This is a genomic window from Arthrobacter sp. UYCo732 (assembly GCF_040547265.1).
GTDB lineage: Bacteria > Actinomycetota > Actinomycetes > Actinomycetales > Micrococcaceae > Arthrobacter.
Genome location: NZ_JBEPPJ010000016.1, coordinates 1 through 57,671, shown reverse-complemented (window position 1 = coordinate 57,671; position 57,671 = coordinate 1). Strand labels below are relative to the sequence as shown.

Here is a 57,671-nt window from a genome sequence, read left to right as displayed (position 1 = left end):
GGCGCGGGTGATCTACACGGCGCGCGGGATGCGGAACCTCGAAGTCCTGACCGACGCCGTCGTGGTCGGGAAATACAGGGTGCTGCCTCAGCAGTACGCCGACTATGCGACCCTTCGCGGCGACGCCTCGGACGGGCTGCCCGGCGTCGCAGGCATCGGCGAGAAAACGGCGGCGGCGCTGCTTGGCGAATACGGCACCCTCGACGCGCTGCTCGAGGCGGCATCGGATCCTGCAAGCGGGTTGTCTGCGTCCGTGCGGTCCAAACTCGCCGCGGCGGGCGACTACCTCAAGGTTGCACCCGTGGTGGTGAGGGTGGTTCGTGACCTGAAGCTGCCGACGCTCGAGGAAGCCGGCGCCCAGCTGCACCCGGTCGCGGGCGAGCCGCGGGCCGAGCTCAAGCGGCTCGCCGGCGAATGGAACCTGGGTGGCTCGGTGACCCGGCTTCTCGCCGCCCTCGACCTTCGTCAGTAACGGACGGGGACCGCCAAGAGCAGGCAAGAACAGGCCAGAACGCGAGAGGACGACGGCGGGGAACGTCCCGCCGTCGTCCTCTCGCCTTGCGTGGTGGTCTTTACGTGTGGGCGTACGTGAGGCGGTCCGCGTTGTCGCGGCCGGGGCCTACATGGACCTCCGGGGCTTTGCACATCAAATGGTCGTGGGCGCCGCCCACCGTGATCGCGGCGGGATTGCAATTGGAGTGGTCGTTAAAGGAACAATTGGAAACGCTGCAGTCTGCGACGTGCGTGGCCATGGGAGTCCTCCGTGTTAAGGCTGCCCGGACGGGCGGATCCCTCTGCCCACGCTAACGCCGCCCTGATGGATCAAAAGGCCCAACCATGTGACCTAATTCTGCCGGCAGGACTGCCGGGGCCGTCACGGGACGGCAGGCAGGAACCGGCCGTTCCGGATCCGTGACGGTCCGCACTGAACGGCCAGCGGGGAAATATCCCACGGCCCGCGCTCGCGGGACGGCGGCCGGCCAACCGCTACGTGGGGAACCCAATGGGGATACCTGAAGCCGAGGGCCCCCGAGCTGAGGATGAAGTCGTCCACGTTGTCCACAAGCAGCCCGTCCAGCAGGACGCGCAAACCCTCCACCAAGGAAACCTGGTAGTCCTGCACGTGCTGCGGCACCACCACTTCGAGCCCGGCGGTGCTGCCGCCGCCCAGCACGATCAGGCGCTCCGAGGTGCCGGCGAAGCCTTCCATTTCCGGCAGCGTTTGGAGCCAGCGCACTGTCGCCCGGACGGCCTTGCCGGGAGGCGTGATGCCCTTGGTCCAGTCTGCAATATCCTGGGCGAAGTCTGCCAGGATGCCCACATGCAGCAGGGTCAGATGGAGACCCTGCGGCCGGCGCAACGACTGCACGAGGCTGCCCAGCGCCTGGTAGTCAGCCAAGCCGGACCCCACCGTGATGACGGGAACCTCCACGGTGATGCGCGGTGGCGCTTGCATGCGGACCTCCTCAGACCGGTGTTTCGCTGCCATTATCCTCCGGTACGAACCACCGCCGCAGGTGGCACCCTTGCCGTTCAGACCGTCAGGGTGTCGAATCAAAGGACACGATTCGGCCCGGTGCACACGGCACGACGCCAGGAGGTTCCCATGTCAGTGAAAGGCGCAAAGGACGCAGCACGGATACCGGGACGGGGCGGGCCGGAGGCGCGGCGGGGAGACGCCGCTGCCGGCATTGCTGCAGACGGTCCGGCCCAAGTGCGGAATGTGGCGCTCATCGGGCATTCGGGGGCGGGGAAAACCTTGTTGATCGAGGCGTTGCTCGCCGCGCAAGGCATGGTTTCCCGCAAGGGTTCCATCGCCGAAGGAACCACTGTCAGCGACTCGGACGCCGCTGCCGTCCGGCAGCAGCGCTCGGTGGGATTGGCCGTGGTTCCGCTGCTCATCAACAACATCAAAGTGAACCTGCTGGACACGCCGGGCTATCCGGACTTCATTGGCGAATTGCGGGCAGGACTGCGGGCGGCGGACGCGGCCCTGTTTGTTGTCTCGGCCGTGGACGGCATCGATGCCACCACCACCGCACTGTGGGGTGAATGCGAACACGTGGCGATGCCGCGTGCCGTGGTCATCACCCGTGTTGACCACCCCAGGGCGGATTACGACGGCGTCCTTGCCTCCTGCCGGCAGGCTTTCGGTGACGCCGTGGTGCCGCTCTATGTCCCTCTGCGGGCCGACGGCGGGATCACCGGCCTGCTCGGATTGCTGCAGGGGACGGTCTCTGACTATTCCGAAACGGACTCGTCCAGACCGCCCCGGGCCGCGGGCCCCGAAGAGCTTGCAGGATTCGAGGCGGCACGTGGCCGGCTCATCGAAGGGATCATCGCCGAAAGCGAGGACGAGACCCTGATGGACCGCTACGTGGAAGGTGAGGACATCGATACTGATGTTTTGGTCACGGACCTGGAAACCGCCGTCGCACGCGGTTCGTTTTTCCCGGTCCTGCCTACTTCCGCGGTCACCGGGCTCGGCGCTGCCGAACTGATGGAAGTCCTGACCCGGGCTTTCCCGTCTCCTCTGGAGCGCGGACTTCCGGCGGTGACCGACCTTTCCGGCATTCCGGTGCGAGGCTTTTCCTCTGACCCCGACGGGCCGCTGGCTGCGGAGGTGGTCCGCACCACGGTGGATCCTTTCCTGGGCCGCGTCTGCCTGGTCCGGGTGTTTTCAGGCACGCTGCGGGAGGACACGCCCGTTCATGTCGCCGGCCACGGACTGGCGGACCGCGGCCACCAGGACCATGACGCCGACGAGCGCGTCACCCATCTGTATTCCCCGCTGGGCGCAAACCTCCGGCTGGTGGCGCAATGCGTTGCCGGCGATATCTGCGCCCTGGCCAAACTGGGAAGCGCCGAGACCGGTGACACCATCTCTGCCAGGGACCAGCCGGTGCTGCTGTCCACCTGGGAGATGCCCGAACCGCTGATGCCGGTAGCCGTCGAGGCGGACTCGCGCAGCGACGAAGATGCCCTGTCCCGGAGCCTGGCCAAGGTGGCCGCAGGGGATCCCACACTCCGGGTGGAACGGAACGCCGAAACGCACCAGTTGATCCTGTGGTGCATGGGCGAGGCCCACGCCGACGTCGTGCTGGACAGGCTGCGCGACCAAGGCGTGAAACTGCACACCCAGGACGTAGTGACGCCCCTGCGGGAAACCTTTGCCGGCCCGGCCGCGGGCCATGGCCGGCACGTTAAGCAGTCCGGGGGCCACGGGCAATACGCGGTCTGCGACATCAACGTTGAACCGCTGTCGCGGGGCGGTGGTTTCGAGTTTGTGGACAAGACGGTGGGTGGGGTGATCCCCGGGACGTTCATCTCCTCGGTGGAGAAAGGGGTCCGGACCCAGATGCAGAAGGGTCTGGCCGCAGGGTTCCCGGTGGTGGACCTGCGCGTGACGCTGGTGGGTGGAAAGGCCCACAGCGTTGACTCGTCCGACGCCGCCTTCCAGGCAGCCGGCGCCCTGGCCCTCCGGGAGGCTGCAGCGGCGGGGCGCATCCAGTTGCTCGAGCCCGTGTCCTCGGTCAGCATCACCGTGTCGGACGAGCACGTGGGGGCCGTGATGAGCGATTTGTCCGGGCGCCGGGGCCGCCTCACCGGTACAGCCTCCGCCGAGGGGGAGGTGACGGAAATCAATGCTGATGTTCCGGACCAGGAACTCCTGCGCTACGCCGTCGAGTTGCGGGCTCTGACTGCCGGTACCGGGCGGTTCAGCCGCCGCTACCTGCGGCACGAGCCGGTGCCCAGCAGTTGACGGGTGCCACCCCATGAATGCCCTCGCCCGCAAGATCCAACGCATCTACCTCACCCTGACGCTGGGCAACACGCTGGCGGCCTCGTTCATCTGGGGAATCAATACGCTTTTCCTGCTCGACGCCGGGCTCAGCAACCTGGAAGCCTTCGCGGCCAACGCGTTTTTCACCGCGGGCATGGTCCTGTTCGAGGTACCCACCGGGGTCATCGCCGACGGGTGGGGCCGCCGGACGTCGTTTCTCCTCGGAACGGTGACCCTGGCCGGCTCCACCTACCTCTACTATCTTCTGTGGCAGCTGTCCGCACCCTTCTGGGGCTGGGCGGTGGTGTCCGTCCTGCTGGGCCTGGGTTTCACGTTCTTCTCCGGGGCCGTCGAGGCGTGGCTTGTGGACGCGCTGCATTTCGCCGGTTTTGATGGTGAGCTTGAGACAGTCTTCGGACGGGCGCAGATGGTCGCCGGCATCGCCATGCTCGTTGGCTCGACCGCTGGCGGTGTGATCGCGCAGGTCACTGACCTGGGCGTGCCGTTCCTGTTGCGGGTGGGAGTACTGCTGGCAATGTTCGGTGTGGCCTTTTTGCTGATGCGGGATGTGGGGTTCACACCGGAGCGCTCACAGCATCCGCTCAAGGCAACCCGGGCCGTCCTGACTGCGTCCATTGAAGGGGGTCTCAAGAACCCGCCCGTGCGGTACATCATGCTTGCCGCGCCCTTCAGTGCCGGCGTCGGAATCTACGTGTTCTACGCGCTGCAACCGTACCTGCTGGAACTCTTCGGTGACCCGCACGCTTACTCAGTCGCAGGACTCGCGGCAGGTATAGTGGCCGGCGCCCAGGTGGTGGGCGGCTGGCTGGCGCCGACCGTCCGGCGCCTGGTCAGAAAACGCACCACAGTGCTGATCGTTGCCAGCGGCCTGGGCGCACTGATTCTGGTGGCGCTGGGCTTTACCGGCGTATTTTGGGTAGCGTTGCTGCTGCTGGTGCTCTGGGCCTTGGTCTCCGCCGCCGCCACCCCGGTCCGGCAGGCCTATCTCAACGACATGATCGCGTCCAGGCAGCGGGCAACTGTGCTGAGTTTCGATTCACTGATGGGATCGAGCGGCGGCATCGTGGTGCAGCCCCTCATGGGGCGGGCAGCGGACATCTACGGCTACCCTCTTTCGCTGGCCCTAAGCGGGGTAATCGAGCTCTTCGCGGTACCTTTCCTGCTGGCAAGCCGCCGCCGGCGCTCGCCGGCAGACACCGCCTCAGTTCCGACCGACACATCCCTTTGACCTGAGGCTATTTCCGGCACGGTGAGCGTGAGCAGAAATCTTCGAAGCCCACAGCACCTCCCGGCAGTCAGGGAGGGAGGGGCTTCCTTTCGTAGGTTCTCAGGTGAGGCAACGTAGCCGGCCACTCGGGGGTCTCCCCTGAGTTTGTGCGAGCTGTTTACAGCGCCTCAGCGGCGGCCGTATGGTGCTCATCTAGCAAGGTCGAAGACGACCTTGAGAACGGAAGATGAGCATCATGAAAAAGAGCAAGTTTTCTGTCGTTGCTCTGGCCGCCGCGAGCTTGGTCGTGGCCCTGCTGGCTGGCGGCCCCACCGCGACGGCCCAGGCCGCCGACGAGCCGCTGATCGGCCTGACCTTCGACGACGGGCCCTCGCCCGAGCGCACCGCGTTCGTCCTTGACGTCCTCAAGGAGAAGGGCGTGAAGGCGACGTTCTTCCTGGAGGGCTCCCACGCGGAGCAGTACCCCGACCTCGTCCGCCGGATCCGCGCTGAGGGGCACGTGATCGGCAACCATTCGTGGGACCATGCCAATTTCCCCGACACCAGCCAGGCGGAGCAGAAGCAGCAGATCGACCGCACCAACGACGCCATCAAGGCCATCACCGGTGAGGTGCCCGAGCTCATGCGCTTCCCGTTCGGCAACAGCACCACTTACGCGGCGGGCTACCTCAGGACCATCGGTATGAGCGGCGGAGTTCTCTGGCGCTGGGACGTCGGCAATCCCGGCGACTTTGAGTGCCCCGGTGCGGACGGGGTCCAGAAGTATGTGATGGCGGAGGCGGCGCCCGGCGCGATCATCCTGCTCCACGACGCTGAGGACGTCTTGTCCTGCTCCTCGTCGCAGTGGACCTACTTGGCCGCCACCATCGACGCACTGCGGGCCGAAGGCTACGAGTTCGGAGTGGTCGCACCCTCCGCCACGGCCGACCCGCTCAACCAGGGCTCGCCAGCCGTCGTGGTCGCGCCCGCCGGCGTCCAGCCGCCGGCGTAGTACCCGAGGCAAGCCAGGCCGCCCAGCGCACTGGTGGCCGCCGAACCGGGGCTCCATTTCCGGTACCGCGGCGGCCCCAGTTCCGCCTGCTGCTCCAGCAATTGCTTTGTTCGGCCGCATTCAGTCCTTGAGAGTCGCAAACCTCCGGAGTATGGTGGCGAAAACCACACTTCGCAAGACTCTGACGAGGGAGCATCATGCCTACTTTGCGACGTCAAGTGGCTGCCGTCACGGCAGTGTTGGCACTAAGCGTGACGGCAGGCGCCGTGACCACTCCCGCTTTGGCGGACCCGAGGCATGATCACAAGAGCGCCGTGGCCACCGGTTACGGCGGAGCTGTGAGTACCGTTGACCTGGACGCTTCGGCAGCAGCCATCCAGGTCCTGCGCGACGGCGGCAACGCAGCGGATGCCGCCGTCGCCGCGGCCGCGACCCTGGGCGTGACGGAGCCTTACAGCGCCGGGATCGGCGGCGGCGGCTACTTCGTGTTCTACGATGCGAAGACCGGTGAGGTGGAGACCATCGACGGCCGTGAAACGGCCCCGGCGAAGATGCCCACCGACGCGTTCATCAACCCGGCGACCAAAAAGGCATACCCCTTCGCGCAGCTCGTCTCCAGCGGTGTCTCCGTGGGAGTCCCCGGCTCGCTCGCCACGTGGGAACGGGCCCTGAAGCGGTGGGGTACCCGGGACCTCGATGCCGTCCTCGATCCGGCCATCCACGTGGCCCAGGACGGCTTTGTTGTGGATGATACGTTCCGCCAGCAGACCCTCGACAACAAGGTCCGGTTCTCCGCCTTCACCCCCACAAGCAGACTCTTCCTGCCCGGTGGCGATGCGCCCGCCGTCGGAAGCATCTTCCGCAACCCCGACCTCGCGGACACGTACCGACTCATCGCGAAGAAGGGCATTGACGCTTTCTACGGTGGCCAACTGGCCGAGGAGATGGCGGCCACCGTGCAGGCTCCGCCGAGGGATCCCACCTGGGTGCCGCCGGCCACCGCTCCCAATACCAGCATCCCGGCCTTCCCCGGCTACCTGACCACGGAGGATCTCGCCGCCTACAGGACACTGGACCAGGACCCCACACATGTTGAGTACCGGGGCTACGACGTCTACGGCATGGCACCGTCCAGCAGCGGCGGCACCACAGTGGGTGAGGCGCTGAACATCCTGGAACCGTTCAACCTGTCTGAGGTCTCGACTCCGGCCGCGCTGCACCACTACCTCGAAGCGAGCGCCCTCGCCTTTGCGGACCGCGCCAAGTATCTGGGTGACCCGGCATTTGTTGACGTTCCCACTGATGCGCTCACCGACCCACTGTTCGGCAAGGAACGGTCCTGCGCGATCAATCCGACTCGGGCGGCTGGGAAGCCGGTTGCTGCGGGGAACGTGGAGTCGTACGACGGCGTGTGTCCGGTTGCACCTGCAGCGGCCGCCGACGAAGCGGACACCGAAAACATTTCGACGACGAACCTGACGGTCGCAGACAAGTGGGGCAACGTGGTGGAGTACACGCTCACCATCGAGCAGACCGGCGGTTCGGGCATGGTGGTACCCGGCCGCGGCTTCCTCCTCAACAACGAGCTGACAGACTTCTCCTACGATTCGACGAACCCGGAGGACCCGAACCGGGTCGAACCAGGCAAGCGCCCGCGTTCGTCGATGTCGCCCACCATCATCCTTGAGGACGAAAAGCCGTTCCTGGCCCTCGGGTCACCCGGCGGATCGACCATCATCACCACCGTCCTGCAGACGATCCTCAACCGGGTGGACCTCGGCATGAGCGTCAGTGACGCGATCGCCGCTCCGCGTGCCGCGCAGCGGAATACCGCTACTGTCACAGCCGAGCCGGAGTTCATCACGGCCTACGGAGCCTCGCTGGCACCCTACGGCCATAAACTGGTGAAGGCCGGCGACGCGTTTACCTCAGCGGCCGAGATAGGGGCCGCGACGGCCATCGAGTTCGACCGTAACGGACGCATGGTCGCCGCAGCCGAACCCGTGCGGCGCGGCGGAGGCTCGGCGATGGTGGTCACCCCGTCGCGGTAATTTAAGTTACTGCCCCATCCCCGGGCGAACAGCAACGAACTCGATTCCAGTCTGCACTTTTTTCGCCGGGCCCCGCGAGAATCCTTTGGCATCGAGATGGTTCTGCGCCCGGTACTCCGCGAGTGCGTCGTCGTAGATATCGTTGAGCCTGCCGCCGGAGAACTCCTCGTTGGAGCCGTCGCTGAAGATGATGGTCACGGGAGTGCTGGCCGGAAAGTGCTTCTTCATGCGGATGAAGCCTTCGGAATCCTGCTGGAGGTGTATCAAGGGGTCCTGCTTTCGTGAAGGTTGACTACCAGTCTGACCTATCAGGCGGGACGCGCCCTGACGGAGCCCACCGGATTGCGGCGACAATGGACGGGTGACTTCATCGAACAGCCCCGACGCCGCCCCTGCTGTCCGGCTTGTATCGGGTGCCTTTGACCTCGGGGCCATCAGTACCGGCCTGGCGTTCGCGGCGTCGCTCGCGGAACTGGCCACGGTGCTGCGCGCGGGCGGTACAGCAGGGACAGCCGTAGTGCAGGCGCCCCCCGGAACCGGCAAAACAACACTGGTCCCGCCGCTGCTCGCCAACCTCGCGTCGGTTCAGGGGGGACCGCGCGTGGTGGTCACCCAGCCCCGGCGCGTCGCCGCGCGTGCAGCCGCCCGGCGTCTGGCTGCCCTCGATGGCAGCCAGGTAGGGAACCGCGTGGGGTACACGGTCCGCGGCGAGCGGCAGGCCGGCCCGGATACGCTGGTGGAGTTCGTCACTCCCGGCATTCTGCTGCGCCGGCTCCTTGCTGACCCGGGCCTGGAGACCATCGGTGCGGTCATCGTGGACGAGGTCCACGAACGCGGCCTCGAAACCGATCTGCTGCTGGGCATGCTCAGCGAAGTCCGCCAGCTCCGCGGAGACTTCACCCTCGTGGCGATGTCCGCCACGCTGGACGCACCCCGTTTCGCCGCCCTGATCGGAGGAACAGGGGACGACGGCGGCGGCCCGGCTCCCGTCGTCGACTGCCCGTCAGCGCTCTACCCCCTGGAGGTTCAATGGGTTCCAGCGGCCACGGCCCGGCTCGACGGCCGTGGAGTGGCGCGAGGGTTCCTGGACCACGTGGCAGATACAGCAGCGGAGTCCCACTCTGGTGCGTTGTCGCGGGATGGCGGCACCGATGCCTTGGTGTTTGTGCCTGGCGCCTGGGAAGTGGGGTACGTGGCAGCCCGGCTTCGCGGCCGGGCCGTCTCCGGAACAGAGGTCCTGGAGCTTCACGGGCAGGTCAGCCCGGCCGAACAGGACCGTACCGTTTCCGGTCGCCGGCCCGGCAGTCCGGCGCGGATTATCGTGACCACGGATCTGGCGGAATCCTCCCTGACAGTGCCGGGCGTGCGGCTGGTTATCGATTCCGGACTGACCCGTGAACCGCGCCGGGACGCCAACCGCGGCATGTCCGGGCTGGTGACAGTGTCCTGCTCGCGGGCCTCGGCGGAACAGCGTGCCGGCCGGGCCGCGCGGCAGGGGCCCGGACAGGTGGTGCGCTGCTACGACCAAAGAAGCTTCGGTGCCGCTCCGGCGCATGTGACCCCGGAGATCGCTGTCGCGGATCTGACCGGCGCGGCGTTAACCCTGGCCTGCTGGGGATCGCCCGGCGGCCAGGGGCTGGCGCTTCCGGATGCACCACCGGTGGCGGCCATGGCTGAGGCCGTCGAGGTGCTGAAGGAGCTTGGCGCCGTCGGGGGTGACGGGCACGCCACCAGTCTGGGCAGGACCCTGGCGAGGGTCCCTGCTGATCCGCGGCTTGCCCGCGCGCTCCTGGACGGTGCCGCGGCCGTGGGACATCACAGGGCCGCTGAAGCAGTTGCCCTGGTGGCGGGGGACCAGCGTGCCCCGGGTGCCGACCTCACAGTCCTTCTTGCCACCCTGCGCGCCGGTAAGGAGCCCGCTTCCCGGCGCTGGGCGGAGGACGTCCGTCGGCTGGAAACGATCGCGCGGAAGGAAGGCGCTGCCGTCGGGCCTTCTGTTATCACTGCTCCCGTGACCGCCGCTGAGGCGCTGGGCGTCGTCGTCGCGCTGGCGTTCCCGGACCGGGTGGCGCGGCGTGTGCCGGGGGAAGGTCAGTCGCGCTATCTGCTGTCCTCCGGAACGCGTGCGGGACTGCCGGCGGGCAGCCCACTCTCCGGGTACGAATGGCTGGCCGTCGCGGAGGTGTCGCGCGCGGCCGGCATGGATGCGGCCGGAACGGGCGCCGTGATCCGCTCCGCCGCTCCGCTGACGGCGGATCTCGCGCAGGTAGCCGCCGCGCAGTTGCTGACCGATACCGTTCAAGCAGGGTTCAGCCGCGGCCGGGTCATGGCCCGCCGGGAACGGCGGCTGGGCGCCATCAGCCTGTCCTCCACCCCCGTCCGGCCCTCTCCCGCCGACGGACGCGCCGCCGTCGCCCGCGCACTGTCGGCGGAGGGGCTTGGAACCATCGGATGGTCGACGGCGGCAGACGCGCTGCGCCGCCGGCTCGCCCTGCTGCACCGAGAGCTGGGCGCGCCCTGGCCGGACGTTTCGGATCGGGCGCTCCTCGCGGACCTGGACGCGTGGTTGGGTCCGGAGCTCGAGAAGCTGTCCGGCGGGGCGGCCACCAGCACTATTGACCTCACCGATCCCTTGCGGAGGTTGCTGCCCTGGCCGGCGGCGGTCCGACTGGCCGAACTGGCACCGGAAACGCTGAAGGTACCGAGCGGGTCAATGGTGCGGATCGACTACCCCGACGTGTTGGAGTATGCAGAGCCGGAGAACGCGGTGCCGGCGGACGCCGTGCCGGAAAGTGCAGGGGCACGCGCGGACGACGGCGGGCGGCCGGTTGTGGCGGTCAAGCTGCAGGAGTGCTTCGGCTGGGCCGAGACCCCGCGGCTGGTGGACGGCAGGGTGCCGGTCCTGTTTCATCTGCTGTCGCCGGCGAGGCGGCCGCTGGCTGTGACCGATGACCTGGCCTCGTTCTGGTCCGGTCCGTATGCGCAGGTGCGGGCCGAGATGCGGGGCCGCTATCCCAGGCACCCGTGGCCCGAGGACCCCTGGACTGCCCAGGCGACCGCGCGGACCAAAGCCAGGATGTGATGTTGGTGGCTGACTTTCCCCCGTTGCCCGGGGTGAGATGTCCGATACGCAGCCGAAACGTTGCGTCGACCCCCTGAAACACCACGCCGTTAGGCTCGTTCCTACTTGGACAACGTGGTCCAGACACAACATGAAGGGACGTACGAATGTTGCTTTTGAGTAGCCTGAACCTCCTGCTTGACTCCGGCCGGGGCGAGGATAGCCGCCCCCATCATGGCGGGAATGGGATGACCGATTTCCCCACCGGCCAATTGAGCGCCACCGCTTGGGAAGGCTGGTGGCACGAAGACGCATCCTAGCGGCCGGGTCCGGGGTACCCGGAGGTGCTTGGTTGTCCGGCGTCAGAGGCGGGTCCGCATGAACTCCGCCACGGCGGGGGCAAGCGACGCGCCGATCTCCGCGGCGTCCCTCTTGGTCCCGGCCACAGCAAAGGAATGGTCCCCGCCCTGGATCCACTCCAGCACCGCTGACGGGCCGATCCGGGACACCACACCTTCCAGCAACTCCGGCGTGGCGAAGGTGTCGCGGGACCCCTGCAAGAACAGCATGGGCAGCGTGAGGCCGTAGAGGTGCCCGTCCCGAAGCTTTTCAGGTTTGCCCGGTGGGTGGAGCGGATACCCGAGGTAGACGAGTCCGGCGGCCTCCATTCCCTCCGCAACGGCCATGGACGCCATCCGGCCACCAAACGATTTGCCGGCTGCCCAGACCGGCCCGCTGCCTCCGTGTGCCAGTCTCTGGCGTGCGCCTTCCTCCATGGCCGCACGCCAGGTGGCGATGGCCGCCGGTGGCCGGTCCGGGAACTTCCGACCCGCCTCACGGTAGGGGAAGTTGAAGCGCAAGGTGGCAACGCCGTCGTCGTTCAGTCCGCGGGTGAAACCGCTCATGAACGGGTGCTCCATGCCTGCGCCTGCCCCGTGCGCCAGCACCAGCGTCGCGAAGGGGTGGTCCGGGCGGGCATAAACGCCGGAGACCTCAAGGTCGCCGACCGGGATGATGACAGGGGATTCAGCTGCGGGCATAGATCCATGATGCCGGATCACAGGCGCCGTGCGCGCCGGGTGCTGACGCGGCTGACGGTGCAGGGTAGGTTGTCCCCATGGCGAGCGAACAGACCACCATCACCGTCCGGGGACCCAAGGGCGATCGGGAGATGCGTATTTCCAGTCCCAGCAGGATCCTGTGGCCGGAATTGGGACTGACCAAGCTGGATCTGGCGCGCTACACGGTTGACGTGGGGGAGGCATTCCTTGCAGCCAACGGCGACCGGCCCGTGGCCCTGCAGCGGTACTCAGACAACGTCGACGGTGAGCAGTTCTTCTCCAAGAACCCGCCCAAGGGAACCCCGGAGTTCATCCGGACAGTGAAGGTGGTGTTTCCGAGCGCACGCTCACATCCCATGCTGGTCTTGGACGAGCCGGCCGCCGCGGTCTGGGCCGTGCAGATGAACACCGTGGTGTTCCACCCTTGGCCCTCGCGCGCGGAGAACACGGATAACCCGGACCAGCTCCGCATCGACCTGGACCCGCAGCCGGGGACGGACTTCGACGACGCCGTTCCGGCCGCGCTGGCGCTGAAGGAAGTGCTGGCGGAGGCAGGCCTGGAATGCTTCATCAAGACCTCGGGGAACCGCGGCCTTCACGTGTACGCACCGATCAAGCCGACCCATGAGTTCCTGGATGTGCGGCATGCGGTGATCGCTGCGGCGCGCGAGATGGAACGGCGCATGCCGGACAAGGTCACCACGGCCTGGTGGAAAGAGGAACGCGGCGCGAAGGTGTTCCTGGACTTCAACCAGGCCAACCGCGACCGGACCATCGCCGGCGCGTACAGTCCCCGCGCCCTTCCGCACGCGCCCGTCTCCTGCCCCATCACCTGGGAGGAGCTGGAAAGCGTCAGCCCGAAAGACTTCACCATCCTGACCGTCCCGGACCGGCTGAAAACGGTGGGCGATCCCTGGGCAGGCATGAACGCAAACCCCGGCACCATCGATAAACTGCTGGGCTGGTGGGACCGCGACACTACGTCCGGGCTCGGTGAGCTGCCCTTCCCGCCGGACTACCCGAAGATGCCGGGCGAACCGCCCCGCGTTCAGCCCAGCCGGGCCCGCAAGCAGGACTAGGCCCGGTTACTCGAAGCGCGACGGGTCTCCGGTGCCACGCCGGACCACCTCAGCCACGCCGCTGGAGAAGTCCACCACCGTGGTGGGCTCGGACCCGCAGTCGCCCGCATCAATTACGGCATCCACTTCGTGGTCCAGCCGCTCTTTGATCTCCCATCCCTGGGTCAGCGGATCCTCTTCGTCAGGGAGCAGCAGGGTGCTGGACAGTATTGGTTCGCCGAGCTCGGCCAGCAGCGCCTGCACCACCCGGTTGTCCGGGATCCGGACGCCGACAGTCTTCTTCTTAGGGTGCAGCAGCCTGCGGGGTACTTCCTTGGTGGCCGGCAGGATGAAGGTATAACTCCCGGGCGTGACGGCCTTGATGCTGCGGAAGACGTCGTTGCCGATGTTCACGAACTGGCCCAGCTGGGCGAAGTCCTTGCAGACCAGGGTGAAATGGTGCTTGTCATTGAGTTTGCGGATAGTGCGGATCCGGTCCAGCGCGTCCTTGTTGCCCATCTGCGCGCCCAGCGCGTAGCAGGAGTCCGTGGGGTAGGCGATCAGGCCGCCGTCGAGCACCATGCGGACGGCTTGCGCTATGGCACGGGGCTGGGGATCGTGGGGATGAACATCAAAGTATCTGGCCATGCTCCCGAGCCTACGGCCCGGCACCGGTTAGTGCATCACCGGTACGCCACGCTTGCCCAGTGGACGCGGCACGAACGCGATCAGGAGGTGCGGGCACCGGAGGACTGGACATCCCTGTGCCGGGAATTTCCGCTGGAGGTCACGGCATCCCGGCGGCACGACTGGTTCCGCGCCACCGGCCGGCACGGACGCTGGGTGATCCCTGGTTGGGAACGCGTTGCGGACCGCTGGGATGCGGCACCCCTGACGGTCCGCTGCTACCTCAGCGCGGCTGGCCGCGCACTCGGAGTTGATCCCGACACGGCAACAGTCGTTGCCGGCTGGGACCCCGGCAGCACATTGTGGCTCGCAGATGCGGGCCGCGAGTGGGACGGTCCGCGCCAGGCATGGCACCTCACCCAGGACCGTTCGTGGCGCCGCCTGCGATTGTCCGTGCGGCCGCCGGACACCCTATGAAGCGGGCTGGAATTGCGGCAGGATAGTGACTGTTCCAAGACCCTTTCGTTCAGTCTTCAAGGAGAACCCGCCATGCCTACGACCCTCAACCCGTATCTCGGCTTCCGGGACAACGCCCGGGAGGCCTTGACGTTCTACCTCTCCGTCTTCGGCGGGGAACTGGCTCTCAGCACCTTCGGTGAGTTCCACGCCAGCGAAGATCCTGCCGAAGCAGACAAGATCATGCACGGCATGCTGACCAACGCCAACGGCCTGGCCCTGATGGGGGCGGACACGCCCAATGGGATGGAAGTCCCGTCCGGAAGTTCCATCTCGATCTCGCTCAGCGGCGACGACGAATCTGAACTGCGCGGTTACTGGGACAAGCTGTCCGGCGACGGCGGCACTGTGACCGTCCCGCTGGAACCGGCACCGTGGGGAGACATTTTCGGGATGTGCACGGACCGGTTCGGAACCGCCTGGCTGGTCAACGTCAACGGTGCGGCGCCTGCCTCCTAGGTTCCCCTTACCGGGGCGCGGCATGGCGCACACCGCCGCCGGCGTGGACTACGAGGCTGATGTCATCATCGGCGCTGACGGACTCAAGTCCACGCTGCGTCCGCTCGTGGCCAGCGATGAGCCGGTTCCCTCGGCCAACGTCGCCTACCGCGGCACGGTCCCGATCACCGAAGACACCCCCAAGGCCGACCTCGAAGACGTCATCATCTGGCTCGGACCGGACTGCCACCTCGTGCAGTACCCGCTGCGCAAAGGCGAGCTGCTCAACACCGTGGCCGTCTTCAAGTCCGCCTCTTTCGAACACGGCGAACAGCAGTACGGCGGCGTCGACGAGCTCGAAGCAGCCTGCAAGGACTGGTTCCCCGCCGTTCAGTAGGCGTTGAAGAACCTGGCCACGGGCATCCGCTGGCCCATGTACGACCGCGACCCGATCGAGAACTGGGTCGCCGGGTCTAGCGGGTTCGGCCTGACGGCCACGAGTCCTTGAGAAGGGGCTGCACGCAATGCGACCATTGATGCGTGCAGCCCCTTCTTCATTTAAGTGCCGAGCCGGGTCTGCGGGCCTGACGGAGAACCCGTTTGCGGAACGTCAACCTTTACTTGGATGTCGACGGCGTGGTGTGCCCCTTCGGGGCGACCGGCCGGACGCCGTGGGGTTCCGACTGGAGCCTCGCGAACGCCGGCATGCTCGAAGTGGCCTACGCGGGGGAGTTGGTGGACGGGCTGAACGGGCTGGCCCGGCTGCCCGGCCTGCGCTGCGTGTGGCTGACCAGCTGGGAGGACATGGCTCCCCAATACCTCTGCCCCGCCATCGGCTTTGCGGGCGGCCGGTGGCCCTGGCTGACGGCCGCCGGTGCAGGTGCAGGTGCAGGTGAGAGCTGGTGGAAGCTTGCCGCCCTGCAGGAGGACGTGGCCACTACCACCCCGGCCGGGATCGTGTGGATTGACGACCAGCTCCGGTACGAACAGGAGGCCCAGGCGTGGGCCGAAATTCTGGGCGCGCGGATCCTCGTTCTCTCGCCCGATCCGCGCCGGGGAATCTCGCCTGCCGAGCTGGCTGCCGTCACGGCCTTTGTCACCGGGCCGCTGTTTTGACCTCATCCGGGAGGCGCGTACGATCGATAGGGTTTCAAGCCGGTTCTGTTAACGCCGCAGGTCATTTCACGTGAACTTCACGTGAATTATGCTGTGCAGGGCAGGTGGGGGCAACGGAACTGCTGAACGTCGACTCTGCAGATTGGGCAACAGGTGGATATCACCTTTATGGTGGTGCTGGTCATCGCACTGGCACTCTTTTTCGACTTCACAAACGGCTTTCATGACACTGCCAACGCGATGGCCACGCCCATCGCCACTGGTGCTATCAAGCCAAAGACGGCGGTGACGCTCGCTGCAATCCTGAACCTGGTGGGTGCCTTCCTTTCAACGGAAGTGGCCAAGACCGTCTCCGGCGGCATTATCCGGGAAGGTTCCGACGGCGTCCTGATCACTCCCGAGATCATTTTCGCCGGCCTGATGGGTGCCATTCTGTGGAACATGATCACGTGGCTGAAGGGCCTGCCGTCGAGCTCCTCCCATGCCCTGTTCGGCGGACTGATCGGCGCAGCCATCGCCGGGATCGGCTTCAGCTCCGTGAATCTGGAGACCCTGCTTCAAAAGGTCATCCTGCCAGCCATCTTCGCCCCCCTCATTGCCGGGATCGTGGCCTATCTCTGCACCAGGCTCGCTTATGGATTAACCGCCCGCCACGACCCCGAGACGGGCAGCAAGCTCACCCAGAAGCGCGGCGGTTTCCGCACCGGCCAGGTGTTCACCTCCAGCCTGGTGGCGCTGGCCCACGGCACCAATGACGCCCAGAAGACCATGGGCATCATCACCCTGGTGCTGATCTCTGCCGGCACGCAGGCCCCGGGCTCCGGCCCGCAACTCTGGGTCATCGCCGCCTGTGCCCTGGCTATCGCCCTCGGCACCTATTCAGGCGGCTGGCGCATCATCCGGACCATGGGATCCGGCCTGACAGAGGTCAAGCCGGCACAGGGCTTCGCTGCCGAGACCAGCACGGCGGCGGCGATCCTGGCGTCCTCCCACCTGGGCTTTGCGCTCTCCACCACGCAGGTCGCCTCAGGCTCTGTGATCGGCTCCGGCATGGGCCGCAGGGGCACCACCGTGCGCTGGAACATGGTGGGCAAAATCGCTTTGGGCTGGCTGTTCACCCTGCCTGCGGCCGGCATTGTCGGGGCCCTGACGGCGCTGCTGGTGAAGACGGGCGTAGCGGGCGTGGTGATTGCCGCCGTCGCGGGCACTGCCGCAGTGATGTTGATGTTCTCCTACTCACGCAAGGCCACAGTGGGCCACCACAACGCTGTGGAGGTCGAGGAAGCCGGGCAGGCCGTCCGCTTCGCCAAGAAGAAAGCCCTCGCCCGGGCCCGCGCCAGGGCGAAGGCCGCGGCAGACGCCTCAGCAGACGCAGCAACCGGGGCCAGCAACACGAAGGATACCCAGCGATGAAATGGTTGGAACTACTGACCGTGGGAGGCGCCACGCTCGTCGCTGCCGTGACTGTGGTGGGCCTGTACTCGCTTGGCGTGCGGCTTACGGCCATTGCCGGCGACGCCCAGCAGGCATCGCCCAGGTTGAAGCGTTCGCTCGCCTATGTCTGCTTTGGCCTCTGCGGGCTGGCGGTCCTCTTCGGGCTCTACCTGATTATTCCGTACTTCTCCGCGTAGCCGCCGCTGGCTACGCTGGGTCCATGCCCAGGTTCCAGTATTTTGTCGCAGCCTCCCTCGACGGCTTCATCGCCACCGCCAAAGACGACCTCGCCTGGTTGTTTGAGTTTGACGGTTTCGAGGGTGGCAAGGAAAGCTACGAGTCCTTTATGGAGGGCGTGGGCTGCATTGTGATGGGCGGCGAAACGTTCGCCTGGCTGATGGACCACGAGCCCGGCAACTGGCCGTATCCCACCACGCCCTGCTACATCTTCACCCACCACGAGCACGCTGCCCCGCCCGGTTCGGACGTGACGTTCGTCCGCGGTCCGGTGCAGGAATTCATCCCGGACTTTATGGCCGACGCCGGCACGAAGAACGTGTGGGTGGTGGGCGGCGGAAACCTGGCAGCGCAGTTCTCAGCCGCCGGCAGCCTCGACGAAATCATCCTTTCGGTCATCCCGGTAGTGCTGGGTGACGGCAAGCGGCTGCTGCCGCTGGAAGGCCCGACGCCGCCGCTGGAGTTGACGGCGTCCCGCACCCTGGGGCGCGGGATCGTCGAGCTGCGTTACAACGTCAACTCCGCTGAAGCGGTCCGCTGACGTCCGCGCAGCGCGCCTAGGCCTCGGCCTCGGCCGGCGAGTTGTCCCGCAGCATGTTGGTGATGCGGGCCGTGGACAGGCGCAGGCCCTTTTCGTCGGTCATCACGATCTCATGCGTGGTCAGCGTCCGTCCCAGATGGATCGCGGTGCAGGTACCTGTCACGGTGCCTGCCGCAACCGCACGGTGGTGCGTCGCGCTGACCTCGATGCCCAGGGCATGGCGGCCCGCTCCGGCGTGCATCCCGGCGGCGAAGGACCCCAGCGTTTCAGCCAGGACCACGTGGGCGCCGCCGTGCAGGATGCCCGCCACCTGGGTGTTGCCTTCCACGGGCATGGTGGCCACCGTCCGTTCCGGGCTCATCTCCAGGAAGCGGATGCCCATCTTTACCACCAGGGCGCCGATGCCGAACGGGCCGAGCCAGTCGTGGAGGTGCTCCGGGATGCCTGCTGTGATCAATTCCTCAGTGAATGACCCAGGCGTGAAATTGTCCATCATGGGAACTAGGCTGGCACCTGTGAGTGAAACTACCAAACCGGCCCCCTTCCCGTCTGAAACCGCTGTACCCAACGCAGACGCCGCGCTGCAGGACATCACGGTCCCGCCGTCGGCCGGGGGCCGGGCTTCGGCCACCGAAGCACCCGTCATCCCGCTCACCGGCCAGCCACGCCTGCTGGTACTCGACGGGCACTCCATGGCTTTCCGTGCTTTCTTCGCCCTGCCGGCGGACAAGTTCTCCACGGCCAACGGCCAGCACACCAACGCGATCCACGGTTTCACCTCCATGCTGATCAACCTGATCAAGGAGCAGAAGCCCACCCACATTGCGGTGGCCTTCGACGTCTCGGATGAGACCACGCACCGCAAGGCCGAGTACAGCGAGTACAAGGGCGGCCGCAACGAAACTCCCCGCGAGATGAGCGGCCAGATCGACCTCATCGATAAAGTGATGCAGGCCTGGGGCATCAAGACCATCAAATTGCCCGGCTTCGAAGCGGACGACATCCTGGCCACGCTCGCCGCCATGGGAGACAAGGCGGGCTTTGAGGTGCTGCTGGTTTCCGGCGACCGCGATGCTTTCCAGCTCATCACCGATAACGTATTCGTGCTGTATCCCAAGAAGGGTGTCAGTGACATACCCCGGATGGACGCCGCCGCCATCCAGGAAAAGTACTTCGTCACCCCCGCCCAGTACTCGGACCTGGCGGCCCTGGTAGGGGAGACAGCCGATAACCTCCCGGGAGTTCCCGGCGTCGGTCCTAAAACCGCCGCAAAATGGATCAACCTGTACGGCGGACTCGAGGGCGTGCTCGAGCACCTGGACGCAATCGGCGGGAAGGTGGGCGATGCCCTCCGCGCGAACGTCGAAGGCGTGAAACGCAACCGCCGGTTGAACCGTCTCCACACGGACCTGGAGCTTCCCGTCACCCTGGACGACCTCTATGAGCCCCGGCCGGACCAGGCGGCACTCGAGAACCTCTTCGACGAGCTGGAATTCAAGACGATCCGCACCCGCCTCTTCGCCCTGTACGGCGAAGAGGACACCCCCGCCGCGGAGCGGGAAACCCTCGACACGCCTGACTTCGTGACTCCTGCAGGGGCAGCAGACCTCAGCCTTTTCCTAGCGGCCGGGGACGGGCAGCGCTCAGCTGTCGCCATCGACCTGGTGCCGGGCCGCATCGGCGAGGACGCCGCCGCACTGGCCATCGTCCGTGACGATGCAGCCGTTTACATCGACCTCGCGGCACAGGATGCCGGCGCCGAAAACGTCCTGGCGGACTGGTTGCGGGACACAGCTGCCCCGAAGGTCATGCACGGCTACAAGGCTTCACTGAAGGCCCTCGCCAGCCGCGGCCTGGACTTGGAAGGCGTCGTGGATGACACGTCCATCTCGGGTTACCTGATCGAGCCGGACCGCCGCACTTATGAACTCGCCGAATTGGCCCAGCACCACCTCAACATCACCATCTCGTCCGCAACGTCCAAGGCGGGCCAGCTCGAACTGGCGTTCGACGGCGATGACGCCGCCAAAGCCGGTGCCCTTGTCCAGGCGGCTGCGGTGGTCCAGGCGCTCAGCCGCCACTTCGAAACCGAACTGACCGAGCGCAAGGCCGCTGACCTCCTCACCACCCTTGAGCTGCCCGTCAGCCGGGTCCTTGCCGTCATGGAAACCGCGGGAATCGCCGTCGACATGCAGCGCATGGACGAGCAGCTCGCTGACTTGTCCAAGGTGATCGACAACGCCCAGGAGCTCGCCTTCGCCGCCATCGGCCACGAGGTCAACCTGGGCTCGCCCAAACAGCTGCAAACGGTGCTCTTCGAAGAACTCCAGCTGCCGAAGACCAAAAAGATCAAGTCGGGCTACACCACCGATGCCGCCTCACTGAAGAACCTGCTGGAGAAGACCGGGCATGAATTCCTGGTCCAGCTGATGGCACACCGCGAATCGGCCAAACTGCGCCAGATGATCGAGTCCCTGAAGAAGTCCGTCACCGAGGACGGCCGGATCCACACCACCTATGCGCAGAACGTGGCGGCCACGGGCCGGATCTCCTCCAACAACCCGAACCTGCAGAACATCCCCATCCGCAGCGAGGAAGGCCGGCGCGTCCGCGGAGTCTTTGTGGTCAGCGACGGCTATGAGTGCCTCCTGTCTGCGGACTACTCGCAGATCGAAATGCGCATCATGGCGCACCTGTCGGGCGACGCCGGCCTGATCCAGGCCTACAAGGACGGCGAGGACCTGCACCGGTTTGTGGGGTCCAACATCTTCCACGTACCCATAGACGAGGTCACCAGCGCCATGCGCTCGAAGGTTAAGGCGATGTCCTACGGCCTCGCCTACGGTCTGACCTCCTTTGGGTTGTCCAAGCAGCTGGAAATTTCGGTGGATGAGGCGCGTACCCTGATGAAGGACTACTTCGACCGGTTCGGTGCCGTCCGTGACTACCTTCGCGGCGTAGTCGACCAGGCCCGGATCGATGGCTACACGGCCACCATCGAAGGCCGCCGCCGCTACCTCCCGGATCTCACCAGCACGGACCGGCAGCTGCGCGAAAACGCAGAACGCATTGCGTTGAACTCGCCCATCCAGGGATCGGCCGCGGATATCATCAAGCGCGCAATGCTCGGGGTGCAGGATGAACTGGCGGCCCAGGGCCTCAAATCGCGCATGCTGCTGCAGGTCCACGACGAACTGGTGCTTGAAGTCGCCGCCGGTGAACGGGAAACCGTTGAGCGGATCGTCACTGAACAGATGGGCTCCGCAGCGGACCTCAGCGTACCGCTGGATGTCCAGATCGGCGCCGGCCCCAGCTGGTACGGCGCCGGCCACTAGCCGCCAGGCGCGGGGTGCGTGTTGTCGCTGGCCAGGTCCCGGCGTCATTGGTTAGGCTCGGCCCTGTGGCTAAACTGCGAGATGACTACGAAATCCGGCGCTTCGACGCGGCAGCCCAGGGCGAGTCCGGCTATCCCGAAGCGGAAAGGTGGGTCAAGGCCGTCGCGTTCGGCTTCCACGAATCTACGCGCACCGCGGATCATGTGGCCCAGTCCCTGGCGACCTACCGGGCCGACCGGCGAGTCCTCACCGGCGCGTACCAGACCCGGGAGGTGGCGCCCGGGTCCCTCCCCGCGGACGTGCCGGTGGCCACCTTCGGCACCCTCCGCAAAACACTCAACATCGGCTTCGGCCGGATGCTCGAAACCCAGCTGGTCACCGCCGTGACAGTGCGGACCTCGCACCGGCGCCGCGGCCTGCTCCGACGCATGATGTCCGAGGACCTGGCACTGGCCAAGGGTGGCGGCCTGGCGATGGCAGCCCTGACGGCATCGGAGGGGTCTATCTACGGACGCTTCGGCTACGGTGTGGCCAGCTTTGAACGTACGGTGAAGGTGGACACCACCGCCCGGTTCCGGCTCAACCACCAGCCCATCGGCAGCGTGGACATTGCGGACCCGAGAGTGCTTCTGGACATCGCGCTGGAAGTTTTTGACCGAGTGCATCGCGTGACCCCGGGATCGATCGGCCGCCAGGACTGGTACCGCCAACTGGCTTCAGGTTCCCTGGCCCGCGACGGCAAGGATGACCCCGCCATCAAAGTGGCCCTGCACTACGGTCCGGACGGAGACGTGGACGGCTACGTGTCCTACAAATTCCTGGGCTGGGACACCGAGCCTCACACCATGCATGTGGTGGACCTCGTAGCCGCCACCCACGAGGCCTACCTGGAGCTCTGGCAGTTCCTCGCCGCCATCGATCTCGTCGAACGCATCACTTGGGAGGAAGCACCGCTGGATGACCCTCTCACATGGGCATTGGCCGATCCCCGCTGCATCGACTCCTCGGACAGCAGGGACATGCTGTGGCTCCGCATCCTGGACGTGGTCCAGGCGTTGGAAGCGCGGCATTACCCGGCGGATGGCCGGCTCGTGCTAGAAGTTATTGACCCTCTTGGCCTGACTGCTGGCACCTTTACCCTCGCAGTCAGTGGCGGTGAGGCCGCCGTCGAACGAGTTAAGACGGGGGCGGATCCGGACCTGACACTGGATGTCTCCGCCCTGTCATCAATTTATCTGGGTGCGGTCTGTCCGGTTACACTGACGGCGGCTGGGCGGATCCGCGAACGCAAGCATGGCGCGTCGCTCCAGGCTCGTGGGTTGTTCGCCGTGGAGCGCGCCGCCCACTGCCTGACCCATTTCTAGGAGCCCCTGCGTCATCAAAGGACTATCTGTGGCGAATACCCAAGCGCCGGAAATGCCAGACCGCCGGTCCTTGCTGCTCGGAATGGCTGGTTTGACGTCCGTAGCACTCTCGGGGTGCATGGCAACCGCCGACGCGGGGCAACAGGAAGAGCTCTCAACACCGGAGGCAACGCTCCTGGTGGATCCTGCCGCTCCCGCTCCCTCACGTACGGCCCCGGCGGAAGCCCCTACGGATGAGCCCCACCGTCCTGCGCCACCCACTAAGCAACAGATCATCGCTGAATTCAGTGCACGGAAGCCACAGGAGTGGGGGTTGCATGTCACAGGAGTGGTCACCAGGTCCGCTGCCGGGCAGATTGCGCTGACGCTGGATGCCTGCGGAGGCCCGGGCGGCACGGCGTGCGACCAGCAACTGCTGACGACGTTGCGGAAGCTCAATGTGCCGGCCACTTTGTTCCTCAACGAACGGTGGATCCAGGCAAAACCCGGCACTGACGGCTGAGTTGGCCCGCGACCCCCTTTTTGAGCTCGCCAACCACGGATTCCTGCATCGTCCATTGTCCGTCAGCGGGAAATCTGCCTATGGCATCGCAGGAACAGCTGACATAAGCCAGGTCTATGACGAGGTCATGGGGAACCAGGCTGTCCTTCAGGACATCATCGGCCATGTTCCGGGGTTCTTCCGGCCCGGAACGGCGTACTTCGACGACGTCGCGGCCGCCATTACGCGCCGCCTGGGTCTTTTGCCGGTAAATTTCACGATCAATGGTGACGGCGGTGCCACGTTTGCACCGTCCACCGTGGCGGCCGAGGTCGGCAAGGCGCGAAACGGGGATATTGTGATTGCCCACTTCAACAAGCCCGGCAGCGCCACGGCCGCCGGGCTTGCCCAGGCCCTGCCCCGGCTCCTGGGGCAGGGTGCAACGTTTGGAAAACTGGGGGCGGTCCTGCCTTTATGAACTGCCCTGACTTTGACCCTTGTTGGCCGCTGCGACTAGACTAAACGGGCATGTACTACGTGCATGTTCTCTAAAATCCACAGAATCAGGATGGCCCGGCGGATCCCTTTGATCTGCCGTCACCTGCGTGTGCGTTCCATAACGCGCGTGCGGCGGTTTGCCTGACCGACATACTATCCACAACGGAGCCCCTACTACATGACCATCACCTCCACCGAGAAGCCCGGTACCCCCGTAGTCGCGATTAACGACATCGGTACCGCTGAGGACTTCCTCGCAGCAGTCGACGCCACCATCAAGTACTTCAACGACGGAGACCTCGTCGAAGGTACCGTCGTCAAGGTCGACCGCGATGAAGTTCTGCTCGACATCGGTTACAAGACCGAAGGTGTCATCCCCTCCCGCGAGCTGTCCATCAAGCACGATGTTGATCCCGGAGACGTTGTCTCCGTTGGCGATCAGGTCGAAGCCCTGGTGCTCACCAAGGAAGACAAAGAAGGCCGCCTGATCCTCTCCAAGAAGCGTGCTCAGTACGAGCGTGCCTGGGGCGACATCGAGAAGGTCAAGGAAGAAGACGGTGTCGTCACCGGTACCGTCATCGAGGTTGTCAAGGGTGGTCTTATCCTCGACATCGGTCTGCGCGGCTTCCTGCCCGCATCCCTCGTCGAGATGCGCCGTGTGCGCGACCTTGCTCCGTACATCGGTCAGCAGATCGAAGCCAAGATCATCGAGCTGGACAAGAACCGCAACAACGTTGTGCTGTCCCGCCGTGCATGGCTCGAGCAGACCCAGTCCGAGGTCCGCTCCACGTTCCTCAACAAGCTGGAAAAGGGCCAGGTCCGTCCCGGCGTTGTTTCCTCCATCGTCAACTTCGGTGCCTTCGTGGACCTGGGCGGCGTAGACGGCCTGGTTCACGTTTCCGAGCTGTCCTGGAAGCACATCGACCACCCGTCCGAGGTTGTCGAAGTTGGCCAGGAAGTCACCGTCGAGGTTCTCGAGGTGGACCTGGACCGCGAGCGTGTTTCCCTGTCGCTCAAGGCTACGCAGGAAGATCCGTGGCAGACCTTCGCCCGCACCCACGCCCTTGGCCAGGTTGTTCCGGGTAAGGTCACCAAGCTGGTTCCGTTCGGTGCGTTTGTCCGCGTCGAAGACGGCATCGAAGGCCTGGTCCACATCTCCGAGCTGGCAGTCCGCCACGTGGAGCTGGCCGAGCAGGTTGTCTCCGTTGGCGACGAGCTGTTCGTCAAGGTCATCGACATCGACCTGGAACGCCGCCGCATCTCGCTGTCCCTCAAGCAGGCCAACGAGGGCGTCGACGCCGACAGCACCGAATTCGATCCGGCTCTCTACGGCATGGCCGCCGAGTACGACGAAGAGGGCAACTACAAGTACCCCGAGGGCTTCGATCCGGAGTCCAACGAGTGGCTTGAAGGCTACGAGAACCAGCGCGCCGCCTGGGAGCAGCAGTACGCTGACGCCCAGACCCGTTGGGAAGCCCACAAGAAGCAGGTTACCCAGCACGCTGCCGACGACGCTGCAGCTGCAACGTCGGGTGACAGCGATTCCGGCACCACCAGCTACTCTTCGGAGCCCGCTGCCGAGTCCAACGCCGGTGCAGGAACGCTTGCATCCGACGAGGCTCTCGCCGCTCTGCGCGAAAAGCTGACCGGCAACTAATTGCCACCGGCCCGGAACTTCCCGGGCCAACCCAGTGGGCCCCTGCGAAGGCAGGGGCCCTCTGGCGTTAACAGGCCCACCTGGGGGCAATAATCGCCTTCACCCGTACGTTTCGGCGCGCTTACTGGAAGTCAGCTGAAAGCACGACGACGGCACTCACCCCGCCGTCGCCGTCGTGCGTCAGGACGGCACCCGCAGCGCGGAGGAGGCGCTGGGCGGCAGAGTTGCCGGCGGTAGTTTGGGCTGTGACCGCCCGCAGCCCGGCCCGGCGGGCCGCCGCCAAAACCAATGCCATGGCCGCTGTGCCGATGCCGCATCGCCGAAAGCTGTGGGCCAGCCAGATGCCCGTCTCCGCCGTCCGGTTGTCCGCCGTGAGTTTCAGCCTGACCGAACCAGCCGGACTTCCATCGCACAGCACCACCCAGCTTTTCTCCCCGGCCGGCCCGCGCAGGCCGGAGGAGGCTGCCCGGTGGTAGGCGCGGAACCAGTTGAGGCGTTCGGAGTTCCAGCCCGGCACGCTGCCAAGCGGCGGCGTGACTTCGTCAGCGGCGGCGTCACTCATGGCCAGTACGAGGAGCGGTCCCAGCAGTGTTTCGTGCACGTCAGCGAGGGTGATCTCAGGGGATTGCGACATCGACCCACTCCGTTGCTCCGGGCCTGAGCCCTGCCTTCCCGGCTGTCAGGGACAGGACGCGGTCCGAGGCAGCGCTGATCTCGGCAGGATCATCCGGGATGGCAACGCGGAGGACCGTCTCCTGTGCGCCGTAGCTGGTTTCCGCCATCACAAAGCCGGCCGCGCGGAGGTCATTTTCGAGCCGGCCGGCGGCGCCATGCGGAACGGCCGCCTCAAAGATCCGCAGCCGGCGGCGCCGGACCAGCGGTGCGCGTTCGAGGGCGGCGGACACCGATTCCGAATAAGCGCGCACCAATCCACCCGCGCCCAGCAGGATGCCGCCGAAATAGCGTACGACGACGGCGCTGACGTCGCTGAGGTCCGTCACTCCTGCTACGGCCTCCCGTTTAAGGATCGCCTCCAGCATGGGAATGCCGGCGGTGCCTGAGGGTTCGCCGTCGTCATTGGAACGCTGACTGTGCCGGTCAGGCCCGATGACGAAGGCCGAGCAGTGGTGGCGTGCGTCGTGGAACTCGCGCCGCAGACCGGACACAAGATCTCGTGCGGTCTCCTCACTGTCGGCACGGCGAAGCACCGTGATGAACCTGGACCGTTTGATCTCCATCTCGTGGCGGAAGTCCGGTCCTGCCGCGAGCGTGGTGTAGGACGTGGCCCGGCTCTCTTGCTCTTGCACCGCCCAAGTCTATTGCCGGACTAGGCTGGTGGGGTGCTGAAAATCGGTTTGACGGGCGGCATCGCCTCAGGGAAGTCCGTGGTTGCTTCACGCCTGAGGGAGCTCGGTGCGGTGCTGGTGGACGCCGACGCACTGGCGCGGGAGGTAGTTGAGCCCGGCACGCCCGGACTGGCCAGCGTGGTGGCAGCGTTTGGGGTGGACGTGCTTGACGCCGGCGGCCGGCTGGATCGCGCCAGGCTGGGCGCGGTGGTGTTTGGCAATCCCACCCAGCTGGCTGTGCTCAATGGCATTGTGCATCCGCTGGTCCGCGAAGCGGCGGCCGGGATCATCGCGCAGGCTCCGGACGGCGCCGTCGTGGTGCAGGACATCCCGTTGCTGGTGGAGACGGGGCAGGCCGGCAACTTCCATCTGGTGCTGGTGGTGGACGCACCCGACGACGTCCGGATCGCCCGCATGCTCATCCACCGCGGGATGACGCGGGAGGAAGCGGCGTCACGCATGGCGGCGCAGGCCGCACGTGCCGACCGGCTGGCCGCGGCGGACGTGGTCCTGGACAATTCCGGGTCCATGGACTCGCTGCTGGCGCAGGTAAACCGGCTCTGGGCTGGCCGGCTGGTGCCTTTTGCGGACAATATCCGGCGTGGCGTGAGAGCGGCCAGGGGAGGCACCGCAGTCTTGTCGGCGCCGCGGGAGGACTGGGCGGCGCAGGCCGCCCGGCTGGGCTCCCGGATCTGCGCCGCAGTACCTGGTGACGTTCTGGCAGTAGACCACATTGGGTCCACCGCAGTGCCCGGCCTCGCAGCAAAAGACGTAATAGACCTCCAGGTCACGGTGGCGGACCTTAATGCCGCGGACAGGATTGCATTGCAGTTAGCGGCCGCGGGCTTCCCAGTGGTGCCGGGCGCCGGCTTCGACACCCCGAAACCGACGGACCCCGACCCGACGCAGTGGCAGAAGCGCTTCCACGCCAACGCGGACCCTGGCCGTGATGTGAACGTGCACGTCCGGTCAGCCGGATCGGCCGGTTGGCGCTACGCGCTGCTGTTCCGCGACTGGCTCAGGAAGGACCCGGAAGCCGCCACCTTGTATGCGGACCATAAGCGCGCTTTGACCGAACAGTTTGCCGGCACCCGGGGCACCCGGGCGTATGCGGAAGCGAAAGAGCCATGGTTCACCGACGTCGCCTGGCCACGCATGGACGGCTGGGCGGCGCGCACGGGCTGGCAGCCGCCGTCGTACGTCCCTTGATCCCGCCATCCGTGGGCGGGACTGTTCGCCGGTAACGGATACCGGCCGGACTGTCGGTCCCCGGTTGTAGATTAGATGCATGAGCCTTGCGCAGGATATCAACCGTGTAGTCGCGCCCTTCGAGGTCATTAGTGAATTCCAGCCCGCCGGTGACCAGCCAGCTGCCATCGCCGAACTGACGGAGCGCATCAGGAACGGCGAAAAAGACGTAGTCCTGCTGGGTGCCACGGGCACCGGCAAGAGCGCCACTACCGCCTGGCTGATAGAACAGATCCAGCGGCCCACCCTGGTCATGGTCCAGAACAAGACCCTGGCAGCCCAGCTCGCCAACGAATTCCGTGAGCTGCTGCCCAACAACGCGGTGGAGTACTTCGTCTCCTACTACGACTACTACCAGCCCGAAGCGTACGTGGCTCAGACGGACACCTTCATAGAGAAGGACTCCTCCATCAACGAGGAAGTCGAAAGGCTCCGCCACTCCGCCACCAACGCCCTGCTGACAAGGCGGGACGTCATCGTCGTCGCCACGGTGTCCTGCATCTACGGCCTGGGCACCCCTGAAGAGTACATTGCCGGGATGGTCACGCTCCGCAAGGGGGCGGAGATGAACCGCGATGACCTGCTCCGGAAATTCGTCTCCATGCAATATGCGAGAAACGACATGGACTTTCACCGCGGGACGTTCCGGGTCCGCGGCGACACCGTGGAAATCATCCCGATGTACGAGGAGCTTGCCATCCGGATCGAGTTCTTTGGGGATGAGATTGAGAACATCCATACTCTCCACCCGCTGACCGGCGAGGTGATCCGGGACGAAGAGGAAATGTACGTCTTCCCGGCCTCGCACTATGTGGCCGGCCCCGAGCGGATGGCCCGGGCCATCAAGCGGATCGAGGACGAACTGGCCGAACGGCTGCAGGTCCTGGAAAGCCAGAACAAGCTGGTGGAAGCCCAGCGGCTCCGGATGCGCACCACCTACGACCTTGAAATGATGCAGCAGATGGGCTTCTGCAACGGCATCGAGAACTACTCGTCGCACATTGACGGCCGTGCACGGGGGACCGCCCCGCACTGCCTCATTGACTACTTCCCGGACGACTTCCTGCTGGTGATCGATGAATCCCACGTCACCGTGCCGCAGATCGGCGCCATGTACGAGGGAGATATGTCCCGCAAGCGCAACCTGGTGGACTTCGGCTTCCGCCTGCCGTCGGCCATGGACAACCGCCCGCTCAAATGGGACGAATTCCTCGACCGCACGGGCCAGACCGTCTACCTGTCGGCCACGCCCGGCAAGTACGAACTGGGCAAGGCCGACGGCTTCGTGCAGCAGATCATCCGGCCCACCGGCCTGATCGACCCCGAAGTGGTGGTCAAGCCCACCAAGGGCCAGATCGATGACCTCCTGGGTGAGATCAAGACACGGTCAGCGAAGAACGAACGCGTCCTGGTCACCACGCTCACCAAGCGGATGGCGGAGGACCTCACCGACTACCTCGTGGGCCACGGCATCAAGGTGGAGTACCTGCATTCCGACGTCGACACCCTCCGCCGGGTGGAACTCCTCCGTGAACTCCGGATGGGTGTCTTTGATGTCCTGGTAGGCATTAACCTGCTCCGCGAGGGCCTTGACCTCCCCGAAGTCTCACTGGTGAGCATCCTGGATGCGGACAAGGAAGGCTTCCTGCGGTCTTCCACCTCGCTGATCCAGACCATCGGCCGCGCGGCCCGGAACGTCTCGGGACAGGTTCACATGTATGCCGACCGCATCACAGATTCGATGGCCCACGCCATCGATGAAACCAACCGGCGCCGAGCCATCCAGGTGGCTTACAACACGGAAAAGGGCATTGATCCGCAACCGTTGCGGAAGAAGATTGCTGACATTACCGACCAGCTGGCCAAAGAAGATGCCGACACCCAGGAGCTGCTGAACAACAACCGGCTGGCGAAGGGCGGCAAGCGTGGCAAGTCGGCGGCCAAGGGCGCAGCACAGGTGCGCAAGGACGGCCTCGCGGCGGCGCCGGCGGAAGACCTGGTAGGTCTTATCGAACAGCTCACCGAACAGATGCACGGCGCAGCCGCCGAGCTGCAGTTCGAGGTGGCCGCGAGGATCCGCGACGAAGTCGGCGAACTCAAGAAGGAACTCCGCCAGATGCAGGCGGCCGGGCACGCTTAGCTGCCTGCTGTACAGTTAATGTCACGTAGGGGAGTATCCCAAGCGCTACGATCGTCAACACGCCAGGCACAGTTGCCTGGCCGGGCGTAGCGGGTCGCCAATTCAGCACCAAGTGCGCAGGCTGGCCGGAGAGACTTACACCACTTCTCTGTGCCCTGCGAAAGGTTACCCCGTGCTCGATTTGCCCGTGTGGTTCGAGGTCGGCTCCCTTGTCGTCCTCGGCCTGATAATTCTCCTCGACCTTCTGATGGTTGTCCGACGCCCCCACGAACCTTCCATGAAGGAAGCCGGCTTGTGGGTGGCGTTCTACGTGACCCTCGCCCTGGTGTTCGCCGGTGCCATGTTTGCCTTCACCGGTCCTGAATTCGGTGGCCAGTTCGTCGCCGGCTGGGTGACGGAATACAGCCTGAGCATCGACAACCTGTTTGTCTTCATCATCATCATGGCCAGGTTCTCCGTACCGCGGAAGTATCAGCAGGAAGTCCTCATGGTGGGCATCATCATCGCGCTGATCCTGCGCGGCATCTTCATCCTGCTCGGCGCCATCGTGATCGAGCAGTTCAGCTGGGTGTTCTACATCTTCGGCGCGTTCCTGCTCTGGACTGCGTGGAAGCAGGCCCAGGATGAAGGTGAGGACGAAGAGGACAAGGAAAACCCGCTGATCGCTCGCATCCGCAAGATCATCCCCATGTCGGAGAAGTTCGATGAGGGCAAGCTGCGCACCACCCTGAACGGCAAAAAGGTCTTCACGCCCATGCTGATCGTGTTCATCACCATCGGCCTGACGGACCTCCTCTTCGCAGTTGACTCGATTCCAGCCATCTTCGGCCTGACGCAGAGCCCGTTCATCGTGTTCACCGCCAACCTGTTCGCCCTCATGGGCCTGCGCCAGCTGTACTTCCTGCTGGGCGGCCTCATGAACCGCCTCATCTACTTGAAGCATGCGCTGTCCTTCATCCTGGCGTTCATCGGGGTGAAGCTGGTGCTGCACGCCATGCACGTCAACGAACTGCCGTTCATCAACGGTGGCAACCACATTGAATGGGCCCCGGAGATTCCGACCTTCGTCTCCCTGGCCGTGATTGTGGGTACCATCATCGTCGCCGTGATCGCCAGCCTCATGAGCTCCAAGGCACAGACGGCCCACCTGGACACCCGCCTCGAGGAAGACGCCAAGAAGAGCTTCAGCGAAAGCGAGTAGGCGTTCGCTAAACCCTGTTTGTCCCAGCAATCCCGGCCGCAGTGGCCGGGATTGCTGGGCTTAATTCCCCCTCCGGGAGCGGGGGACTATGCTCGGACCATGACCCGCATCCTCATGACGGACAGCGGCGTACGCCAGGTGCAGCGGCGCACCATTGTGCTGCTGAGTGTGGCCCAGATCTTCGGTGGCATCGGAACCGGAGCCACCGTATCCATCGGTTCGATCCTGGCCGTGGAGCTCTCAGGTTCCGGTGTCTGGGCGGGGGCCGTGGCCACTCTCATGACTTTGGGCGCCGCCCTGGCCGCCCTGCCACTGGCGTCGCTGGCAGACCGCCGCGGCCGCCGGATCGGCCAGGTCACGGGGCTTTCCGCTGCCTTGGCGGGCACGGTGCTGATCGTGCTGGCCGTGGTCTCCGGCTTATTCGTGCTGCTGGTGCTCGGGGCGTTGGGCATCGGAGTGGGCACCGCGGCCAGCCTGCAGGCGCGCTTTGCCGCTGTTGACCTTGCGGACGCCGAACACCGCGGCAGGGCATTGTCCGCCGTCGTGTGGGCTGTGACGGTAGGCGCCGTAGCGGGACCCAACCTGATTCAGCCCGGCACGGTCGTAGGGCAGGCTCTCGGACTGCCGCCCGTTGCCGGACCATTCGTGATCTCCGCGGCCGGTCTCCTGCTGGCCATCGTGCTGATCTTCACCGGCCTCAGGCCGGACCCCCTTCTGTTCGCCCGGGAGATCGCCGCCATGGACCTGGCTGGTGGGGGACTGGCTGCGGGGGACCTCGCCGGCCAGCCAGCCGGAGCCGATCAGGGGACTCCGGCCACCGCAGTCGCTCATCAGGGCATGACCCCCCGCAGTGCGCGCGGGGGGACGCTGGTGCGCGGGCTGCGGGCGGTCCGCCAGTCTAAACCGGCGCTCCTGGCGTTAGCCGCCGTCGTCGGAGCGAATGCGGTAATGGTGGGGGTGATGTCCATGACCCCGCTGCATCTGCAGGAGCTGGTCGCCGGGCCCGGCGCCACCCATGCCGGGCATGCTGCCTCCGGCGATGTACTGGTGATCATCGGTTTTACTATTTCACTGCATATCGCGGGCATGTTCGCCCTGTCACCGGTCATGGGCTGGCTGACGGACAAGGCAGGCCGGACGGAGACCATTATGATCGGCTTCTCCACGCTGCTCGCCGCTGTTGCCGTCGCAGGATTTGGCCAGGCATCCACCGTAGCCGTAGCTGTGGGACTGGTCCTGCTGGGCATGGGCTGGTCCGCGGCCACGATTTCCGCCTCTACCCTACTGGCGGAGAGCGTAGGCCAGGAGTCCCGCGTGGTGGTCCAGGGCGTGTCGGACATGCTGATGGGCGCAGCCGGGGCGGTTGGCGGAGCCAGCGCCGGGCTGATCCTCAGCTGGGCCGGTTACCTGGGGCTGAACATGGCAGGAGCCCTCGTGGGAGCCGTCGTACTGACCGTTGCATTCGTGGCCCTGGTGGCACGGCGGCGCAGTGAATCCGCTGGCTCAGTTGGCGGCTGAACTGCCGGCAGAGCGCACCATCCCCAGCAGACGGCCAAAAATTGCCTCGCCGTCGTCGGCTATTCCGTCATGATGGAAGTCCGCAGTCTCCCAGACCTGGAGTCCCCGGACGGAAGCCGCCGTTTCCAGGGACAGATCGCGGTCCACGTAGATGTCGTCCCGGTAGACGGCAGCGGCAACGGGCACGCTGTTGGCGGCCAGCTGCACAGCGTCGTACAGCGGCTTCCAGTCGGTCTTGGCAGCGAGCAGCTGAGCTACCCCCTGCAGCGGTCTCAACGCGGGATCCTGCTCGAAGTACCACGGATACACCATCTCGCCGGTCAACAGCAGCGGCTCGGCCGCCGGACGGAACTCCGGGTATTCGGCCAGGACGCGCCAGGCAGCCCAGTTGCTCGCCTGACCCTGGCCGTAGATCGACTCGTGCATCAGGGCATACAGCGGGTTGGCCAGGCGGGACACGATTCCCTGAACCTGCGCCAGGAAGGCATCGGAGAGCCGGGTCCCCTGCGGAGTGCCGGTGAAGGCGTCTTCGAGCAGGTAGTGCAGGCCGTCCACCCGGGTGTTTCCGCCCAGGAACGCGCCCACCATCTGGAACCGTTCCACAGTGAGCCGGCCGCCGTCGGGCAGGAACTCTTCTGTCTGCCGAAGGTGCTTGGCGATCCGGTCCACCGTCCGGCGGTCCTCCGGATACCACGCGAAGTACTCGGTATTGCGTGCCGCGACACGGGCGAAGGTGGCGCGGTAGACGTCGTCGGCATGACCTGCGAGCGGCGCCAGACCGCCGGTGATGAGGGCTTCCTTCACCCCTGCGGGGGCGAAGGACAGGTAAGTCAGGGCGCAGAATCCGCCGTAGCTTTGCCCGTAGATGCTCCACGGGCGGGAGCCGAGCGCTGACCGGACGAGTTCCGCGTCGGCCACGATGGAATCCGCACGGAAGTGTTCAAGGTAGGCGGCCTGTGCCTCCGCCGTCCCCAGCGACGGAAGGGTGTTCCGGTCGATGGGGGTGGACAGGCCGGTGCCGCGCTGGTCCAGCATCAGGATCCGGAAGCCCCTGGCCGCTGCCTTGCTCCAGCCGCCCAGCGTCGCCAGCCTGTTGCCGCGGCCGCCCGGGCCGCCCTGTAAGTACAGCAGCCAGGGGAGGTCCTGGGCCTCAGCCTCGGTGTGATCTGACGAGACATATTCACGGGCGAACACAGTGATGGTGTCCGGCGCGGTGCTGCTGCCGGCTGACGCCGGGGCAAAGTGGTCCAGCGGCACGGTGAAGTAGTGCTCGGCCGTCCGCATGCCCCGGAATTCGTGGCGGGCCTTGACCGTATGCCGGACAGGGTGTTGCGTTCGGGCGGCTTCGAGGGATGTCGCCTGCTCAGGCACGGGCCGCTGCCGGGATGTCAGCGCCAAAGGCCGCCAGCGCATCGCCGGTCAGCCGGAACGTTGACCAGCCGTCCATGGGACGGGCGCCGAGGCTCCGGTAGAAGTTGATGGACGGTTCGTTCCAGTCCAAAACGCTCCATTCCACCCGGGCGTAGCCGTTTTCGACGGCGGTGGCGGCCAGGTGCTTCAGGAGCGCCTTGCCGTGGCCTTCGCCGCGGGCGTGCGGGCTGACGTAGAGGTCCTCCAGGTAGAGGCCATGGACGCCTTCCCATGTGGAGTAGTTCAGGAACCAGAGCGCGAACCCCTGGACCTCGCCCACGGCATTTTCCGCCATGGTGGCAAACACCCGAGGATTATCGTCAAAGAGGACCTCAGCCAGCATCTCCGGGGTGTTGCGGACGGCCTCAGGTTCCTTCTCGTAGATGGCCAGTTCGTGGATCATCTGCAGGATGGCGGGGACGTCTTGCCGGGTGGCGGGGCGGATTACACTCATGGCTCGAGTTTACAGGGGCCCTTAGAGGCGGTTGACGTCGGTGACCCGGACAACTGCCGTGCCGGTTTCGTCCGAGGCCGCCAGATCCACTTCGGCGGAGATCCCCCAGTCATGGTTGCGCGCCGGATCATCGAAGATCTGCCGGACCTTCCAAAGCCCCGGATCTTCGGTGATGATGAGGAGCCCTGGACCGCGGGCGTCGGGGCCGGTGCCGATGTCGTTGTGTTCATCGAAGTAGTCGTCCAGGACGTCTTCCCAACGATCGGAATCCCAGCCCGCACCGCCGTCGAGCTCTCCCAGCGCTGCCGCATTTTCGTCGGCGAACAGCTCCACCCGGCGGAACATCTCGTTGCGGACCATCACGCGGAAGGCCCGGATGTTGGCCGTCAGCGACGGCGGCGGGGGAGGCGGGGCGTCGTGCGGCGTGGGTGCCGCGCCGGACGTCAGCTCCTCCCATTCGTCCAGGAGGCTGGAGTCCACCTGCCGCACCAGCTCGCCGAGCCAGGCGATGAGGTCCTCAAGGTCCTCCCGGAGCATGTCCTGCGGCACCGTCTGGCGCAGTGCTTTAAAGCAGTCTGCCAGGTACCGCAGCACGATGCCTTCAGAGCGGGCCAGTCCGTAGAACTGGACGAACTCGCCGAAGTTCATGGCACGCTCGTACATGTCCCGGACCACTGACTTGGGCGCCAGTTCAAAGTCGCCCACCCAGGGCGCCGCCTTGCGGTAGACCTCGAATGCTTCGCCCAGCAGCTCCGCGAGCGGCTGCGGGTACGTTACGTCCTCCAGCATCGCCATCCGCTGGTCGTACTCGATGCCGTCTGCCTTCATCGCGGCGATGGCTTCCCCGCGGGCTTTTTTCTGCTGGGCGGAGAGTATCTGCCGCGGCTTTTCGAGGGTCGCCTCAATGACGGACACCACGTCCAGGGCGTACGACGGCGACTCCGGGTCAAGCAGCTCCAGCGCCGCCAGCGCAAACGGCGAGAGCGGCTGGTTCAGCGCAAAGTTGGCCTGCAGGTGGACGGTGAGCCGGACAGTCCTGCCGTCCGCGCCCTGCTCTGTGGCGGGAATGCGCTCCACCACCTCGGCGGCGAGGAGTTCGCGGTAAATTCCCAGGGCCCGTTTCATAAGCTGCAGCTGCGAGGACCGCGACTCGTGGTTCTCGGTCAGCAGCCGGCGGGCAGCCGTGAACGGGTCGCCCGGACGCTCCATCAGGTTCATCAGCATCGAGTGCGTCACGCCGAAACTCGAGCTCAGGGGATCGGGCACGGATTCGACGAGGCGCTTGAACGTGGGTTCACCCCAAGAGACGAACCCCTCAGGAGGCTTTTTCCTGACCACCTGGCGTAGTTTCTTCTGGTCATCGCCGAACTTGGCGGTGGCTTTGGCCATGGCCTTTACGTTCTCGGTCACGTGTTCCGGCGCCTGGACCACAACTGTCCCGGCGGTGTCATACCCGGCCCGGCCGGCGCGGCCGGCGATCTGGTGGAACTCCCGTGAGTTAAGCAGCCGGGTGCGCACGCCGTCGTACTTGCTCAGCGCCGTGAGCAGGACGGTACGGATGGGCACGTTGATGCCCACTCCCAGTGTGTCCGTTCCGCAAATCACCTTCAGCAGGCCCGCCTGGGCGAGCTGCTCCACCAGCCGACGGTACTTGGGCAGCATGCCGGCATGGTGGACGCCGATTCCGTGCCGGACCAGCCTGTTGAGGGTCTTGCCGAACCCTGCGGCGAAGCGGAAATTGGCGATCAGCTCCGCGATCTTGTCCTTTTCTTCACGCGTGCAGACGTTTATGCTCATCAGGGTCTGCGCGCGGTCGATGGCTTCGATCTGGCTGAAGTGGACAACATAGACGGGAACCTGGCGTGTGGAAAGCAGTTCCTCAAGCGTTTCGTGGACCGGGGTCTCGTGGTAGTAGTAATGCAGCGGAATGGGGCGCTCTGCGGAACTGACGGTAGTGGTGGGGCGGCCGGTGAGCTCGGTGATTCCGTCCTCGAAGCGGCTGACATCACCCAGCGTTGCGGACATCAGGAGGAACTGGGCCTGCGGAAGCTCCAGCAGGGGGACCTGCCACGCCCAGCCGCGCTGAGGGTCGGAGTAGAAATGGAATTCGTCCATAACCACCGAGCCAAGGTCTGCGCCTTCGCCTTCACGCAGGGCGATGTTCGCGAGGATTTCGGCCGTGCAGCAAATGATGGGCGCGTCCTGGTTAACGCCCGAATCACCGGTGATCATGCCGACGTTTTCGGCGCCAAAGATCTCACACAGGGCGAAGAACTTCTCGGACACCAAAGCCTTGATGGGCGCCGTGTAGTAGCTCCGCTGCCCCCGGGCCATGGCCTGGAAATGCGCAGCGATGGCAACCAGGGACTTGCCTGACCCCGTGGGGGTGGCCAGGATGACGTTGGCGCCGGTTGCCAGCTCCATGATGGCCTCGTCCTGGGCTGCGTACAGCTGCAGGCCCCTGCTTTCGGTCCACGCCAGGAACTGGGCGTAAAGGGCGTCCGGGTCGATGCCCGCACCAGGAATTGAGGAGGGCATGGCGGGCAACTGGTCGACGAGTTTCATTGATTTCCAGCTTAGTGCCCATCAGGTGCCGGATATCCGGGCGGCTAAGGGTTAGGCTCGCGATACTGCCAGACAGACCAGAGCACGGAGCAAAACTGTGAAGTGGGATCCCCTGAAGTACGTCCAGTTCGGTGACTACCGTGACCGGCCTTTTTTTGACCTCACGGGACGGATCCACGCCGCGCACCCCCATCAGGTGGTTGACCTTGGCTGTGGTCCCGGGAACCTGACAGCCACCCTCGCCCAGCGGTGGCCGCAGGCGAAGGTGGTGGGGCTCGATTCGTCCGCCGAGATGCTGGCCACAGCTGCGGCGCAGGCCGACGGGCATTCCGGGCTAAGTTTCGGGCTGGCCGATATCGCCGATTGGACACTCCCGGCCGAAACGGACGTCGTAGTCACCAACGCCGCGCTTCAGTGGGTTCCCGGGCACCGGGAGATGCTTGCCCACTGGTTGGCGGCACTCAAGCCTGGGGCATGGTTCGGCATGCAGGTGCCGGGGAACTTCAATGCGCCGTCGCATGTTCTGATGCGGGACCTGGCCGGGTCGGAACGTTGGTCGCCCCAGCTGGACGGCGTACTCCGCGGTGGGGAATCAGTGGGGGAGTCCGCCGATTACCTCCGCATCATGCTGGACGCGGGCTGCACTGCCGACGCTTGGGAGACCAGCTACCAGCAGGTCCTCCCCGGAGCGGATGCGGTGCTGAACTGGTTGCGCGGCACGGCATTGCGACCCGTGCTGGCTGTTTTGTCAGACGACGAGGGGCGGGCCTTCGAATCCGAGTACGCCGCCGCTCTGCGGGAGGCCTACCCGGGGACACCCCATGGCACGGTTTTTCCATTCCGGCGGATCTTCGCCGTAGCGCAAAAGCGGCTGACCGCATAAACTCCATTCGATTGATGTTCTCTACACGATTCGTGTAGTCATGTTACTGGAGAAGAATAATGGCGCTGGCTACGACGATGAAGCGGCTTTTTGGGGGCGGCCACAAGCCGCAACCTCGTCGGCCTCCCCAAGTGATCCTGGAGGTGCTGTGCTTTTCGCGTTATTGACCCGGCTGCTGGCTGGCCACAAGGGTTCAGTTGTTGCCATCGCCGTCCTCCAGCTGGTGCAGACAGTGGGCATCCTGCTGCTGCCCACTATCAACGCTGCCATCATCGACGACGGCATCGTCGCCGGGAATACTCCGGCGATCTTCCGGCTGGGCACGGATATGGCTCTGGCGGCTGCGGTCCAGGCGGTGGCGGCCATTGGTGCCGGCTACCTCAGCGCCGTGGTGGCTATGTCGCTTGGCCACCAGTTGCGGGAGGAGATATTTACCAAGATCCAGTCGCTTTCGTTCCAGGACGTGGCTGGCTTTGGTACCCAAAGCCTCGTCACCAGGGCAACCAATGACACCCAGCAGATCCAGTCGTTCGCGGTCCTGGTGTTTACCATGCTGGCTGCGGCGCCGGTCATGGCGGCGGGAGGTGCCTACCTTGCCTGGCAGCAGGACGTCGTGCTCTCAAGCATCGTCACCATCATCATTCCCCTACTCCTGATCATCATGTACCTCATCGTCCGGCGCCTCGTACCTCTCTACCGGGAGGGCCAGGACCTGCTGGACCGTACCGGGGAAATACTGCGGGAACAGATTATCGGCGCCAACGTGATCCGTGCGTTCGTCAGGCAGGCGCATGAAACGCGCCGTTTTGCCCGGGCGAACAGGAGCCTTTCGGGGAACAACCTGCAGTCTGCACTGTTGGTTGCCGCGATGCTGCCATTGATCATGATCGTGGTGAACCTGTCATCGGTGGCGGTGGTGTGGTTCGGCGGCCACCGGGTGTATTCGGGGGAGATGAAGATCGGGGCCCTCACGGCGTTTATCGCCTACATTATGCAGATTCTGCTGGCCATCATGATGGCCATGTACGTCTTCATGACGGCACCGCGGGCCGCCGCCTGCGCAGAGCGGCTCAATGCGGTACTCAAGGCACAGCCTTCTGTCCAGGACAGCCAGGACGACTACACGACAGGCGAACCATCGGGCCTGGAAGGGGGCAGCGTGACGTTCGCCGACGTCAGCCTCGCCTTTCCAGGGGCCGAAACCCGCGTGCTGGACAACATCAGCTTCACGGTCACTCCCGGCACCACCGTCGCCGTCGTCGGATCAACAGGCAGCGGCAAATCAACGCTCCTCAGCCTGCTGCCCCGGTTCCTTGATGCCTCGGCCGGAACCATCACCATCGCGGGGCGGAATATCCGTTCCGTTCCGCTGGACGTCCTCCGCCGGACCATGGCTGTGGTTCCGCAGCGGTCCCATCTCTTTACCGGAACCATCGAAGAAAACCTGCGGATCGCCGAACCGGGGGCCAGCGACAGCCAGCTGTGGGAGGCGCTGGAAACGGCCCAGGCCGCGGGGTTCGTCCGCGAACTGCCGCGGGGGCTCGCGACCCAAGTCGGGCAAGGCGGGACGAATCTGTCCGGCGGCCAACGCCAGCGGATCTGCATCGCACGAGCTCTTGTGCGGCGGGTTCCGATCTACCTCTTTGATGACAGCTTCTCCGCCCTCGACTTCGCCACGGAGAGCCGGCTCCGGGATGCTTTGGCGGGCGACCTTGGCAGTGCGGTGGTGGTATTGGTCGCGGAACGCATCTCAACCGTTGCCGGAGCAGACCGGATTTTGGTGCTCGACGACGGCCGGCTGGTCGCGGAGGGGACCCACCTCGAACTGCTGGAGACTTCTGCCACCTACCGGGAAATTGCCGAGTCGCAATTGGCACTGGAGCGCATGCCATGACGGCACCGCTCTCAAGGGGTGCGGCGGAGTCAGTCTGGCCTCCGGCGCGCCGGTTGCTCGGCCGGCTGCGCCCGTTCAGGTGGCGGATGCTTGGTGCCGTGGCAGCCACCTGCGTTTTTGCCGGTTTGAACGTAACCGCGCCGAATTACCTGGGGAAAGCTACGGATATTGTGGTCGACGGGTTCGCCAGCGGAGTATTCGAGACGCAGCGGCTGGGAATCCTGCTGGCCGCCGTCGCCTTGATGTACTTGGGGGCCTCGCTCTTCAACTGGATCCAGGGAAAGCTGACCTCGGGCTCGGTCCACGGCCTGATGTATGGCCTCAGGGAATCGGTGGAGGAAAAGCTGCAGCGGCTCCCCACCACATACTTCCAGGAAAAGTCCAGGGGAGACGTCCTGAGCCGGGTCACCAACGACATCGACAACATCGCCCAAGCGCTCAGCCAGATCCTGACGCAGCTGATCATGTCCGTTCTGATGTTGTTCGGCGCCCTGGCCATGATGCTCTGGATTTCGCCGCTCCTGGCCGTGATTGCGCTCGTCTCGGTCCCGGTGTCCGCCTTGGTAACGGTTCTGGTGGCCCGGAAGTCCCAAGCGCACTTCGCCGGACAATGGGCTGAAACCGGCGAACTAAACGCCCACGTTGAGGAATTCATCACCGGGCATGAGGTCATCAAGGCCTTCGGCCACCAGGACCAGGCCGCGGCGGTTTTCCGGGCGAGCAACGACCGCCTGGCGCGCGCCTCCGCACGGGCACAGTATTCATCGGGCCTCGTCCAGCCACTGATGATCCTCATTGCCAACCTCAACTACATCGCGGTGGCAGTGGTGGGCGCTTACCAGGTCACGCTCGGAGCCATGACCATCGGCGGAATCCAGGCCTTCATCCAGTTCAGCCGGTTGTTCACGCAGCCTGTGAGCCAGATCGGCGGCATGCTCAACGTCATACAGTCCTGCGCCGCCTCAGCACGCCGTGTCTTCGAACTCCTGGATGCCGACGAAATTCCTGCTGAGCCGGACGGCGCCGGTCACCGGGCGCGGCCGGTCGGACCAATCGTTTTCGACCACGTCACGTTCGGCTACGCGCAGGACGCTCCCGTAATCCGTGGACTGTCCTTTTCAGTGGAGCCGGGCCGGACGGTAGCCATTGTCGGCCACACCGGCGCTGGTAAGACCACAATTGTGAACCTCCTCATGCGGTTCTACGAACCCGACGCCGGCCGGATCACCATCGGCGGAACTGACATCGCCGCCATTCCCCGGGATGCCCTGCGCAAAAGTTTTGGCGTAGTGCTCCAGGATGCCTGGCTGTTCGCCGGAACTATCCGCGAAAACATCGAGTATGGCCGGCCGGGAGCTACTGACGCTGAAATACATGCGGCGGCGGAGGCGAGCCACCTGGACCATCTCATCCGGTCGCTGCCCGCCGGCTACGACACCACGCTGGGCAACCGCGGAGAGCCGCTCAGCGAGGGGCAACGCCAGTTGGTCGCCATCGCACGGGCGCGGCTCGCGGACCGCAGCGTGCTGATCCTGGACGAGGCCACCAGTTCCGTCGATTCACGGACCGAGGTCCTGATCCGCCACGCCATGGAACGTTTGCGGCGGGGTAAAACAAGTTTTGTCATAGCCCACCGTTTGTCTACAGTCCGGGACGCTGATCTAATCTTGGTCATGGATCACGGACGCATCGCCGAGCAGGGAACCCACCGGGGCCTCCTGGCCGCCAAGGGCCGCTACGCACAGCTCTACCAGGCGCAGTTCGCCGGCCGGGTGGGCCGGGCAGGAAACCTGGATGCCGGACGATGACGGCAGGAGCATCCTTCCCCGGGACCTGGAAGCCCAACCAGGCCAGCACGGTGGCCCTTTTTGAGCAGCTGCGGCTGCAGGTGATCCGGCTCGCGGACAGCGGTGACCTGCCGCCGGGAACCAAGCTGCCTGCCGTCCGGGCGCTGGCGGACCGCCTTGATGTAGCTCCGCATACCGTGGCCCGGGCATATAAGGAGCTTGAGGCGGCCGGCGTGGTGGCCACCAAAGGCCGTAATGGCACCGTAATCTGTGCGCGTGATGAGCGGGCGGACGTCCTGTCTGCTGCCGCCGACGCGTACGCGCTTGAGGCCAGAGCCCAGGGTGCCACGTTTGCTGAGGCAGTCCAGCTGCTCGCCGCAGCCTACGACGCCCACTAGCAGCCCCGCGTGGATATTCGAAAAAGTTTTCGATTAGCATTAGTGGGTGCCTAAAGCCGTAGCTGAAGAAACAGCAGTCCCGTCCGCTCCTGTCACCGTCACCCAGGCCCCAGCCACCCCGGCCAGACCTGACCTTTCCCGCCTTGTGGTGAAGGGGGCGCGGGAGCATAACCTGCGCAACGTGGACCTGGATCTGCCCCGTGACGCCATGATCGTTTTCACCGGCCTGTCTGGTTCCGGAAAGTCCTCCCTCGCCTTCGACACCATTTTTGCCGAGGGCCAGCGGCGCTACGTTGAGTCCCTGTCGGCTTACGCCCGCCAGTTCCTGGGCCAGGTGGACAAACCGGACGTTGACTTCATCGAGGGCCTCTCGCCGGCAGTGTCCATTGACCAGAAGTCCACCAGCAAAAACCCCCGCTCAACGGTGGGCACCATCACCGAAATCTACGACTACATGCGCCTGCTGTGGGCGCGCGTCGGACGGCCGCACTGCCCTGTCTGCGGTGAGCTTGTTGCCCGGCAGACCCCCCAGCAGATTGTGGACCAACTTCTTGAGCTTGAGGACGGCACGCGTTTCCAGATCCTGGCGCCGGTGGTGCGGGCACGCAAGGGCGAATTCGTTGAACTCTTCAAGGAACTGACTGCGAAGGGCTATTCCCGCGCCAGGGTGGACGGCGAACTGATCCAGCTCAGCGAGCCCCCCAAACTTGGCAAGCAGTTCAAGCACACCATTGAAGTTGTGGTGGACCGGCTGGTGGTCAAGGAAGGCATCAGCCAGCGGCTCACCGATTCCGTGGAGACAGCCCTGGGCCTCGCTGAGGGCCGCGTGCTGGCCGAGTTCGTTGAGCTGGAAGCCGACGCCCCTGGCAGGCTCCGGGCATTTTCAGAGAACCTCGCCTGCCCCAACGAACATCCCCTGGCCATCGACGAGATCGAGCCGCGATCGTTCTCCTTCAACAATCCCTTCGGTGCCTGCGCCGCCTGCAGCGGCATCGGCACCCGGCTGGAGGTTGACGAGGAATTGATCATCCCCAACCCGGAGCTGTCGTTGGCCGAAGGAGCCATCGCGCCGTGGTCCCTCGGTACCGCCACCACCGAATATTGGAACCGCCTGCTTGCCGGCCTGGCCAAGGAACTCGGCTTCTCCATGGACACACCGTGGGAGAAGCTGGGCAACGACGTCCGCCGGACTGTCCTGCATGGCAAGGACCACAAGGTGGTGGTCCAGTACAAGAACCGTTTCGGACGGGAGCGGAAGTACAGCACCGGCTTCGAAGGCGCCATCCAGTATGTCCACCGGAAGCACGGCGAAACCGACTCCGAGTGGGCCCGCGACCGCTACGAAGAATACATGCGGCAGATCGCTTGCCCCGCCTGCAACGGCGCCCGGTTGAACCCTGCCTCCTTATCTGTCCTGATCAGCGGCAAGTCCATTGCCGACGTAGCTGCCATGCCCATGAGGGCGTGCGCGGATTTCCTGAACAACCTGGTCCTGACCAGCCGGGAAGCACAGATCGCGCACCAGGTGCTCAAGGAGATCCAGGCCCGGTTGACCTTCCTGCTCGACGTCGGACTCGAATACCTGAACCTCGAACGGCCCTCTGCAACCCTGTCCGGCGGCGAAGCGCAGCGCATCCGGCTCGCCACCCAGATCGGTTCCGGCCTCGTGGGTGTCCTTTACGTTCTCGACGAGCCATCCATCGGTCTGCACCAGCGGGACAACCGGCGGCTGATTGAGACCCTGACCCGGCTCCGGGACATGGGAAACACCCTCATTGTGGTCGAACATGACGAGGACACCATCCAGGTGGCGGACTGGATTGTCGACATTGGCCCCGGCGCCGGCGAGCACGGCGGCCAGGTGGTGCATTCCGGTTCCTACAAGGACCTTCTGGAGAACACCAACTCGCTGACCGGCGATTACCTGTCCGGCCGCAAGAAAATCGACGTCCCCAAGAAGCGGCGCAAGTACGACAAGAAGCGCGAGCTGAAGGTTATTGGCGCCCGCGAAAACAACCTTGTCAACGTGGATGCGGCTTTCCCGCTGGGTCTCTTCACCGCAGTCACTGGCGTCAGCGGCTCCGGCAAGTCCACCCTTGTCAACGAAATCCTCTACAAGGTGCTGGCCAACAAGCTCAATGGGGCCAAGCAGGTTGCCGGGCGCCACAAGAGCATCATGGGCCTGGAGCACCTGGACAAGGTGGTCCACGTGGACCAGAGCCCTATCGGGCGCACCCCGCGGTCCAACCCGGCAACGTACACCGGCGTCTTTGACAACATCCGCAAGCTCTTCGCCGAAACCACTGAGGCAAAGGTCCGCGGCTACCTGCCGGGAAGGTTCTCGTTCAACGTCAAGGGCGGGCGCTGCGAAGCCTGCTCTGGTGACGGCACGCTGAAGATCGAAATGAACTTCCTGCCCGACGTATACGTTCCCTGCGAGGTCTGCCACGGTGCACGGTACAACCGCGAGACCCTGGAAGTGCACTACAAGGGCAAGACCATCGCCGATGTCCTCAACATGCCCATTGAGGAAGGCGCAGAGTTCTTTGCTGCCTTCTCGCCCATCGCCCGGCACCTCAACACGCTGGTCGATGTGGGCCTGGGCTATGTGCGGCTGGGGCAACCAGCTACCACGCTGTCCGGCGGCGAAGCCCAGCGCGTCAAGCTCGCCGCCGAACTCCAAAAGCGTTCCAACGGGCGCAGCGTCTACGTTCTTGACGAACCCACCACGGGGCTGCACTTCGAGGACATCCGCAAGCTGCTGATGGTTCTGCAGGGGCTGGTGGACAAGGGAAACACGGTGATCACCATCGAACACAACCTGGACGTCATCAAGAGTGCCGACTGGATCGTGGATCTTGGACCCGACGGCGGTTCCGGCGGGGGGCAGATCGTGGCTACGGGCACGCCCGAGCAGGTGGCGAAGTCGACTGCTGGCCACACTGCCTCTTTCCTCGCGGAAATATTGTCTTAGGCGGTTGGCCGGCGACGACGTATGCCGTGTCGGGCATGCGAGTTTCAGGCATGTGCGGTGTCGTGAGAAACTAAGCCGGTGACTCAAACAACAGTGCCCGTGATCTTTGACCTGGACGGCACTCTTGTCGACCCGGCAGGCGGAATTACCGGCGGAATCGCATCCGCCCTGGTGGCCTCAGGCCTCCCGGTCCCTGACGCCGACCTGCTGAACGCCATGATCGGCCCCAAACTGAGTGATTCCCTCCTCAGCGTCGCCATGGTCCCGGCGGACAAGTTGGCCGACGTCATCCGGCGCTACCGGCAGTACTACGTGGCCACTGGAATCGCCCAGAGCCGCCTGTACCCCGGCATCAGGGAGGTGCTGGAGGGGTTTGTCAAGGCAGGCAGGCCTATCGCCGTCGCCACGCAGAAGCCCGAAGGGCTGGCGCAGATTGTGCTCCAGCACCACGGCGTTGCGGGCCTGTTCCAGTCAATCCGGGGATCCGCGGACAACGAATCCGCCACTGACGGTCCGGTCGGCAAAGCGGACATCATCGCGGCTGCCTTGGCCGATCTGTCCACCCAGCACGCTGTAATGGTGGGCGACCGCGCCCAGGATGTGGCCGGCGCCATCGCCAACGGGCTCGACTGCATTGGCGTCGGCTGGGGCTTCGCGCCCGACGGCGAACTCGAGCTCGCCGGGGCCGTCACCGTGGTGGAGACCACCACCGGCATGATCGCTGCGATCGAACGGCTTGAGGGCCTTCACACCGCCGCGATGAGCGAGGTGCGCAACGATGGAGCTGTTTGAGGCTGTCCGCTGGACATTTCGCGGCCTCGTTTCGGGCACCTGCCGGCCCACCGTCATCGGCCTCGAGAACGTGCCCAAAGACGGTCCGTTCATCGTTGCGCCGAACCATCTCTCCTTCTTTGACAGCGTCATTGTCCAGGCCCTGATGCCCAGGCCGGTGGCCTTCTTCGCCAAAGCGGAGTACTTCACCACCGGCGGCGTCAAGGGAAAGGTCATGAAATCGTTTTTCGAGTCTGTCGGTTCCATTCCGGTTGAACGGGGCGAGCAGGCGGCAAGCGTCCAGGCCCTCAGGACCCTCCTGGACATCCTGGAGGCGGGCAAAGGCATCGGCATCTACCCTGAAGGCACACGATCACGGGACGGCATTCTCTACCGCGGCCGCACCGGCGTAGGCTGGCTTGCCCTGGCAACCGGAGCTCCCGTGATCCCCGTTGGACTGATCGGGACGGAGAACCTGCAGCCGGCCGGTGAGAAGGGCTTCAGGCCGCATCGCTTCACCATGAAGGTGGGGGAGCCCCTGTACTTCGACAAGACCGGTCCGGATCATTCGCTGCCGGCCCGCCGGCAGGTGACGGACCGGATCATGGACGCCATCGCTGAACTCAGCGGCCAGGAACGCTCCACCAGCTACAACCAGAGCAAGGCCACGGACTAAGCGTTAGTAGACTGAAGTAGTGGCAGATCCAACAACTTACAGGCCCCGGACGGGTGAAATTCCCACCAATCCGGGGGTGTACCGGTTCCGCGATCCTCACGGCCGGGTCATTTACGTCGGCAAAGCCAAAAGCCTCCGGTCCCGCCTGAATTCCTATTTTGCCAACCCGGCGGGGCTACTGCCGAAAACCCACGCCATGGTCCACACGGCCAGCAGTGTGGAGTGGACCGTGGTGGGCAGTGAGCTGGAGTCCCTGCAGCTTGAATACACCTGGATCAAGGAATTCAAGCCCCGCTTCAACGTGGTTTTCCGGGACGACAAGACCTACCCCTACCTGGCCCTGACCATGAGCGAGAAACTCCCCAGGGTCCAGGTCATGCGGGGGGACCGCCGTAAAGGCACGCGGTACTTCGGTCCGTACACCGCCGGAGCCATCAGGGAAACCATGGACACACTCCTGCGGGTGTTCCCGGTACGCAGCTGCAGCGCCGGCGTACTTAAGCGGGCCCAGGCCAGCGGCCGCCCCTGCCTCCTGGGCTACATCGACAAATGCTCCGCGCCCTGCGTGGGCCGCGTGACACCGGAAGAGCACCGCGCCCTGGCTGAGGACTTCTGTGCCTTTATGGGCGGCGAAGCCAAACGCTTCATCTCCAAACTCGAAAAGCAGATGGCCGAAGCAGTGGCCACCCTCGACTACGAGCGCGCGGCACGGCTCCGAGATGACATCTCGGCACTGCGGAAGGTCTTCGAACGCAACGCAGTGGTACTCGCCGAAGATACCGACGCCGATGTTTTCGCCCTGCACGAAGATGAACTGGAGGCCGCGGTCCAGGTCTTCCACGTCAGGGGCGGCCGGGTCCGCGGCCAGCGCGGCTGGGTGGTGGAAAAGGTGGAAGACTCCACCACACCGGACCTGGTGGAGCACCTGCTGCAGCAGGTCTACGGCGAGGACGGCGACAGCCACGGCAGGCTGCCCCGCGAAGTCCTGGTGCCGGTGGTACCCAGCAACGAGGCGGAGCTGACGGAATGGCTCGGCGGCCTTCGGGGAGCCAAGGTGGATATCAGGGTGCCGCAGCGCGGCGACAAGGCGGCGCTGATGTCCACCGTGCGGGAGAACGCCGAACACGCGTTAAAACTGCACAAAACCCGCCGCGCCGGAGACCTGACGGTGCGTTCGCAGGCCCTCCAGGAGCTGCAGGAGGCTTTGGACCTGCCGGTGCCGCTCCTGCGGATTGAGTGCTTTGACGTCTCCCATGTCCAAGGCACCAACGTGGTGGCATCCATGGTGGTGGTGGAGGATGGGCTGCCTAAGAAATCCGATTACCGGAAGTTTTCCGTTACCGGGGCGGCTGCGGCAGACGATACCGCTGCCATGCACGATGTCCTGACGCGGCGGTTCCGCTATTACCTGCAGGACAAGTCGGCCCAGGTGGAAGCAGCCGCACTGGCCGGGCACCAGGCCGCACTTGACGCGGCAGCCGATGCTGCGGTGCTTGACACCACCACTGCCACGCCGAAGGCAAAATTCGCGTACCCGCCGAACCTGGTGGTGGTCGACGGCGGCCAGCCCCAGGTGAATGCCGCGGCCCGGGCGTTGGCGGAGCTCGGCATCGATGACGTGTATGTGGTGGGCCTGGCCAAACGACTGGAGGAAGTCTGGCTTCCGGACAGTGACTTCCCGGTGATCCTGCCGCGGACGTCCCAGGGCCTTTACCTGCTGCAGCGGATCCGCGACGAAGCACACCGCTTCGCCATCACCTTCCACCGGCAGAAGCGCGGCAAGGCCATGACGCTCTCAGCCTTGGATGGAGTGCCAGGGCTGGGGGAGTCCAAGCGCAAGGCGCTGGTGGCCCACTTCGGCTCGATCAAGGGGGTGAAGGCTGCAACCGCCGTGCAGCTCACGGCCGCCAAGGGTATCGGTCCCTCCCTGGCCAGTGCCATCGTGGCCCACTTCAGCGGCGAGGAAGGGGCCGGGGCCACCGTTCCGGCCGTCAATATGGCCACCGGCGAAATCATTGAAACCTAGGTAGGGTAAGGAGCGCAGGTTTCCGCCGACGCGGTTGCCTGCCGGATCAGGACAGGAATGGGGCGGAACGAATGGCAGAATCAACGGCGGAATCCGGGACGGGGCAGGACGGCATGACGCCGGTCAAGCCCCTCGAAGCGGAGCTGCTGGTGGTCACCGGTATGTCAGGGGCGGGACGCAGCACTGCCGCTGACGCGCTGGAGGACCACGGCTGGTACGTCGTGGAAAACCTGCCGCCGCAGATGCTCGGAACCCTTGCTGAACTGGTCTCGCATGCGCCGCAGTCCATTCCCCGGCTGGCCGTGGTGATGGATGTGCGCAGCAAAGGCCTCTTTTCCGACATGCGGGCCACCCTCGGCGCCCTGGCAGCCAGTGGTGTCACGTTCCGGGTGCTGTTCCTGGACGCCAACGACGACGTCCTGGTCCGCCGCTTCGAGCAGGGCCGCAGGCCCCATCCGCTCCAGGAGGGCGGCCGGATCCTGGACGGCATAGCAGCCGAGCGCGAGGTACTGAAGGAGCTCCGGGACAGCTCGGACCTCGTACTCGATACCTCTGACTACAACGTCCATGGCCTGGCAACGGCCATCACTGAACTCTTCACCGAGACCGGCCCGGTGGCCCTCCGGCTGAACGTCATGAGCTTCGGCTTCAAGTACGGTCTGCCGGTTGACTCCAACTACGTAGCCGATGTCCGTTTCATCCCCAACCCGCACTGGGTCCCGCAGTTGCGCCCCCACACAGGCCTGGACCAGGACGTCAGCGATTATGTCCTCGAGGCCGAAGGCGTGAAGAACTTCGTGGACCGTTACGTGCTGGCTCTGGAACCGGTCTTGGACGGGTACCGGCGCGAAAACAAGCATTACGCCACCATCGCCGTGGGCTGCACCGGCGGCAAGCACCGATCAGTAGCGGTCGCCGTCGAGCTTTCCAAGAAACTGGCGCAGTATCCCCGGGTGACTGTCACCACAACCCACCGGGATCTGGGCCGCGAATAATGGGGATGCTTACCGGGCCGATGCCGTTAGTGCCGCTTTCCAGCGGAACGGCTGCCGGCCAGCAGGACAAGGGCCCCAACGTTGTGGCACTCGGCGGCGGCCACGGACTCTCCGCGTCCCTGTCGGCCCTGCGGCTGCTCACCACTGAGCTGACTGCCATTGTCACTGTGGCGGACGACGGCGGGTCATCCGGGCGGTTGCGCGAAGAGTACGGCGTCCTCCCTCCCGGAGACCTCCGCATGGCGCTCTCCGCCCTGTGCGACGACACCGACTGGGGCCGCACATGGCGCGACGTCATGCAGCACCGCTTCCAGCCCGGCAAAGGCCGCGGCGGCTCCCTGGACGACCACGCCACCGGCAACCTGCTCATCGTCACCCTCTGGGAACTCCTTGGCGACGCCGTCGCCGGGCTCACGTGGGCCGGCGCACTTCTTGGGGCGCGGGGGCAGGTGTTGCCGATGTCCACTGTTCCCCTCACCATCGAAGGTGACATCCGCGTTACCGCGGCCAACGGCAAATCCGTGCTGCAGACCGTGAGCGGGCAGGCGCGCTGCGCCGTAGCCGGCTGCCTGGAACAGGTCCGGCTCCTGCCCGAGCATGCACCCGCGTGTACTGAGGCGCTGACCGCCATCGAACTGGCCGACTGGATCATCCTGGGGCCGGGGTCATGGTATACGTCCGTGCTCCCGCACCTGTTGCTGCCCGAAATGCGCGACGCCCTCAGCGCAACGGCCGCGAAACGCTGCCTCACCATGAACCTGGCCACCGATACCAAGGAGACTACGGGCATGTCGGCGGCTGACCATCTTCACGCCCTGCGCCGATACGCGCCGGACTTCAGCGTCGACGTCATCCTGGCCGATCCCGCGTCGGTGCCGGACCGGCAGGAGTTCGAGAAAGCCGCGGGGATGATCGGTGCCGAGGTTGTCTTGGGTAAAGTAAGGGCGTCGGGACGCCGACCCGTCCATGACCCCCTACGTCTGGCAGCGGCGTACCACGACATTTTTGGGAACAGTTAGGAAGGTGCCATGGCACTGACATCATCGGTCAAGGAAGAACTGTCCCGTCTGGACATCAAAAAATCATCAGTACGCAAGGCTGAGGTTTCGGCGATACTTCGATTCGCCGGCGGCCTGCACATCATCTCTGGCCGGATCGTGATCGAGGCGGAAGTCGACCTCGCATCCACCGCGCGCCGCCTGCGCGCGGCCATCGCGGAGGTGTATGGCCACCAGAGCGAAATCATTGTGGTCTCCGCCGGCGGACTGCGACGGGGCAGCCGCTATGTGGTGCGGGTGGTCCGCGACGGCGAATCTTTGGCCCGGCAAACCGGCCTCCTGGACGGCCGCGGGCGTCCGGTGCGCGGCCTGCCCTCTGCGGTTGTCAACGGTTCTGCCGCTGATGCCGAGGCAGTGTGGCGCGGTGCTTTCCTCGCCCACGGTTCGCTCACCGAGCCGGGCCGTTCGTCCGCCATGGAGGTCACCTGCCCCGGCCCCGAATCCGCGTTGGCCCTGGTGGGGGCGGCCCGCCGCATCGGCATCCAGGCCAAGGCCCGCGAGGTCAGGGGAGTGGACCGGGTAGTAATCCGTGATGGCGACACCATCGCAGCCCTCCTGACCCGCATGGGAGCCCACGATGCACTGATGGTCTGGGAGGAACGCCGGATGCGCAAGGAGGTCCGCGCCACCGCCAACCGGCTGGCCAATTTCGACGACGCCAACCTGCGGCGTTCCGCACAGGCGGCGGTGGCGGCCGGGGCCAGGGTGGACCGGGCCCTGGAGATCCTGGGTGATGACGTCCCGGACCACCTCAAATATGCCGGCGAACTCCGGGTGGCCCACAAACAGGCCAGCCTGGATGAGCTGGGGCGCCTGGCCGAGCCGGTGATGACCAAGGACGCCATTGCCGGCCGCATCCGCCGGTTGCTTGCCATGGCGGACAAACGTGCCATTGACCTCGGCATCCCTGGCACAGATGCAAATGTGACGCCTGAAATGCTGGACGAGTAAAGGCCCCATAGAATCAGAGCGTCCACCCCCATCTTCCGGATGCCAGTCATCCGGATGCACAATCCGAGAGCTACACCCCGGACAGACCGTCCACGACATTGGAGGATTTTGTGACCGAGTACGTACTGCCAGAACTCAGCTACGACTACGCGGCGCTTGAGCCGCACATTTCGGCGCGGATCATGGAGCTGCACCACAGCAAGCACCATGCAGCTTACGTCGCAGGGGCCAACAACGCCCTGGCCCAGCTGGCCGAAGCACGCGACAAGGGCGACTTCGCCAACATCAACCGCCTTTCCAAGGACCTCGCGTTCCACACCGGCGGCCACATCAACCACTCGGTGTTCTGGAACAACCTGTCCCCGGACGGCGGCGACAAGCCCGAGGGCGAACTGGCCGCAGCCATCGATGACGCCTTCGGCTCATTCGACGCCTTCCGTGCCCAGTTCTCAGCAGCAGCCCTTGGCCTGCAGGGATCCGGTTGGGGCTTCCTGGCCTACGAGCCCATCGGCGGAAACCTGGTCATCGAGCAGCTTTACGATCAGCAGGGCAACGTTGCGCTGGGCACCACCCCGCTGCTCATGCTCGACATGTGGGAGCACGCCTTCTACCTGGACTACGTCAACGTCAAGGCTGACTACGTCAAGGCATTCTGGAACATCGTCAACTGGGCCGACGTCGCCAAGCGCTTCGAGGCCGCACGCACCAACGCCACGGGTCTGATCACCCTCCCATAGTGACCGGCGCAACACGCGCCTGTAACAAACTTCACATTTAGGCGGGATTTTGGCCGAATTGTGGAAGGTCCGCCCCCGCACTTGCGGGGGCGGACCTACTTAAACGTAAGATGGATCACGGAAGGCGGTCAGCCTTCAGCAACGTGGCTGGTCGCCCTCCGATCTGTTAATCATCTCTGCTCAATGGCGTGCGGGATCTGTTAGTTGGCTTCAACGCCCGCTTACTAGTAGTGCTTCACCAAGCACCAAGGAGACTGAAAAAGTGACCACCCGTATTGGTATCAACGGCTTCGGCCGCATCGGCCGCAACTACTTCCGCGCAGCACTCGCCCAGGGCGCAGACCTTGAGATTGTTGCAGTCAACGACCTCACCAGCCCCGAAGCTCTGGCCCACCTGCTCAAGTACGACTCCGTGGGCGGCCGCCTGAAGGAAGCCGTCGAGGTCAAGGACGGGAACATTGTCGTCGACGGCAATATCATCAAGGTTCTCGCCGAGCGCGATCCTGCCAACCTTCCCTGGGGCGAACTCGGTGTAGACATCGTCATCGAGTCCACCGGCTTCTTCACCAAGGCCGCTGCCGCGCAGAAGCACATCGATGCCGGCGCCAAGAAGGTCCTGATCTCCGCTCCGGCCTCGGATGAGGACATCACCATCGTGATGGGTGTTAATGACGGCCTCTACGACAACGCAGCCCACAACATCATTTCCAACGCATCCTGCACCACCAACTGCCTCGGCCCCCTGGCCAAGGTCATCAACGACACCTTCGGCATCGAGCGTGGCCTGATGACCACCATCCACGCCTACACGGCAGACCAGAACCTGCAGGACGGCCCGCACAACGACCTCCGCCGCGCCCGCGCCGCGGCCATCAACATGGTCCCCACCTCCACCGGTGCAGCCAAGGCAATCGGCCTGGTCCTGCCCGAACTCAAGGGCAAGCTTGACGGCTACGCCATCCGCGTCCCCGTCCCCACCGGGTCCGCCACGGACCTTACGGTCACCGTCGCCCGCGAGACCACCGTCGAGGAAGTCAACGCAGCTCTGAAGAAGGCCTCCGAGTCCGACGAATTCCAGGGCATCCTCACCTACACCGATGCTCCGATCGTGTCCTCCGACATCGTGGGAGACCCTGCGTCGTCAATCTTTGACTCGGGCCTGACGAAGGTCATTGGCAACCAGGTCAAGGTTGTGTCCTGGTATGACAACGAATGGGGCTACTCCAACCGCCTCGTGGACCTGACGGAGCTTGTTGCAGCCAAGCTGGGCTAGGGTTAGAGACATGACATTCCACACCCTCAACGAACTGATCGCTGAAGGTGTCCGCGGGCGGTACATTCTGGTTCGATGTGACCTCAATGTGCCGCTCGACGGCTCTGCAGTGACTGACGACGGCCGTATCAAGGCCTCCCTGCCAGTGCTGACGAAGCTCACGGACGCCGGCGCCCGCGTGCTGGTAACAGCCCACCTAGGACGCCCCAAGGGCGCTCCCGAAGACAAGTACTCGCTCAAGCCCGCAGTAGCCCGCCTTGCTGAGCTCGCTCCGTTTAGTGTCACCCTCGCCGGGGACACGGTGGGCAGCTCTGCCAAGGAACTCGCCGCCTCCCTGGCGGACGGCCAGGTGCTGGTGCTGGAGAACGTCCGCTTCGACGCCCGCGAAACCAGCAAGGACGACGCCCAGCGCGGCGCCTTCGCTGACGAGCTGGCGGCCCTGACAGGTGACAACGGCGCCTACGTTGATGACGCCTTCGGTGCCGTGCACCGCAAGCACGCCAGCGTCTACGACGTCGCTTCCAGGCTGCCGTCCTACCAGGGCGACCTGGTACACACTGAGGTGGAGGTCCTGCGGAAGCTGACTGCTGATACCCAGCGGCCTTACGTTGTGGTGCTCGGCGGCTCGAAGGTTTCGGACAAGCTGGCGGTCATTGACAACCTGATCGGCAAAGCTGACACCATCCTGGTGGGCGGCGGCATGCTCTTCACGTTCCTCGCAGCCGAAGGCCACAGCGTGGCCGGCAGCCTCCTCGAGGAGGACCAGATCGCCGTGGTCCAGGACTATCTTAAACGCGCGGCGGACGCCGGCACGGAATTCGTTGTGCCAACCGACGTTGTGGTGGCCAGCAAGTTCGCTGCGGACGCTGACCACGAAACCGTCCCCTCGGACGGCATCGAGTCAAGCAGCTTCGGCGCGCAGGGCATCGGCCTGGACATCGGCCCGGACTCGGCAGCCGCATTTGCGGACCGGATCAAGGATGCCAAGACGGTGTTTTGGAACGGGCCCATGGGCGTCTTCGAATTCGAGGCCTTCGCCGGCGGAACCCGGGCAGTAGCCAAGGCCCTGACCGAAGCCGAGGCGTTCACAGTCGTGGGCGGCGGAGACTCCGCGGCAGCAGTCCGGACCCTGGGCTTCGCGGATGACCAGTTCGGTCATATTTCCACCGGCGGCGGCGCCAGCCTGGAATATCTTGAAGGCAAGGAACTGCCCGGACTTAGCATCCTGGACCGCTAGGAACTGGACTGCCAAGTCCTCCGGCCGGCAGGGTGCCCGTGGGTGCCCTGCCGGCCGCACACATATCAAGACTTTTGGAGAACACATGACTACGTCAACGAACGGTGCTTTTGACCGCACGCCTCTCATTGCGGGCAACTGGAAGATGAACATGGACCACGTCCAGGGCATCACCCTGCTGCAGAAACTCGCTTGGACCCTGTCCGACGCCAAGCACGACTACAGCCGGGTGGAAGTTGCAGTCTTTCCGCCCTTCACCGACCTCCGCGGTGTGCAGACCCTGGTCCAGGGCGACGAACTCGACGTTGCTTATGGCGGCCAGGACTTGTCCCAGTTCGACTCCGGCGCCTACACCGGCGACATCTCCGGCCAGTTCCTGAACAAGCTGGGCTGCCGGTACGTGCTGGTGGGCCACAGCGAACGCCGCACCATCCACAACGAATCAGATGACGTCCTGAACGCCAAGGTCAAAGCGGCGTACAAGCATGCTGTCACGCCTGTACTGTGCGTAGGTGAAGGGCTGGAAATCCGCCAGGCCGGCACCCACGTGGAGCACACCCTGACCCAGCTCCGCGCCAACGTCGCCGGCCTGACCCCCGAGCAGGCGGCCGAACTCGTAGTGGCCTACGAGCCCGTATGGGCCATCGGCACCGGTGAGGTGGCGGGGCCCGGGGATGCCCAGGAAATGTGCGCTGCCATCCGGGCCGAACTGGCGACCATTTTCGGGGACGACGTTGCGGCCAAGATCCGCCTGCTCTACGGCGGTTCAGTCAAGGCCAACAACGTTGCTGCGATCCTGAACGAACGGGACGTTGACGGCGTGTTGGTGGGCGGGGCCAGCCTCGATCCAGCCGAGTTTGCTAATATTGTCAGGTTCGAGAGTCACCTGCTGACGGACTAGTCCGTCTGCAACACCAGGCTCCCGCCATTCCAATCTTCTGAAAGGCCGTCGTGGACGTTCTTCATGTCATTCTGCAGATTCTCCTGGGCATCACCAGCCTTCTGCTGACGCTGCTCATCCTGCTTCACAAGGGACGGGGCGGCGGGCTGTCGGACATGTTCGGCGGCGGTATGAGTTCGGGCCTGAGTTCCTCGGGTGTCGCAGAGCGGAACCTGAACAGGTTCACCGTAGTTCTGGGCGTCACCTGGGGTGTCGTGATCATCGCACTGGGACTGCTGATGCGGTTCAGCGGGTCGGGCGACTCCTAGGTTCTTCCAGCCGATCGTGGTCCGGCACTGCCGCCACGGGAATCTCCGAACTAAACTGTGGCTGTTGGCTTACAACAGCCACAGTTTTGTTTAAGCAGCCAGGAGTCCCGATGGTGCATAGTGCGTCAGCATTCCGCGGCACCCGGGTGGGTGTGACAGAAGGTGCCGGTCCCAAGAACCAGTCTGAGGCAGCTTCGGGCGAGCGGGTACCCCGGATCAGGGTTTCTTATTGGTGCGCCAAGGGACATGAAACCCAGCTCGTGTTCCTTCGGTTACCCGAAGCACAGATTCCCGTCCACTGGGACTGCCGGCGTTGCGGCTGTCCGGCGTCCCGTGAGGGCCAGGAAGCTGCGCGGGACGAACAGTTCGAAGAGGGCTACAAAAGCCACCTTGAATATGTTAAAGAGCGGCGCTCCGACCAGGACGCCGAAGCTGTCCTGGCCGGAGCGCTGGAAAAACTACGCGCCGGCGGCGTCCTCCCGGACGAGCTGCTGCGGGACGCGTGAGGCAGCATTTTCGTCGATAAGCCATAGCGTGCGTGACGTACCGCGGGGCCCTGCGGCGGGCACCTGGACGGGGCTGGCACCCGCCAGCGCCAGTCCGACTGCACCGGCTTTGTCCTCGCCGGCCACCACCATCCATACCTCGGCAGCAGTGTTTATGGCAGGCAGCGTGAGGGAAATACGCTGCGGGGGCGGCTTGGGGGAATTCCGCACGCCCACCACGGTCCGATCCTTTTCCCGGATTCCGCCCTGTTCCGGGAACAGGGAAGCCACGTGGGCATCGGGTCCTACGCCCAGCAGCACCACGTCCAGCCGCGGCAGTTGCCCCGGTTCGTCGGGCCGGTCATCCGACATGTCTGCAGCGTGCTCGGCCTCGGCTGCCTCCCGCAACCGCCGGGCGTAGTCCTCGGCGGCTTCTTCGGGAGTGTCAAAGTCGTCCGAGGACGCCGGCTGGTTGATCCTGGCCGGATCAACCGGGATGTGGGCGAGCAGTGCGTCAAACGCCTGCCTGGTGTTGCGGTCGGGATCATCCGCCCCCACGAACCGCTCGTCGCCCCACCAGAAGTTCACCCTCGACCAGTCGACGGCGGGCGCCGCCGGTGAATCCGCCACAGCCTTCAGCGTACCGATGCCCACTGTGCCGCCGGTCAGGACCACCGTGGCTTCACCGTGTTTATCCTGCACATCCACGAGCTTGGTAATCAGGCGCGCGGCGATGGCGGCCATCAGGACGGACGAATCAGGGTGGATGCTAACTCTGGGCTCAACGCTCACTGGGTCGGACGCTCCTTAGATTGGTTCGTGGCAGTCCAATAGTAATCACTTCGCCGAAGACTTCGTCGGGGTCGAGGCGGCGGAGTTCTTCCGCGAGGCAGTCTTTGAGGCTGCGGCGGGGCAGGGAGATGCGTTGGGCGGGCT

The 57,671-nt window shown here is 65.1% G+C and carries 52 protein-coding genes and 1 pseudogene (1 of these 53 running past the window's edge); 40 read left to right on the top strand and 13 right to left on the bottom strand.

Annotated features, from left to right (window positions below; all coding sequences use genetic code 11):
• Positions 1 to 472, top strand: partial view of a 5'-3' exonuclease gene (locus ABIB45_RS17110; protein WP_354217040.1) — the 3' portion only. It extends 467 nt beyond the left edge of the window; 472 of the gene's 939 nt are visible here — the last part of the coding sequence; its start codon lies beyond the left edge, outside the window; the stop codon is at positions 470 to 472.
• 100 nt (positions 473 to 572) lie between these two features.
• Here ABIB45_RS17110 and ABIB45_RS17105 read toward each other — a convergent pair whose 3' ends face one another.
• The gene (locus tag ABIB45_RS17105) at positions 573 to 752 is read right to left on the bottom strand and encodes a DUF1540 domain-containing protein (RefSeq protein ID WP_354217039.1); all 180 of its coding nucleotides are present in this window, start codon (positions 750 to 752) and stop codon (positions 573 to 575) included.
• 122 nt (positions 753 to 874) lie between these two features.
• Positions 875 to 1,456 carry a hypothetical protein gene (locus tag ABIB45_RS17100; RefSeq protein WP_354217038.1) on the bottom strand — a complete coding sequence of 194 codons (582 nt, stop codon included), beginning with the start codon at positions 1,454 to 1,456 and terminating at the stop codon, positions 875 to 877.
• Positions 1,457 to 1,606: 150 nt separating this feature from the next.
• Here ABIB45_RS17100 and ABIB45_RS17095 point away from each other — a divergent pair, with 150 nt between their 5' ends.
• The 4 genes from ABIB45_RS17095 to ABIB45_RS17080 all read left to right on the top strand — a co-directional run bounded on the left by ABIB45_RS17095 (position 1,607) and on the right by ABIB45_RS17080 (position 8,075).
• On the top strand, positions 1,607 to 3,763 hold the full coding sequence (locus ABIB45_RS17095; RefSeq protein ID WP_354217037.1) for an elongation factor G-like protein EF-G2: 2,157 nt from the start codon (positions 1,607 to 1,609) through the stop codon (positions 3,761 to 3,763).
• 13 nt (positions 3,764 to 3,776) lie between these two features.
• Positions 3,777 to 5,033, top strand: coding sequence for an MFS transporter (locus tag ABIB45_RS17090; RefSeq protein ID WP_354217036.1), 1,257 nt, complete (start codon positions 3,777 to 3,779; stop codon positions 5,031 to 5,033).
• A 235-nt stretch (positions 5,034 to 5,268) separates the two neighbouring features.
• A complete protein-coding gene (locus tag ABIB45_RS17085; RefSeq protein WP_354217035.1) occupies positions 5,269 to 6,024 on the top strand; it encodes a polysaccharide deacetylase family protein in 756 nt (251 codons plus the stop codon).
• 197 nt (positions 6,025 to 6,221) lie between these two features.
• Positions 6,222 to 8,075, top strand: a complete 1,854-nt coding sequence (locus tag ABIB45_RS17080; protein ID WP_354217034.1) for a gamma-glutamyltransferase family protein — start codon at positions 6,222 to 6,224, stop codon at positions 8,073 to 8,075.
• A 6-nt stretch (positions 8,076 to 8,081) separates the two neighbouring features.
• Here ABIB45_RS17080 and ABIB45_RS17075 read toward each other — a convergent pair whose 3' ends face one another.
• A complete protein-coding gene (locus ABIB45_RS17075; RefSeq protein WP_354217033.1) occupies positions 8,082 to 8,342 on the bottom strand; it encodes a hypothetical protein in 261 nt (86 codons plus the stop codon).
• 94 nt (positions 8,343 to 8,436) lie between these two features.
• On the opposite strand from ABIB45_RS17075, the gene hrpB reads away from it, so the two are divergent.
• Positions 8,437 to 11,157 (top strand): ATP-dependent helicase HrpB, encoded by a 2,721-nt coding sequence (gene hrpB, locus ABIB45_RS17070; RefSeq protein ID WP_354217032.1) that lies wholly within the window; start codon positions 8,437 to 8,439, stop codon positions 11,155 to 11,157.
• 341 nt (positions 11,158 to 11,498) lie between these two features.
• Here the strand turns inward: hrpB and ABIB45_RS17065 are convergent, their stop codons facing one another.
• Positions 11,499 to 12,176: an alpha/beta hydrolase family protein gene (locus tag ABIB45_RS17065; RefSeq protein WP_354217031.1), complete on the bottom strand. Its 678-nt coding sequence runs from the start codon at positions 12,174 to 12,176 to the stop codon at positions 11,499 to 11,501.
• Between the two features lie 77 nt (positions 12,177 to 12,253).
• On the opposite strand from ABIB45_RS17065, the gene ligD reads away from it, so the two are divergent.
• The gene (gene ligD / locus ABIB45_RS17060; RefSeq protein ID WP_354217030.1) at positions 12,254 to 13,276 is read left to right on the top strand and encodes a non-homologous end-joining DNA ligase; all 1,023 of its coding nucleotides are present in this window, start codon (positions 12,254 to 12,256) and stop codon (positions 13,274 to 13,276) included.
• Between the two features lie 6 nt (positions 13,277 to 13,282).
• On the opposite strand, the gene ABIB45_RS17055 is transcribed toward ligD, so the two are convergent.
• On the bottom strand, positions 13,283 to 13,903 hold the full coding sequence (locus ABIB45_RS17055) for an L-threonylcarbamoyladenylate synthase (protein ID WP_354217029.1): 621 nt from the start codon (positions 13,901 to 13,903) through the stop codon (positions 13,283 to 13,285).
• Between ABIB45_RS17055 and ABIB45_RS17050 the strand changes: the two genes are divergently transcribed.
• From ABIB45_RS17050 to ABIB45_RS17020, 7 genes and pseudogenes are all read left to right on the top strand, one after another.
• Positions 13,880 to 14,359: a hypothetical protein gene (locus tag ABIB45_RS17050; RefSeq protein ID WP_354217028.1), complete on the top strand. Its 480-nt coding sequence runs from the start codon at positions 13,880 to 13,882 to the stop codon at positions 14,357 to 14,359. The genes ABIB45_RS17055 and ABIB45_RS17050 overlap by 24 nt on opposite strands.
• A gap of 72 nt (positions 14,360 to 14,431) precedes the next feature.
• The gene (locus ABIB45_RS17045; protein WP_354217027.1) at positions 14,432 to 14,857 is read left to right on the top strand and encodes a VOC family protein; all 426 of its coding nucleotides are present in this window, start codon (positions 14,432 to 14,434) and stop codon (positions 14,855 to 14,857) included.
• Positions 14,858 to 14,870: 13 nt separating this feature from the next.
• Positions 14,871 to 15,308: pseudogene (locus tag ABIB45_RS17040) on the top strand (FAD-dependent monooxygenase); the annotation flags it as partial.
• Between the two features lie 128 nt (positions 15,309 to 15,436).
• The gene (locus ABIB45_RS17035) at positions 15,437 to 15,952 is read left to right on the top strand and encodes an HAD domain-containing protein (protein ID WP_354217026.1); all 516 of its coding nucleotides are present in this window, start codon (positions 15,437 to 15,439) and stop codon (positions 15,950 to 15,952) included.
• Positions 15,953 to 16,105: 153 nt separating this feature from the next.
• Positions 16,106 to 17,365 carry an inorganic phosphate transporter gene (locus ABIB45_RS17030; RefSeq protein WP_354217025.1) on the top strand — a complete coding sequence of 420 codons (1,260 nt, stop codon included), beginning with the start codon at positions 16,106 to 16,108 and terminating at the stop codon, positions 17,363 to 17,365.
• Entirely contained in the window at positions 17,362 to 17,583 is a 222-nt protein-coding gene (locus ABIB45_RS17025) for a hypothetical protein (protein ID WP_354217024.1), read from the top strand. Before ABIB45_RS17030 ends, ABIB45_RS17025 begins: the two co-directional genes overlap by 4 nt.
• A gap of 23 nt (positions 17,584 to 17,606) precedes the next feature.
• Positions 17,607 to 18,164, top strand: a complete 558-nt coding sequence (locus tag ABIB45_RS17020; RefSeq protein WP_354217023.1) for a dihydrofolate reductase family protein — start codon at positions 17,607 to 17,609, stop codon at positions 18,162 to 18,164.
• Positions 18,165 to 18,180: 16 nt separating this feature from the next.
• Here the strand turns inward: ABIB45_RS17020 and ABIB45_RS17015 are convergent, their stop codons facing one another.
• Positions 18,181 to 18,660, bottom strand: coding sequence for a hotdog fold thioesterase (locus ABIB45_RS17015; RefSeq protein ID WP_354217081.1), 480 nt, complete (start codon positions 18,658 to 18,660; stop codon positions 18,181 to 18,183).
• Between the two features lie 148 nt (positions 18,661 to 18,808).
• Between ABIB45_RS17015 and polA the strand changes: the two genes are divergently transcribed.
• From polA to rpsA, 5 genes are all read left to right on the top strand, one after another.
• Positions 18,809 to 21,499 (top strand): DNA polymerase I, encoded by a 2,691-nt coding sequence (gene polA, locus ABIB45_RS17010; protein WP_502914541.1) that lies wholly within the window; start codon positions 18,809 to 18,811, stop codon positions 21,497 to 21,499.
• A gap of 74 nt (positions 21,500 to 21,573) precedes the next feature.
• Positions 21,574 to 22,863, top strand: a complete 1,290-nt coding sequence (locus ABIB45_RS17005) for a GNAT family N-acetyltransferase (RefSeq protein WP_354217080.1) — start codon at positions 21,574 to 21,576, stop codon at positions 22,861 to 22,863.
• A gap of 118 nt (positions 22,864 to 22,981) precedes the next feature.
• On the top strand, positions 22,982 to 23,365 hold the full coding sequence (locus tag ABIB45_RS17000; protein WP_354217079.1) for a polysaccharide deacetylase family protein: 384 nt from the start codon (positions 22,982 to 22,984) through the stop codon (positions 23,363 to 23,365).
• On the top strand, positions 23,301 to 23,822 hold the full coding sequence (locus ABIB45_RS16995; protein ID WP_354217021.1) for a polysaccharide deacetylase family protein: 522 nt from the start codon (positions 23,301 to 23,303) through the stop codon (positions 23,820 to 23,822). The genes ABIB45_RS17000 and ABIB45_RS16995 overlap by 65 nt, the downstream gene beginning before the upstream one ends.
• 198 nt (positions 23,823 to 24,020) lie before the next feature.
• Complete coding sequence (gene rpsA / locus ABIB45_RS16990; protein ID WP_050687814.1) at positions 24,021 to 25,499, top strand: 30S ribosomal protein S1; 1,479 nt, start codon at positions 24,021 to 24,023, stop codon at positions 25,497 to 25,499.
• 121 nt (positions 25,500 to 25,620) lie between these two features.
• Here rpsA and ABIB45_RS16985 read toward each other — a convergent pair whose 3' ends face one another.
• The gene (locus ABIB45_RS16985) at positions 25,621 to 26,133 is read right to left on the bottom strand and encodes a GNAT family N-acetyltransferase (protein ID WP_354217020.1); all 513 of its coding nucleotides are present in this window, start codon (positions 26,131 to 26,133) and stop codon (positions 25,621 to 25,623) included.
• Positions 26,117 to 26,806, bottom strand: a complete 690-nt coding sequence (locus ABIB45_RS16980) for an IMPACT family protein (RefSeq protein ID WP_354217019.1) — start codon at positions 26,804 to 26,806, stop codon at positions 26,117 to 26,119. The genes ABIB45_RS16985 and ABIB45_RS16980 overlap by 17 nt, the downstream gene beginning before the upstream one ends.
• Positions 26,807 to 26,839: 33 nt before the next feature.
• Here ABIB45_RS16980 and coaE point away from each other — a divergent pair, with 33 nt between their 5' ends.
• The 4 genes from coaE to ABIB45_RS16960 all read left to right on the top strand — a co-directional run bounded on the left by coaE (position 26,840) and on the right by ABIB45_RS16960 (position 32,952).
• Positions 26,840 to 28,054, top strand: coding sequence for a dephospho-CoA kinase (gene coaE / locus ABIB45_RS16975; protein WP_354217018.1), 1,215 nt, complete (start codon positions 26,840 to 26,842; stop codon positions 28,052 to 28,054).
• Positions 28,055 to 28,133: 79 nt separating this feature from the next.
• The gene (gene uvrB, locus ABIB45_RS16970; protein WP_354217017.1) at positions 28,134 to 30,233 is read left to right on the top strand and encodes an excinuclease ABC subunit UvrB; all 2,100 of its coding nucleotides are present in this window, start codon (positions 28,134 to 28,136) and stop codon (positions 30,231 to 30,233) included.
• Between the two features lie 172 nt (positions 30,234 to 30,405).
• A complete protein-coding gene (locus tag ABIB45_RS16965) occupies positions 30,406 to 31,434 on the top strand; it encodes a TerC family protein (protein WP_354217016.1) in 1,029 nt (342 codons plus the stop codon).
• A gap of 99 nt (positions 31,435 to 31,533) precedes the next feature.
• Positions 31,534 to 32,952 (top strand): MFS transporter, encoded by a 1,419-nt coding sequence (locus ABIB45_RS16960; protein WP_354217015.1) that lies wholly within the window; start codon positions 31,534 to 31,536, stop codon positions 32,950 to 32,952.
• Here the strand turns inward: ABIB45_RS16960 and ABIB45_RS16955 are convergent.
• From ABIB45_RS16955 to ABIB45_RS16945, 3 genes are all read right to left on the bottom strand, one after another.
• Positions 32,938 to 34,236 (bottom strand): alpha/beta fold hydrolase, encoded by a 1,299-nt coding sequence (locus tag ABIB45_RS16955; protein WP_354217078.1) that lies wholly within the window; start codon positions 34,234 to 34,236, stop codon positions 32,938 to 32,940. The genes ABIB45_RS16960 and ABIB45_RS16955 overlap by 15 nt on opposite strands.
• A 79-nt stretch (positions 34,237 to 34,315) precedes the next feature.
• Positions 34,316 to 34,816 (bottom strand): GNAT family N-acetyltransferase, encoded by a 501-nt coding sequence (locus ABIB45_RS16950; protein ID WP_354217014.1) that lies wholly within the window; start codon positions 34,814 to 34,816, stop codon positions 34,316 to 34,318.
• Positions 34,817 to 34,837: 21 nt separating this feature from the next.
• Positions 34,838 to 37,381 carry a DEAD/DEAH box helicase gene (locus tag ABIB45_RS16945; RefSeq protein WP_354217013.1) on the bottom strand — a complete coding sequence of 848 codons (2,544 nt, stop codon included), beginning with the start codon at positions 37,379 to 37,381 and terminating at the stop codon, positions 34,838 to 34,840.
• Positions 37,382 to 37,478: 97 nt separating this feature from the next.
• Between ABIB45_RS16945 and ABIB45_RS16940 the strand changes: the two genes are divergently transcribed.
• From ABIB45_RS16940 to ABIB45_RS16860, 17 genes are all read left to right on the top strand, one after another.
• A complete protein-coding gene (locus tag ABIB45_RS16940; protein ID WP_354217012.1) occupies positions 37,479 to 38,264 on the top strand; it encodes a trans-aconitate 2-methyltransferase in 786 nt (261 codons plus the stop codon).
• 148 nt (positions 38,265 to 38,412) lie between these two features.
• Positions 38,413 to 40,158 carry an ABC transporter ATP-binding protein gene (locus ABIB45_RS16935; RefSeq protein ID WP_354217011.1) on the top strand — a complete coding sequence of 582 codons (1,746 nt, stop codon included), beginning with the start codon at positions 38,413 to 38,415 and terminating at the stop codon, positions 40,156 to 40,158.
• Complete coding sequence (locus ABIB45_RS16930) at positions 40,155 to 41,966, top strand: ABC transporter ATP-binding protein (RefSeq protein WP_502909252.1); 1,812 nt, start codon at positions 40,155 to 40,157, stop codon at positions 41,964 to 41,966. Before ABIB45_RS16935 ends, ABIB45_RS16930 begins: the two co-directional genes overlap by 4 nt.
• Positions 41,963 to 42,343, top strand: a complete 381-nt coding sequence (locus tag ABIB45_RS16925; RefSeq protein ID WP_354217010.1) for a GntR family transcriptional regulator — start codon at positions 41,963 to 41,965, stop codon at positions 42,341 to 42,343. Before ABIB45_RS16930 ends, ABIB45_RS16925 begins: the two co-directional genes overlap by 4 nt.
• A gap of 46 nt (positions 42,344 to 42,389) precedes the next feature.
• A complete protein-coding gene (gene uvrA / locus ABIB45_RS16920; protein ID WP_354217009.1) occupies positions 42,390 to 45,317 on the top strand; it encodes an excinuclease ABC subunit UvrA in 2,928 nt (975 codons plus the stop codon).
• Between the two features lie 78 nt (positions 45,318 to 45,395).
• On the top strand, positions 45,396 to 46,109 hold the full coding sequence (locus tag ABIB45_RS16915; RefSeq protein WP_354217008.1) for an HAD hydrolase-like protein: 714 nt from the start codon (positions 45,396 to 45,398) through the stop codon (positions 46,107 to 46,109).
• Positions 46,096 to 46,764, top strand: a complete 669-nt coding sequence (locus tag ABIB45_RS16910; RefSeq protein ID WP_354217007.1) for a lysophospholipid acyltransferase family protein — start codon at positions 46,096 to 46,098, stop codon at positions 46,762 to 46,764. Before ABIB45_RS16915 ends, ABIB45_RS16910 begins: the two co-directional genes overlap by 14 nt.
• A gap of 19 nt (positions 46,765 to 46,783) precedes the next feature.
• On the top strand, positions 46,784 to 48,790 hold the full coding sequence (uvrC, locus tag ABIB45_RS16905) for an excinuclease ABC subunit UvrC (RefSeq protein WP_354217006.1): 2,007 nt from the start codon (positions 46,784 to 46,786) through the stop codon (positions 48,788 to 48,790).
• Positions 48,791 to 48,861: 71 nt separating this feature from the next.
• A complete protein-coding gene (gene rapZ, locus ABIB45_RS16900; protein WP_354217005.1) occupies positions 48,862 to 49,785 on the top strand; it encodes an RNase adapter RapZ in 924 nt (307 codons plus the stop codon).
• On the top strand, positions 49,785 to 50,804 hold the full coding sequence (locus ABIB45_RS16895; protein WP_354217004.1) for a gluconeogenesis factor YvcK family protein: 1,020 nt from the start codon (positions 49,785 to 49,787) through the stop codon (positions 50,802 to 50,804). Before rapZ ends, ABIB45_RS16895 begins: the two co-directional genes overlap by 1 nt.
• Positions 50,805 to 50,813: 9 nt before the next feature.
• Positions 50,814 to 51,794, top strand: a complete 981-nt coding sequence (gene whiA / locus ABIB45_RS16890; protein ID WP_354217003.1) for a DNA-binding protein WhiA — start codon at positions 50,814 to 50,816, stop codon at positions 51,792 to 51,794.
• A gap of 110 nt (positions 51,795 to 51,904) precedes the next feature.
• Positions 51,905 to 52,531 (top strand): superoxide dismutase, encoded by a 627-nt coding sequence (locus ABIB45_RS16885; RefSeq protein WP_310164066.1) that lies wholly within the window; start codon positions 51,905 to 51,907, stop codon positions 52,529 to 52,531.
• Between the two features lie 262 nt (positions 52,532 to 52,793).
• A complete protein-coding gene (gap, locus tag ABIB45_RS16880) occupies positions 52,794 to 53,804 on the top strand; it encodes a type I glyceraldehyde-3-phosphate dehydrogenase (protein WP_354217002.1) in 1,011 nt (336 codons plus the stop codon).
• Positions 53,805 to 53,814: 10 nt separating this feature from the next.
• Positions 53,815 to 55,041: a phosphoglycerate kinase gene (locus tag ABIB45_RS16875; protein WP_354217000.1), complete on the top strand. Its 1,227-nt coding sequence runs from the start codon at positions 53,815 to 53,817 to the stop codon at positions 55,039 to 55,041.
• Between the two features lie 85 nt (positions 55,042 to 55,126).
• Positions 55,127 to 55,942: a triose-phosphate isomerase gene (tpiA, locus tag ABIB45_RS16870; RefSeq protein WP_354216999.1), complete on the top strand. Its 816-nt coding sequence runs from the start codon at positions 55,127 to 55,129 to the stop codon at positions 55,940 to 55,942.
• 50 nt (positions 55,943 to 55,992) lie between these two features.
• The gene (secG, locus tag ABIB45_RS16865; protein WP_354216998.1) at positions 55,993 to 56,250 is read left to right on the top strand and encodes a preprotein translocase subunit SecG; all 258 of its coding nucleotides are present in this window, start codon (positions 55,993 to 55,995) and stop codon (positions 56,248 to 56,250) included.
• Between the two features lie 110 nt (positions 56,251 to 56,360).
• Positions 56,361 to 56,756 (top strand): RNA polymerase-binding protein RbpA, encoded by a 396-nt coding sequence (locus ABIB45_RS16860; protein WP_502909254.1) that lies wholly within the window; start codon positions 56,361 to 56,363, stop codon positions 56,754 to 56,756.
• Here ABIB45_RS16860 and pgl read toward each other — a convergent pair.
• A complete protein-coding gene (pgl, locus tag ABIB45_RS16855) occupies positions 56,709 to 57,527 on the bottom strand; it encodes a 6-phosphogluconolactonase (RefSeq protein WP_354216996.1) in 819 nt (272 codons plus the stop codon). The genes ABIB45_RS16860 and pgl overlap by 48 nt on opposite strands.
• A partial coding sequence (locus ABIB45_RS16850) for an OpcA/G6PD domain-containing protein (RefSeq protein ID WP_354155895.1) occupies positions 57,517 to 57,671 on the bottom strand: 155 nt, incomplete at its 5' end. The genes ABIB45_RS16850 and pgl, both read right to left, overlap by 11 nt.

What these genes read in the sequence shown, in the direction of transcription:
- ABIB45_RS17105 (WP_354217039.1), bottom strand. Translation starts at nt 752, where the DNA reads ATGGCCACGCACGTCGCAGACTGCAGCGTTTCCAATTGTTCCTTTAAC.
- ABIB45_RS17100 (WP_354217038.1), bottom strand. Translation starts at nt 1,456, where the DNA reads ATGCAAGCGCCACCGCGCATCACCGTGGAGGTTCCCGTCATCACGGTG.
- ABIB45_RS17095 (WP_354217037.1), top strand. Translation starts at nt 1,607, where the DNA reads ATGTCAGTGAAAGGCGCAAAGGACGCAGCACGGATACCGGGACGGGGC.
- ABIB45_RS17090 (WP_354217036.1), top strand. Translation starts at nt 3,777, where the DNA reads ATGAATGCCCTCGCCCGCAAGATCCAACGCATCTACCTCACCCTGACG.
- ABIB45_RS17085 (WP_354217035.1), top strand. Translation starts at nt 5,269, where the DNA reads ATGAAAAAGAGCAAGTTTTCTGTCGTTGCTCTGGCCGCCGCGAGCTTG.
- ABIB45_RS17080 (WP_354217034.1), top strand. Translation starts at nt 6,222, where the DNA reads ATGCCTACTTTGCGACGTCAAGTGGCTGCCGTCACGGCAGTGTTGGCA.
- ABIB45_RS17065 (WP_354217031.1), bottom strand. Translation starts at nt 12,176, where the DNA reads ATGCCCGCAGCTGAATCCCCTGTCATCATCCCGGTCGGCGACCTTGAG.
- ligD (WP_354217030.1), top strand. Translation starts at nt 12,254, where the DNA reads ATGGCGAGCGAACAGACCACCATCACCGTCCGGGGACCCAAGGGCGAT.
- ABIB45_RS17050 (WP_354217028.1), top strand. Translation starts at nt 13,880, where the DNA reads ATGAACATCAAAGTATCTGGCCATGCTCCCGAGCCTACGGCCCGGCAC.
- ABIB45_RS17055 (WP_354217029.1), bottom strand. Translation starts at nt 13,903, where the DNA reads ATGGCCAGATACTTTGATGTTCATCCCCACGATCCCCAGCCCCGTGCC.
- ABIB45_RS17045 (WP_354217027.1), top strand. Translation starts at nt 14,432, where the DNA reads ATGCCTACGACCCTCAACCCGTATCTCGGCTTCCGGGACAACGCCCGG.
- ABIB45_RS17025 (WP_354217024.1), top strand. Translation starts at nt 17,362, where the DNA reads ATGAAATGGTTGGAACTACTGACCGTGGGAGGCGCCACGCTCGTCGCT.
- ABIB45_RS17020 (WP_354217023.1), top strand. Translation starts at nt 17,607, where the DNA reads ATGCCCAGGTTCCAGTATTTTGTCGCAGCCTCCCTCGACGGCTTCATC.
- ABIB45_RS17015 (WP_354217081.1), bottom strand. Translation starts at nt 18,660, where the DNA reads ATGATGGACAATTTCACGCCTGGGTCATTCACTGAGGAATTGATCACA.
- ABIB45_RS17000 (WP_354217079.1), top strand. Translation starts at nt 22,982, where the DNA reads ATGGCAACCGCCGACGCGGGGCAACAGGAAGAGCTCTCAACACCGGAG.
- ABIB45_RS16995 (WP_354217021.1), top strand. Translation starts at nt 23,301, where the DNA reads ATGTGCCGGCCACTTTGTTCCTCAACGAACGGTGGATCCAGGCAAAAC.
- rpsA (WP_050687814.1), top strand. Translation starts at nt 24,021, where the DNA reads ATGACCATCACCTCCACCGAGAAGCCCGGTACCCCCGTAGTCGCGATT.
- ABIB45_RS16985 (WP_354217020.1), bottom strand. Translation starts at nt 26,133, where the DNA reads ATGTCGCAATCCCCTGAGATCACCCTCGCTGACGTGCACGAAACACTG.
- uvrB (WP_354217017.1), top strand. Translation starts at nt 28,134, where the DNA reads ATGAGCCTTGCGCAGGATATCAACCGTGTAGTCGCGCCCTTCGAGGTC.
- ABIB45_RS16960 (WP_354217015.1), top strand. Translation starts at nt 31,534, where the DNA reads ATGACCCGCATCCTCATGACGGACAGCGGCGTACGCCAGGTGCAGCGG.
- ABIB45_RS16955 (WP_354217078.1), bottom strand. Translation starts at nt 34,236, where the DNA reads ATGCGGACGGCCGAGCACTACTTCACCGTGCCGCTGGACCACTTTGCC.
- ABIB45_RS16950 (WP_354217014.1), bottom strand. Translation starts at nt 34,816, where the DNA reads ATGAGTGTAATCCGCCCCGCCACCCGGCAAGACGTCCCCGCCATCCTG.
- ABIB45_RS16945 (WP_354217013.1), bottom strand. Translation starts at nt 37,381, where the DNA reads ATGAAACTCGTCGACCAGTTGCCCGCCATGCCCTCCTCAATTCCTGGT.
- ABIB45_RS16930 (WP_502909252.1), top strand. Translation starts at nt 40,155, where the DNA reads ATGACGGCACCGCTCTCAAGGGGTGCGGCGGAGTCAGTCTGGCCTCCG.
- ABIB45_RS16925 (WP_354217010.1), top strand. Translation starts at nt 41,963, where the DNA reads ATGACGGCAGGAGCATCCTTCCCCGGGACCTGGAAGCCCAACCAGGCC.
- ABIB45_RS16910 (WP_354217007.1), top strand. Translation starts at nt 46,096, where the DNA reads ATGGAGCTGTTTGAGGCTGTCCGCTGGACATTTCGCGGCCTCGTTTCG.
- rapZ (WP_354217005.1), top strand. Translation starts at nt 48,862, where the DNA reads ATGGCAGAATCAACGGCGGAATCCGGGACGGGGCAGGACGGCATGACG.
- ABIB45_RS16895 (WP_354217004.1), top strand. Translation starts at nt 49,785, where the DNA reads ATGGGGATGCTTACCGGGCCGATGCCGTTAGTGCCGCTTTCCAGCGGA.
- whiA (WP_354217003.1), top strand. Translation starts at nt 50,814, where the DNA reads ATGGCACTGACATCATCGGTCAAGGAAGAACTGTCCCGTCTGGACATC.
- ABIB45_RS16875 (WP_354217000.1), top strand. Translation starts at nt 53,815, where the DNA reads ATGACATTCCACACCCTCAACGAACTGATCGCTGAAGGTGTCCGCGGG.
- tpiA (WP_354216999.1), top strand. Translation starts at nt 55,127, where the DNA reads ATGACTACGTCAACGAACGGTGCTTTTGACCGCACGCCTCTCATTGCG.
- ABIB45_RS16860 (WP_502909254.1), top strand. Translation starts at nt 56,361, where the DNA reads ATGGTGCATAGTGCGTCAGCATTCCGCGGCACCCGGGTGGGTGTGACA.